We start from the raw sequence: 57,671 nt of genomic DNA on the forward strand, positions 1-57,671 counted from the left end.
AGCATTAGCAGCTTTTGAATTTCAACATGTCCGCATCGAGGTGGTTGAGCCGTCGGAGTTCGATGCGGTTGTCGCGCGATTACAGGTTGATCAAGTCTTAGGTTTTGATACTGAAACCCGTGCAAGCTTTGAGCGCGGCGTGCAACACCCCTTGAGTCTTATCCAAATCGCGACAGCGAATACCTGTTATTTATTTCAGCATGCCATTCTGGGAGAGCAATTTATCCAGTTAAAAGCCTTATTAGAAGATGAAACCATACTCAAAGTCGGGGTTGGTTTACGCAGTGATGCACACGCTCTCAGGCGGCAATGGGGCATTAATGTCGCCTCAACATTAGATTTAAATTGGGCACTGGCTCAACTTGGAGCGGAGAAGGAAATGGGGACGCGTCAATTAGTTGCGGCGCTTTTGGGTGCTCGTATCGACAAACCTAAAAAAGTCACCTTATCAAATTGGCAGCACGTGCCTTTATCCAGTGCGCAAATTCATTATGCCGCAGCCGATGCCTTGGCCGCACTCAAATGCTTCAACGCGTTAATCACTCAACTGACACCCTTTTATGATGCATCGAGTGCCGCAAAAGCCGCATTATTAATTCCTTCAAGTTTGATAGTGCCCTTGGCGAAATATTTTAAGGATGCAGAATGAAACACAAAACCCAAGATGCTGCAAAAGTTAAAATCATGCCATTACATTCGGATGTGAGCTCGCAAGGCACCAGTACTTTAGGTTTGATTTATCGCGTACTTGGCATCTTGCTTCTGTTAAGTGTTATCACTTTTGGGATTAATGCTTGGGCATAGATAGCGGTATTGCCAGCCGTCGAAAATAAAGGAGAACACTATGTTAGATGCTATTTGTGAACTCGAAACAGAGGATCATTTAATTGCGAGAACGACTTATAGTGTTTTTAAGTTTCAACAATTACCCGATGAGGATATCGAGCGTTTGCGGCAATGGTTAATTTGCCCCGCCTGCGGTGGTAAAGCATATTTCCGTAAAGCCTCAAAAGACGGTAAAGCCGCTTGTTTTGGCTCGCGATATCACCAAGCTGATTGCATTGAATTTAAACCTTCGGCACAAAAATCCCGTGAGGAGCAAGATGCCATTGAAGTGCAGCAACAGCTGGTGGATGCCGATGCGTTAATGATCGATTTTAGCCGTAAACCTCGTCGCCATACGCCTGCAAACAAAGTTTCGACAACACAGGCATTAAGCAGCAAGACTGAGCCAACGCCTAAATTGTCCTCTATGCCTGAGTCATCGAAAGCGTCTGTTGCATCGTCAGTGGATGATCGGATACAAGAGTCGAAAACAGGCTACCAAGTTAACACCGCTGAACATACCACTGAAAAACGAGTGCCTAGCCAAGGGCTCGAAAAGTTACTCCACAGTTTATTGCGCGGTACAGATTTGGCAAAATCGGATCTCTGGGTATACACAGACGCTGAGCGAAAATACCGTTGGCGGGCGAAGAACCTGTTTGTCAATTTTGCCGATGCGGACCCAAGCGACAATAAACCCCACATGTATTGGGGCACGATATCCCACACTGACCCGACGATGAGTTGGCTTAACCCCGCCGACAGCAAAGATATCGGCATTCCTATCGATGGGATAAAGCAACCATTATTAGCGCAATTTGAAATAGAAGATAAACGCTGCTTTGAAGGTGCGGGTTTGATTTTATTTGGTAAATGTTTTTGGAATAAAGAAAAGACCCGCAAAATTATTCAGCTATGGAATAACGATTTGCAGCGGATTTTTATCTCAAAGTTGGAAGATTAATTGGCTTTGGGGAGAGAAACTAAAAAGAGGGGAGAAAAGGGGCTATTCCCGACGCACAAAAGCGTTACAGCAAAAGTCCCTATCTATATCACGCTGATGAAAGCGCTTACTTGCCGCAGCACTTCTTGAATTTTTGACCGCTACCACAAACGCAAGGCTCGTTACGATTCGGTTTTTTCTCGAAAGTCGTGGTCTTAGGCTTATTTAATAAACCTTCTAATTCAACAATATCTTCAGCGACGTCGGCATTGACTTCGATATTGGCGAGCAGTTGGTGTTCGGCAACTATCGCGGCAACTTCGAGTTTACGCGCTTCGTCGGCAACAATTAATTGTAATGGTAATGCTTCTGTACCCGGTTTAGCGGCACGCTTAGTGTTGTAGCCATAGCTTTCGTGCTTCGGCTTAGGGGTTTTACGACCCTTGAAGAAAAATTTGTCAGACATGAGTGGTTCCGTCGAGCTGTGTATGAAATTGACGATGCTTATACTATAAAACGCCGATTTTATAAATCGAACTCAGATCTTTTTTCGATAAATGCGCGTCTTTAACCCTTAAGAACCTCAAAATGGCCGAAACGGCACACTTATTCGACGTCATCAAACTGATTTGTTGTGGGATCATTTAGTCGAGTTACTATTAACCTATGGGCTCTAAACTAAGTATCTACTACGTCATTAAGCTAATATGCGATGGCTTTTTAATCTCAGTGGCAGTTAAATCAACAGCAATAGCCTAACTTGTTTGAAAAACCTTCAGTTAATGAGTTTTGCCATAAAAAGTACTTTACCTTTGGAAGTGCTTTTAGCATAATGCCCCACGTCAACAGGGGTGTAGTTCCAATTGGTAGAACAGCGGTCTCCAAAACCGATGGTTGCGGGTTCGAGTCCTGCCACCCCTGCCAAATAAAACAACGGCTTGCATAGAAATATGCGAGCCGTTTTATTTTGCGTAGAATAAAACGTAGAAAATGATTTTGCTTGGATTGAATAACTCGCCATTTTTTAACGCTACCAATTGTCGGTACTATTTCCACTTTTCTGTCGTAACCCTCCACATAACTGCGGCTTGTAGGCTATTTACTGTCAATGCTTGTTCATCAAATAGGTTGTTGGCTAAGTCACTAATCCGCCAGTTTCTAGCCTGATAATCGATGCTAAAGCGAGTTACCACATAATCATCTGCAACTGTTATCGCCGTTATAAATTGAGCTGCCTGTGCTATCAAAGTCTTGGCTGTGTTCGAAATAAGATAGGCCAATAAAGCCACGGTTATTTAAATCAAAATGGTATTTCTCCCATCTAAAATTTACCAATGTGTGACTGTTTGTGCCGTTACCTGTGTAAAAGTTTGCATCGAACCTTTGTCCATCATGAACCCGCAGTACATTGATCAAGCCTATTAGCCGTCAGAAATGAGTATTCCACGACACTTTATTTTTTGTTCATCTTTGGGATCTTAGTTCCAAAATCTAAGATTTAGTTTGAATTGAAGGTCATAACAGTACAATATAAGGGCTATATTGAATACATCTTAAGTGTGTTCATCATCGTTCTGCTACTCGGCTAACAACTATGCTAAATATTGATGATCCTACACAAACCGAACGTACTCACGCGTTATGGCGCTTAGGCTTTAGACCTTTTTTCCTCGGGGGAGCAATATTAGCTGCGCTATATATCCCTTTGTGGCTATTAACTTGGTTTACTCCCCAATATAGCTTTTTCCCTTCATCTTTTTGGAGCAAGATACTGCCGCTATGGTGGCATCCACATGAAATGTTGTTCGGTTTTGCTATGGCAATTGTGTGTGGATTTTTGCTGACAGCCGTGCAAAATTGGACCAACCAACCCACATTAAAGGGATGGCCACTCGCATTGACCTTTAGCTGCTGGTTACTGGCACGATTATTACTCTTACTTCCAATGCAGGTTCCGCTCATTTTGCCCGCCTTGTTTGATTCATTGTTCCTTGGTATGGCAAGCCTTACCCTATGGCGCTGCATTTATAAGGTGAAGCAATGGCGCAATATTGGTTTTCCGATCATGTTGTTTGCTGTACTCGTGATTAACAATGTCAGCTATTACGCCCTTTTTGAGCGCGACTTTATTCTTGCCAACCAGATCTGGCAGGCGATGTTATGGTGGTTAGCCTTACTTATCACCATAGTCGGTGGACGTGTCATTCCATTCTTTACCGCGATGCGCATTAAGGCCACTAAAGCAGATCCCTTAACTTGGATTGAATACCCGCTGATCCTGACGATGATCTTGCTCGTCATTCAATCACTCATCCACCTTATACCTCTGGAAGTCGAGCGAGGCTTACTGCTCATTGCGGGGCTTTTACAGCTGGTCCGATTTGCACGCTGGTTACCCCATAAAACACTGAAAGAACCTATGCTGTGGTCCTTGCATCTTGCCTATTTAATGTTGCCACTCAGCCTGTTAGCCATGAGTTGGTATCTCGATAATGAATATGCCTATCGCAGTTTGCTTCACCTATTTGCTATTGGTTGTATGGCTACCCTGTGTCTTTCGATGATTTCCAGAGTGTCACTCGGGCACACAAGTCGAAATATTTATGAGGGCCCTAAGATGATCTTGGCATTTATTTGCCTACCGTTAGCGGCACTGCTCAGGGCATTGATGCCCATCTGGTTTCCGGCCCACACCCAAGTCTGGTTATGGTTGGCTGGCAGTTGCTGGTTTATCGCATTTGCACTGTTTGTATGGCACTACTTGCCGATACTTTCTCGCCCCCGTATCGATGGGCGCCCAGGTTAATATTGATGTTAGGACAAAAGGATACAAAGTGAAAACTTATTTTAAAACAGTCACATTGCTAAAAATGATTTGCTTGCTCGCCATAACTACATGTACATCTGTAGCGGCTTCCGATACTAGCAATCAACAAAAATATCCTAACCAATATCAATCTTGGCAAGCCACCTCTGAACAAGTTGAACGCGAAGATATGCTCGCCAATTATCCCGCCAGCATCATACTCTGGGCAGGATCTTCCTATGCCAAAGAGTACCATAGCCCACGTGGGCACCATTTTGCCGTTGCTGATGTGACGCATACTTTACGTACAGGTGTCCCCCCTAAAGCAGGAGAGAAAGGATTATCCGCCAGTTGTTGGACCTGCAAGACACCGGATGCCCCTAGATTGATTGAACAACTGGGATTTGAAGGATACTCCGCTAAAAACTTTACCGATCTGGGCAAAGAGATCCAAAGCGTAGTGTATTGCAGTGATTGCCATGAATCTGGCACTAATAAGTTAACTTTACCTCGCCCCCATGCCCAAGAGGCTATGGCTAAAATTCACCTGCCATTCGATAAACAAGATACTAATATGCAAGGTGCGCAGGTATGTGGTCAGTGTCATGTCACTTACTATTTCCGTCCGGAAAAAAGTAATGTTGTTAATATTCCCTGGATTTTTGGCAGCACAGCCGACGATATTGAAAAATATTATGACACTCGCCGCTTCTTCGAATGGATCCATCCTCTTTCGAAAACGCCCATACTCAAAGCACGTCATCCTGAGTTTGAACACTGGAGTCGCAGTAAACATGCCGAAGTCGGTGTCACTTGCATTACCTGCCATATGCCTACCCAGCAGGATGCAAAAGGTGTTGAATTTACTAGCCACAAAGTTGATAAAGCCTTACCGCATTTTGATAACAGTTGCAGTGGCTGCCATAGCAGTAAAACCAAAATTGAAACCAAGCTAGCGGCCAATAAATTAACGATTGAGACCAAAGCTCGCGAAGTTGAAGCTCTGCTCGTCAAAGCCCACTATGAAGCCAAAGCGGCATGGGATGCAGGTGCTAAATGGGAGAATATGAATGAGCCAATTATGGCGATACGACACAGTCAGTGGCGCTGGGACTTTGCCATGTCTTCACATGGTTTGTATGCACATAATCCACAAGAAGGTAAGCAGCTTTTAGATAAAGCCATCGAACAAGCGAACGAAGCACGTCATCTGCTCGCTGGAATATTGAAGCAACTTAACGTGACTCAAGTTACTTATCCAGATATCAGTACTAAGGAAAAGGCCCATCAAGCGATAGGGTTAGTTGAATCGGATTTAATCAAAGAAAAACAAAAGTTTATTGAAGAGGATGTTAATAAAAACTGGCACCCTGTCGCAAAATATGGTTACTAGTTTATTAACGGGTAGCTGATAATTTGAGGGATTTTAAAGCTCAAAAGCGAGAGGAAGCTTGAGTATTTATGCTTTGATTCAGTGAGCGTTATGCCAACAAGGCTTGGTCGGTTCTACAGTAATGCTCATCTTCTTTGCACGAGCAATAACTGCAGTCGAAATGATTCATGTCATTTCGGCTGCAGTACATAACTCATTGATATGTTGGTCAGTAACGACAAATTAATCACTGTAATCTGTGTAAGACATCTGTAATTCAGTTTTTTAATGCGTAGAAAGCCGATCTTACTTTGAGGCAACTGATTGATGAAATTCTATTATCTTGGTTGGCTGCCAAAGTGATTGGTTTCGGTGCGAAACTAAAACCAATGTACAACTCTGTTCGCAAATAGCCTTGGCTACACGCTTTTCTGTCTCCTCATCCAATGCCGAGGTGGCCTCATCCATTATCAGAATCGGCGCATTTTTGATAAGCGCGCGTGCTAAGGCAAGCCTTTGGCGTTCTCCTCCCGATAACCCTGCGCCTTGCAAGCCGACTTCTTGGTAAATGCCCAGTTCTGATCTGTCTAATACTTCATCCAGTGCCACTTGGCGTGCCGCTTTATCTACGGCTTGATCGTCGGCATCAGGGTTACCAATACGAATGTTACTGGCAATGGTGCCTGTAAAGATGAGTGGATCCTGCGGCACATAGGCGAAAAAGCGGGCAAGTTCAGCAGCAGGGATTGAAGTGAGTGGCACTTTGCCCAAAGTGATCAGGCCTAGGGTGGGATCATCAAAGCGCATCAATAACTTAAGTAAGCTGGTTTTACCTGAACCGCTCGGGCCACAAATCAGCACGCGTTCACCTGGCTCGATAGTGGTATTGATATTTTGCACCGCAGGGGGAAATGTTACGTTATTCAATTCGATTGTATGATTGTTCGGTGTCTTTTGTTGCACTTGGCTTGGATCTTTGAGCATTGGCGCATGAGTCGCTTGTCGATAGTGTTTAATAGCCGCTAACTGATCATTAATGCTTATTGCCGCCACGGCGAGAGTTTCAAGTGGCGCCGCCGCGCGCATGGTCAACATCAAGACAGCGAGCAGCATTGTCGTATTGTTTATACCGGATAGCACCAGATAGAATGCCATGCCTGCAATAGGTAAAAAACTGGCGATAGCCGACAGTAATGTTGCTATGGCAGCGGCGCGATTAGTTCGTTCCAGTGCGATTTCTTGTGTTTGCCAGTTTTGCTCTAACCGTGTTGTTGCGCCGCTATATCCTGCTGCTGTGCGCAGTAACTCTAAGTGGTCGATCAGTTCAAGGGTTGACTGATCTGCTGCCAATTCAGTGTTGTTTCGGTCCATATCTGCGCGGGCAAGGGCTCGTTGCGCCATACTCTGAATCACAAATGACACGAGCAACAAGTTCGCCAACATCAGTACCAGTGGCATGCCACCGATCAATCCTATGCCAAAGGTAATGCAGAGCGGAATAAGCGGTGCATGAATAAATACCTGAAATTGATGTGCCGGAATACTCATAAAGCCAGGAATACTCCGAGAGACAGTTTCTATGAGTAGTGTCCTGACACTCGGTGTAAACCAAGAGAGTTTCGCTTGTTGCATGGTCGTGCCTAATGCACTGTAGAGCGCATTGGCGAGCCTTGCGCCAGCCCAAAAACCTGAACGCGAAGCCAGTATTGTGGTGAGTATGGTTATTGCGGCAATCGATAGCAGTTTTTGCGGCGATTGCTGCTGAGTAATGGCTAAAGCCAGTTGAATGTAGCATGCCGCTTCCAATATGGCCGCCACAGCCCAACCGCAGGCAACAGGTATTAAGTGTTTTATGGCTGCGTAATCTTGGGGACGATTTATCATTGGCTTTCTCCTTCCTTGTGATGATGCTTGAGTGCGAGCTTGTCATCCGCCAACTCGGCAAGCGTTAAGTCATGGGTGACCATCACAATCGTTTTGTGGTTTGTTTTTGCGTGATGGCGTAGCGCTGTGAACACGTTAAACGCCGTTTCGCTGTCTAGGGCCGATGTGGGTTCATCAAGCAATATCACCCTAGCGGGTGAAAGAAACACACGGGCAAGATTAACGCGTTGTATTTCACCGCCAGACAGTGTGCTTGCATGAGTATTTAAGGGTTTATCCAATTGCGCGCAGTGTAATGCTGCTAAGTAATCGTCATCCGTGGCATAAGGTGCGGTGAGCGCGAGATTGTCGGCGATGGAGGTTGCCAGTAGTCCCGCACTTTGCGGTAATAGCATGATCGCGCGATTAATCGAGGCTTCATCCATCTCTTTGAGTGCCATACCAGCGAGTCGAATATCTCCGGCATGTAGCTGCTCCATGCCAGCTAATAAGCGCAGTAATGTGGATTTGCCAACACCACTGATCCCTGTAACTGCCGTCACTCTGTCAGATCTAAATTGATAGTTAATGGGCACAGATTGATTGCTTGTAGACAGTGAAGGCACAACATTCGTGAGGGTGAGCGGCATAGGTGTATTAAGCTCAATATTGCCGTTACCAACAGGAACTCTCGATTGCTCAAGAAAATCCGTTAGCCGCTGAGCGGCAGCGCGGCCCGTGGCGAGATAATCAAGCCCATGCCCGAGCTTTAGGGCTGGCGTGACTATGGCCAGACTGAAGAACAAGGCTGCAGCAAGGTTTTCTGGGGGCCATTCATACCCGATGGCATAGACAATGGCAAAAGTACAGACAGCCTGCAGTAGTGATGTGGCCACGGCGACTGAAGTTGATACCTTGCTTACCCGCTCAAGAATATCCCCAATAAAATGTGTCGTTGCCTTTTGGTAATCGGCCATAGCACCAGTTTGTTCGCCATAAATGCGAAATACAGGCGCACCACGGGCGTAGTCATCTACTGCTGCAGTGATATTTCCCATCACATTGACTCGTGCTTCACCCTGTTTTGCAGCAAGCCTTGGGATCACCACCAAATAGAAAAGTGCGGCGACTAGGCCTGGGATAAGGGCAAGTAATGCCACTAAGTCCGCGCTTAAGATCAGTAAACCGATAGTGATGGCAGGGACAATGATAAAGGTTGCTAGCTCAGAGGGTAAATGCGCGATCATATGATGCAATGACGCTATGTCATCGACCATTAATCGCTTTAACTTTTCGCCCTTATATTTTGCCAAGGTACTTGGTGGCAACCTGACAAGATGCGCTGCAACATGACGCCTTAATCTTCCAGAAAATTGCGCCTCAGCATTGTGGTTAACCCAAGATGCGCCAGCTGATAGCAACGCTGACACGACCCCAAATATGAGCGCCCCCGCTAACCATAGTGAATGATGGCCTGCAATAAGTTGAATCATGCACCAGAGTGCACTTAGTGCCGTCACGCCAGCACCTACCGCTAGCAGCATTCCGAAAGTGAGTGCGGGAATCGCCGGACGTAGGGCGAAGGCTAATGTTGAAGTGGGACTGAAAAGTCGCTGCATTTTAATGTTCACCTAAAAAATCGAAGTGGAACAGGCTGGGCTTCGGTCTGGAAAGTGTGATTAACACAAGGCCAATGAAGCGATGAAGTCTTGATATTGCAGAGTAAAAAATAGTCTGAGTGCCAGAGTTTATGGGCAAATGAACATCCACGAGCCAAATTCCTTGTTTCATAAAAATTGAACCGCCATGAGATGGCGACCATATTAAGCGGTCATTTTTATTTATCAACACAGTGTTGATAAATTTTTTGAACGGCGATAATATAATTGATAATTATTCTCATTGGCAACAAATCTTTCGTATAAGGAGTTATTACACATGCCCCGATTTGGTAAGTTTTACCCACAATCAAAGTGGGTTATCGGTTCTCTTGCGCTGGGGCTTAGCGCTATTTCAGGCTCAACTATTGCTGACAGTGGAACTGCTCCGGATAAGCAATCCAAGCAACAAGATGCAGCGGGAAATATTGAAGTCATCACAGTTTACGGTCAGAAAATCGAGCGCACGCTGAAAGAAACGGCGAGCTCAGTGACAGTGATCACTGAAGAACAGTTGAGGAAAAATGCCGACCAATCAACGATTTCTGAAATTCTCGGCGGTACGCCAAACTTAATTTATGCCGGAAATACCGATGCGCCCATTATCCGCGGAACGGATACTAAAGGGCCTGTTGCAGCGGGTAATGCCTACTTATCTAAGCCTGTGCCTGGGGCAACTATCAGTGTTGATGGTAAATATCTGAGCCCCGCAGAACTGGATTTAGGTGCCGCAGGCGTGTGGGATGTGTCGTCTATTGAAGTCTACCGTGGTCCGCAAACGACCAGTCAAGGAGCCAACAGTATTGCTGGCGCCGTAGTCATCCATACCCATAACCCCACTTATACGCCAGAATTTGCAGCGCAAGCACTTTATGGCAGTCGAAATAAGCAGCGTTTTTCGGTTATGGCATCTGGTGCGCTAAGTAATGACTTTGCCGCAAGAATTAGCGCAGATTACAGCGCTAGAGATACCTTTGTTGATTACGTTAACCCAGAATTTACTGCCCATGATTTAGATTTTGAGTTTAAAAACCAAAATCTACGGGCGAAGTTGTTATGGGAACCCGAAAAATACAGCAACTTTTCCGCCATGCTGACTTATTCCTCCACTGAGGCTAAACGTCCCAGAAACGAGGTGGTATCAGAACCCTATGATGACTTAGAAAATCGTTCAATTTTTCAGGATAATCAAGAAGTCAGCAATCATGTTGGAATTTTTGATCTTGAATATGTGTTCGACAATGGGATGAAGTTGCATAACCAACTGCAGTATTCAGAAGGGCAGTTTGATTATCGCTTCGCAGCACCTTATCAAGGGATTGCAAAACGAGATAATGAAAACTTTTCGAATGATATAAGGCTGAACTTTGGTGACAAGAGTTCAGAGTTTAGTGGGGTTGTCGGTGTCTTCTACTGGGATGATAAAACCAACAACAAGCTGAACAACGTATTTGGTAATGCCGACGCCGACCTGAGACATACCAGTTTTGCCCCCTACGGTGAAGTCATATGGCGCTTCTCACCCAAGTGGGCATTCACCAGCGCTCTTCGTTATCAGTCTGATGAAATTAGCCACGATGGTATTGCCAGCTACATCCCAGGTGTGCGCCATCAATATGAAGAGACGTTTACGGCTTTATTACCTAAGGTTGCCCTGTCCTATGATCTGACAGATAACGTCTTGGTCGGCGCTATGATCAGTGAAGGTAAAATTCCTGGGGGAACAGGTATTAACTTCCGCGGCGGCGAATATTATACATTCGATGCCGAATCGGCATGGAACTATGAACTTTTTACCCGTATCGATCTGCTTGAACAACGCTTAATCATAAATAGTAATCTCTTCTACACCCGCTTTAAGGATTCACAACGTTCAGTTACTGACTACCTCGATGGACGTCCCTTTGGTTCTGTCATTATTAATGCTGATGAAGCGCAAAGCTATGGGATTGAATTAGATTGGAACTTTAAAGTTGCCGATAGTTTTAGTCTATATGGTGGGCTGGGTTTACTTGAAACTGAGATAAGTGAATTTAATGACTACCGTGGCGAGGAGTTTGTCGGCAACGAGTTTAGTAAAGCGCCGGGATATATGTTCAATATAGGGTTTGACTATTCAATCACTGACACTATCAAAGTGAGCGGTGATGTGCGCCATACGGATGGATACTTTTCAACGGATACCAATGAGCCTGAGTTAAGAGTGGGATCTTACACTACGGTAAACCTGAATTCTTCCTATCAAATCAACCAATATTTTGAAGCCTTTGTTTATGCACGCAATTTGCTGGATGAACGTGCACCCGTGGCAAAAATGGCTGACAGAAGTACCGGAGGCGTGGATGCATATTTACTTGAACCTCGAGAAATAGGTGTAGGCGTTAGGGCGAAGTTTTAGCGGCTAGCTTCTACCCGCGGTATTGGCTATTGCCATGCAGCGGGTAGCAAGAGCGGTTAGAATGGCTTTTTTGCCTTGGAAACCTTATCGATATGACACAAGTACCGGAGCAACCTACTCAAAAACGCCAGCGTGGCAGACCTAGCCGTATTTCCCGTGAGGCTATCGCCAGAGCTGCGTTGGAGATTGGGGTTGATCAAGCGACCATCCCTGCTATAGCCGCGCATTTAAAGGTCGATCATTCTTCCCTCTACCATCACGTGGCAGGTCGAAATGATGTTATCTCCATTGCTGCTGAGCTTGCTATCAATGAGCTGGACTGGCGAGCGCCAGCAGCCACCGATTGGCGGAGTGAATTGATCATATTGACCGATGCCATTTGGGCACTCTATGAGCGTCATCCTGGCCTCGCTGAGTCTATCCATCAGGCCAGTGTTACGCCGTCATCGGGTATACGTTCTTTTGCTGAATCGGTCGAAAAGCTGCAACAAAAAGGCTTCTCCCTCGATGAAGCAGTGCTGGCCGTTGATATCTTAGTTGACATGGTGGGGGAGTGCTTTTTGGGATGGTGGTCAACCACTAAACCAGAAGCCGATGGTCGGACACGTAAAGAGCGAATTATCGCAATTTGGGAAGATGAAGCCACCAAGCTCCCTGATAAAGCTGAGCAGATAAATGCGATGGTAGACATTATGAAGGTGGGCGCCCGCAAATGGTGGGAGCGAAAACGTGACTTAGTGTTAGCGGGTATTGCCGTTACCCATGCCCAAAAGGCAGGGGGATCTGATAAGGCTCAAACATAGCGCGTCGATATGAAAACCTCATAGCGGCTGCAGATTAGTACAAGATTTATTACGTATAGGAAGTATCAGTTTGTGAAGGTGGTTTATGCACTGACGTGCTTTTTTGTGCTTTGTTTTGCCTCATTGCTGCTAGGCGCAAAGTATGCCTCTGTAACGCAGATGCTGACGTTATCGGATGATGTTTGGTTGGTGTTATCTGCGAGTCGTCTGCCGCGGCTCTTTGCCTTGATTTGCTCAGGTGTAGGGCTCGCTGTCTGTGGCGTGATATTGCAGCAGATTGTGCAAAACAAGTTTGTTGAACCTGCTACTTGTGGCGGGCTTGATGCCGCCAAACTAGGCATATTAATTTCAATCATTCATGCCCCGAGTATGGGGGTTACCGCCAGAATGTTGGGGGCTTTGGTTTTTTGCCTGCTTGCGAGCTTAGCCTTTATTCTGATTATTCGTGGTATTCGGTATAAGAGTCCGGTGCTCATTCCAATTATTGGGATTATGTTTGGCAGTGTACTCAGTGCGATAGCGGAACTTTATGCTTATCAAAACAATATGATGCAGAGTATGCAGGGATGGATGCTGGGTGATTTTTCAAAAATCGTGCAGGGCAACTACGAAATCATCTATCTGATCCTTCCCGTGGTCATACTGACCTACCTTTATGCACAGCGCTTTACCATAGTGGGAATGGGCGAAGGCTTGGCTACCACACTAGGCCTGAGTTATTTCAACCTAGTTATCTTAGGGTTAGTGCTGGTTTCCCTGACTATAGCGACCACAGTTATCACAGTCGGGAGCATTCCATTTATTGGTTTGATTATTCCTAATCTTGTCGCTATGCGTTACGGCGATAATTTAAAACGTACCTTGCCTATTATCGCCTTTGCTGGCGCAACGCTTCTGATTATCTGTGACTTGCTTGGTCGGATTATTTTGTATCCCTTTGAAATTCCTATAGGTCTAACGGCAAGCTGTTTAGGTGGACTCATATTTTTAGTTATCGTTTGGAAAATCAAATGAAAGACAGTGCATGGCGTTTTTTGAGCTGGGGGCTGCCTATTATGTTGGCAGTCACATTTTTATTGATGGGCTCAGGCTTTGATTTTGACTATGTCATACCGAATAGATTGGTGCGTTTAGCTACAATTTGCCTTGGTGGTGTCTGTATTGCGTTTTCTTCGATACTGTTTCAGACCTTAGCCGGAAATCGCATTTTAACGCCATCTATCATGGGGTATGAAGGGGTTTACTTGATTTTGCAGGCTCTGTTGATCCTTATCTTAGGGACGGGCAGCAGTATTCTGATCACCGCTAACAGCAATTTTTCTGTCTCAGTCGTGGTGATGTTGCTTTACTCAATGGCGATTCACCGCTGGCTATTTAGTGGGGATCGACATGATGTGTTCTTCCTACTGCTTGTGGGCTTAGTGCTCACTGTGGTGTTAGGCAGTTTTACTCAGTTAATCCAATATTCTATCAGTCCCGGTGAGTTTTCTATTTTCCAGAGCTACAGCTTAGCGTCGTTCAACCGCGCTCAACCAGAGCAATTGCTTATCTCTCTAGTACTTGTTAGTGCCGTGTGTATTGCCGCTTGGAGAGTGCGTGCTGTACTTGATGTATTACTGATGGGGCGGGAGCAAGCTATCTCTCTTGGTATTGATTATCAAAAAGTGGTGCGCCTGCTATTGGGTCTTATCGCGGTATTGGTCGCAATATCAACCAGTTTAGTGGGGCCGACTGCTTTTATGGGGATATTTGTCGCGAATATGGCCTATGCACTGGCAAGGCATCCGTCGCACTCATTTACCTTGATAACAGGATGCGCTGTTGCTATCTCGGTTTTTCTGATCGCGCAAATGCTTGTTGAGCATCTGTTTAATTATCAAACCAGTGTTGGGCTGTTAATTAATCTATTTTGTGGCGCCTATTTCTTTGTCTTAATTCTTAAACCTCGGAGCGCAGTGTGATAACCGTCAATAACTTATATCAGTCTTATAGCGCGAAACCTGTGCTAAAAAATGTCACGGCACAATTTCCCGAACATCAGATGACTTCTCTCATCGGCCCTAACGGTGCCGGCAAAAGTACCTTACTGATGTCGATTGGTCGGTTACTGAATATCCAGCAGGGCGAGGTATTACTCAAAGGTACTGCTATCCACAATATTCCCTTGAAGGATTATGCCAAGCAAGTGGCAACCATGCGTCAGTTTAACAGCCTCAATTTACGCCTGACGGTCAGGGAGTTAGTGGCATTTGGTCGTTTTCCCTATAGCCAAGGGGCACTCACAAAGGAAGATCATCGCGCCATTGATGAAGCGCTGTCGTTTTTAGCTTTACAGTCATTAGCCAATGTATTTATTGATGAACTTAGCGGCGGACAACGCCAAATGGCTTTTCTGGCAATGGCGATTGCGCAGCAAACGGATTATTTATTGTTAGATGAACCGCTCAACAATCTGGATATGAAACATGCCGTTAGCATAATGCGGGCACTTCGCCATCTGTGTGACGATTACAAACGAACGGTAGTGTTAGTGGTTCACGATATCAATTTTGCGGCGAACTACTCCGACTATATTGTCGGTATGAAGCAAGGCGTTGTGCACTGCGCTGGACCCGTTGAAGAGGTCGTCACAGCACAAAGGTTAAAAGCACTGTACGAACTGGATCTTGAGGTGCTGAAAACGAGTCAAGGAACTGTATGTAATTATTTCAACTTCAACTTACAAGGAGAATACAAGTGACGTCGAAATGTAGAAGTGGGACTAAAGTGGTAGCGATTCTGTTATTTAGCTCGGCTTTTTTGCTGGCCTGCGACAATAAAACCGAGTCATTACAGCCTGCATCATCGGATACGAGTGCTTCAACGGTTGAGTTGGAGTTTGCCCCGATAGAGGTAGAGCATAAGTTGGGCACTACTGTTATTACAAAACGGCCAGTACGCGTTGCGGCCCTAGATATGAATGAAGTCGACTATCTCGAACAGTTGGGTGTTCCCATTGTCGGTATGCCAAAGGATTTTGTTCCTTACTACCTGAAAGACTACAGCAACAATAGTGATATCGTTGATTTAGGCGCTATCGTTCAACCCAATATGGAACGTATTTATGCACTTAAACCCGATTTGGTGCTGATGTCATCCGTTCAAGCTAGTCATTATCAAGCGCTTTCCAATTTGGCACCAACCATTCATTTGGATATTGATTACCAAGACAGCAACAGCGATTACTTTGATATAGTCACAAAACACTTATTGATGCTGGGTAAATTATTCGATAAGCAAACCTTGGCAAAACATAAAGTGGATGAACTGGAAACTAAGATCCAAGCCGCCAGAATGGTGATTAAGGACAGGCCTGAAAAAGCCTTGGTGGTGCTACATAATAACGGCGCTTTTCGATTTTTAGGTATTCGTTCTCGCTATGGGTTTATTTACAGCGCGCTAGGGGTGAAACCCGCTAGCCTTTCAGAGCAGATGGGATTGCACGGTCAACCTGTATCAAGCGAGTTTATTCTTGAAAACAATCCCGACATCATTTACGTGGTTGACAGAACCGCAGTGATGGAGCGAAGCCCCGTATTGGATAAACAATCTATTGATAATCCTCTTTTGCGTGAAATTAACGCTTGGAAGACGGGGAACATTATTTTTGTGGATCCCGAGGCTTGGTATATAACTGGGGCGGGCATAACATCCCTTAATATTATGATTGATGATGTGTTAAAGGGTTATGTAAAGTAGCTGGCTGCAAATAGTCTATGGACGGCATAGCTAATGACTCATGAGATAAGTTACCTCTTGTAACATTTAAGCCCTACGGCTTAGGTAAATCGGTTTGCAACTTTAGTAGTGCTTAACATACAATCGCCTGCCAAATTATCTGAGGAAGTAGGGTTTGAATTGTGTGATACAAACAAGACGCACCCTAGCAATATGGCTTGCTGCCATATTGGTGCTATTGTCTGTTGCCATTGCTGTTCACAGTGTTTCCCATGCTAGTGAAGACTCTAAGGCCAATTGTTCGCTGTGCTTACATCAGCACCAGTTGCAACATGCGCTAACCAGCACCCCCTTTCATTTCCAACTCGCTCAACAGGGTTATATTTCGGTTGAGTTTCAGGCCGTTTCCTTTAAGCGACCTTTTAGTCGTTTCTTCAATAGTCGTGCTCCACCCATAACAGCATAAGTTACTGTTTATTCAATTTATCTTAATTAACTTTGAGCGCCTTGGCTTAGCTAAGGCGCCGATGCTGTTTATTTTCGGAGTGAAAATGACTTCTTTTTATGTCCCTAAGCGCACTGCGCTGTTGCTGGGCGCCTTGTTTGTGCTCAATCCTATTTCAATGTTGTTGGCCGCAGAAAGCAGTCAATCGAGTTCACAAGCTATTGATGCTGTGAGTGACGCAGTGCTTGACACTGACATTGAACGTTTAAGTATCCACTATCGCCAAGCCTATCGTGGCAATGTGTCCTCAACTGAACTTCCCCAAGCGATAAGTGTGTTAGACGAGCAATTGATAAAAGATGCGGGGCTGACGCGGTTTCAAGATGTACTGGACTATTCCGCGAGTGTGGCGCGGCAAAACAATGGCGGTGGTTTATGGGATAGTTTTTCCCTACGCGGCTTTCCGGGCAACGAAAACATGCCATCGGGGTATTTAATCAATGGCTTTAATGGTGGCCGAGGTTTTAGTGGTCATAGAGATTTATCAAACGTTGCCTATGTTGAGATTTTAAAAGGCCCAGGTTCGGCACTTTATGGCCGCTCGGAGCCCGGTGGCACAGTTAATATCGTCACTAAGAAACCCCAATATGAAACTAGTGGTTATTTAAAAGCATCGGCTGGGAGTTTCGACCAATATCGGTTAGAAGGTGATGTGACCTCAGGTTTAACCGATAACTTGGCATTTCGGATTAATGGCGCTTGGCAGGAACACGATAGTTTTCGTGATTATGTGTTTAGCGATAAAAAAATCGTTACGCCGTCTGTGCGTTGGCAGATTTCCGAAAAAGCTTCCTTGCTGTATGAAATGGAATATCTCAAGCAGGAACGGCTATTCGATCGCGGCATTATTGTACTCAATAACGATATTAATACCGTTCCCCGCTCGCGTTATTTAGGTGAGCCTAATGATGGCGCAACGGAGGTGAATGCCACAGGGCATCAGCTGACCTATGACTATGAATTAAATGATGATTGGTCATTAACTGCTGGCTATAACTACCGAGACTCTAGCTTGAAGGGGTATTCGTCTGATGCTGAGTTAGCAAAAGGGCGGCAATCGCTATTTGATGATGGTCGCACGCTGACTAGGCAGCACAGATATCGTGACTACGCCTCTGAGGATAATTCGCTGCGTCTAGAGTTAAGTGGTCATGTGGATACGGGTTTTATTCGTCATAATTTGCTGCTTGGTGCCGATGCCTATCACTACAATTTGAAGACGGGACTGTATCGTTATCGGGGCAAAAAAGGTGAATACGCCATCGATATCTATACCCCTCAATACGGTGGGCCTCAGCCAGAGGTGAGTTTGTTGTATGAGAATAACGAGACTCAAAAGGCGTGGGGGACCTATCTGCAAGATCAAATGGATTTAACTGAAAAGTGGAAGTTGCACCTTGGGCTAAGGTTCGATAGTTATCAGCAAGATATCAGTGAAGTCGCGAAAGATACTCTGTCAGAACAAACCGATAGTCGAGTCAGCCCCAAGGTGGGTCTGGTGTATTTATGGTCCGATGCCTTAAGTTTCTATAGCTCTTATTCTGAAGGCTTTTTACCGCTTTCTGGAACTGACTTTGCGGGTCAGCCCTTCGAAGCGGAAGAGAGTCAGTCGGTTGAACTGGGGATGAAGTTTAATGGTACTTGGTTAAACGATCTTCCTATAAACGGTAGTTTAGCCGTGTTCGATGCCCAAAAGAGCAATATCTTGACCTCAGATCCTATCAATGTTGGTTTTTCTGCCACCTTAGGTAAAGCTAAAAGTCGCGGGGTTGAACTCGATTTAGCCGCCGAACTGACGGAGGATTTACAAGCAAAATTATCCTATGCCTATCTTAATACCCGTACCGCCAATGACAGCTTGAATCCTGATTGGGGCGTGCTCATTCCTGCAGGCAGTCCACTGGTGAATGTGCCAAAGCATACCGCGAGTGTGATTCTGAAACAGGATTTGAATAGGCTTTCTATTGATGGTCATCTAGGGCTTAGCTGGCGTTATGTGGATTCGCGCCTCGGCGATTCTGCCGATCCGAGTTTTCAATTGCCTTCTTATCAGTTACTTGGGTTGTTTATGAACACCCACTTAAGCGACAACTTAAGCCTTGGAGTGAATCTGGATAACTTACTGGATGAACATTACATCGTGAGTAGCTATTCCGCTCTTTGGGCCGTGCCGGGTGAGCCACGTAGCATTAAAGTGAGTGTCAGCTATGAATTCTAATATCAGTGCTAACCCAGCGTTATCTTCAGGTTTTGCCGAGCAAGAACTGGGTCGTTCTATTGGCCGTACCCGGATTAATAGTATCGATATGATGCGCGGCATGGTGATGCTTATTATGTTACTCGACCATGTGCGGGAGCGGTTTTTCTTTCACATGCAGGTGAGCGATCCTATGGATTTGAGTTCGACTTCTTGGGGGCTTTTTGTGAGTCGCTTTGCCGCCCATTTTTGTGCGCCAGTCTTTGTGTTCTTAACCGGGGTTTCTGCATGGCTTTATGCCAATCGTAGCCATGGCGAGCCACGTTCAGCACGTATGTTTTTGATTAAACGCGGGCTGTTTTTAATCGCGCTGGAAATTTTAGTGATTAACTTCTCTAACCTCTCTTGGATGGTCAGCTATTACACCCTTTGGTTACAGGTGATTTGGGTGATTGGTCTGAGTATGTTAGCGCTCGCTGCGCTGATAAACCTGCCTAGACCTTGGATGGCCCTTTTAGGATTTGCGATTGTTTTTGGCCATAATCTGTTGACGCCAATTGGTTTTCAGCCCAATGAGTGGGCTTACGGTCTGTGGACCATATTGCACGACCGCGGTTATCTCGTCAGCGAAGGTGCACTTAGGGTTAAGGTGAGTTATCCCGTGCTGCCTTGGATTGGGGTGATTTTACTGGGTTATGTTGCAGGGCCACTTTTTAGTAATAAGCCGAACGGAAGCCATCTTGATGCATCGGCTCGCCAGCAAAAGCTGCTGTTTTTAGGGATCAGCTGTTGGGTACTTTTTGCGGTGCTACGTGGGTTTAACCTTTATGGCGAAACCTTGCCTTGGCAGTCGGGGGCACATTTGGGTGAAACCTTGATGTCGGTATTCAATTTAACGAAATACCCGCCATCATTAAGCTTTTTACTGGTGACCTTAGGCGGCATGTTTTTTTGCTTAGTGGCCTTTGAGCGGTATTTTGCATCAAGTGGGAAAGTGGATGGGATATTAGCGCGAGTGGGCCATGGGTTGTCTGTGTTTGGCTCAGTGCCTATGTTCTTCTATATCTTGCATTTATACGCGCTGTTACTGCTGTATACTTTAGCGAAATTCATCTTTGGCGTAAACCATGGTGAGTACTTTGGCGTGAGCAATATAGGATGGGTTTGGTTTATCGCGGGCGTGTTAGCCATCGCATTGTATTATCCCGTTAAACGGTTTAGCGAGTATAAAAAACACAGCACTCAGGCTTGGATTAAGTACCTCTAATCTATTCTGTGTATCAAGCTTTAAAGGCAAAAGTCGCCAAGTGTTTACTTGGCGACTTTTTTGCTTTGGTTATATCAACAATCTATTTAGCGATTATTCTGCGAGTAAGCTGCGTAACATCCAGGCATTTTTCTCATGCAGTTGGATGCGCTGGGTGAGCAAGTCCGCAGTCGCCTCATCATTCGCTTGATTCACCAGCGGATATAAGGCTCTGGCATTGCGGATCACTAGCTCCTGATCGCTTAACAGTTCGCGGATCATGGTTTCGGCTTGAGTGACACCTTGATCTTCTTTTATCTCGGTCAGCGCGGCATAGGCTGAATATGAGCCGAGTGCTCTGGCGCCTAATGCACGTACACGCTCTGCGATAAGGTCGACCGCATGGGCAAGTTCGGTATACTGCTGTTCAAATAGCAAGTGTAAGCTAGTGAACATGGGGCCAGTAACGTTCCAGTGAAAGCTATGGGTCTTAAGGTAAAGACTGTAGCTGTCGGCCAATAGTTGGTTTAGCCCTGCGGCGATTTCTTCTCTGTGAGCTTGATTGATACCTATGTTAATCATGGCGTTTTCCTTCTATTGTCTTACTGAGTGTGTTTAGTCTAATCTTCTGATATTAAATGTAAAATGAGTAAATTAGATTCTGTAAATCTATAAATTCGATTGAACTTTCGAGTGTTAAATCTCGTAATCGATAAAGCCTGATATCATCTCCTTTCGCCGTGCCGCAGTAACAATGCCATGGCAGAACTGCTATCCTAGCGGGATATTGTGAGTCGATACTTTAATTGAATAAAACTGACCCTAATGAATAAATCAGCCTATTTAACCGCCATGAATGTGACAACTTGGCGAGTGCGCGACACTAAGGTGAAACCTTATTTAGTGATTTGGGATGAAAACGGTGAGTTACCAGAAGCAGAGCCGCTTATTGACGCTGTGCTAACGCTTATCGACATAAAGCGTGATGAATGTGATTTTGACTGTGAGCCCCATACGGGTAAACAGATTGTTTGGGATCTGCGACGTCACAAAGTCAGGCCACGTACCGCATGGTTAGTGTCTGAGCCGTTGGCCGATTTATTGGTGGGTTGGCAGGCTAAAAGCGCGCTCTGGCAGCAGATTTACCAATGGCGCGACCAAGTTAGCGGCCAAGCGCCAAGCAAGTCTTAAGCTTTACTCGTAAATACATTAATAACCAATACTTTGGAATACCAGCGTTGAACATCCCACCAGTAGATAGTCTATTCACAACACAATTTGCAGCACAATTGACCGCAGGTTTGCCTGTTGAGCTTGTGGCTCTTACGCTTGAAGATGTTCCCCAAATGGTGCAGCTTGAATCCTTGGCCCATAGCCATCCCATGAGCGAGGGGAATCTTGCCGATTGTTTTGGTCACTTGTACCGTGTCCTAGGTTTAAAGCTGAGTGCTCACTTAGAGGTAGATGCAAATACTGAGGCAAATATTGACGTCGTTTCGGATTCAGATACTTATCACGTCGAAGGACTCTTAGGGTTTGCGATAGTGCAGCAAATTATCGATGAAGTGACTTTATTGGATATTTGCCTATTACCGAGTCAGCAGGGCAAAGGTTACGGCAAGTTATTACTTAAGGCTGTGATGGCATCTGCCAAGGTATCGGGCGCTGTGGTGCTTATGTTAGAAGTGCGAGAGTCTAATCTCGGCGCCCGCGCTTTATATCAACAGGCTGGCTTTATTGAATCGGGACGTCGCAAAGGTTACTACCCGATAGAGGGCGGTAAAGAAGATGCTATCTTGATGGATTTAGCGATAAACCAAGAATAAACTGAGCATTAGCGTTCATGTCGTATAACGACAGCTATACGAACCACTCTTCATAAACAGCTGTCATAAACAACTGTCATAAAAACAGCCAATAAAAAACAGCGCCTAAGCGCTGTTTTTCTATTTTAATAACCCTGAACTCTATATCACTTAAAATCAGCATCACCTGAAGTTTGCATCAAGGTTATCCGCATCTAAGCAAGAAGGTTATTTCACTTCTTTACCTTGGGCTTGCAGGTCCGCATGGTAGCTTGATCGCACTAATGGGCCACAGGCTGCATGGGTAAAACCTAACTCATCGGCTAAGGCTTTAAGCTCATCAAACTCGGCTGGTGGCACATAACGTTCAACCGGCAAATGGAACTTAGACGGCTGTAGGTATTGGCCTAAGGTCAGCATTTCAACTTTATGTTCTCGCAGATCACGCAGTACTTGAGCGATCTCTTCGTTGGTTTCACCCAGCCCCATCATCAGGCCTGATTTAGTGGGCACATTTGGATGACGTTCTTTAAAACGTTTTAGCAGATCGAGCGACCATTGGTAATTCGCACCTGGGCGCGCTTTACGATAATGCATGGGCGCCGTTTCTAAGTTGTGGTTAAACACATCAGGCGGCTCAGTCGATAAAATATCTAAGGCTGCATCGATACGACCACGGAAATCAGGCACTAAGGTTTCGATCTTGATGTCAGGATTCAGTTTGCGAATTTCGCGAATACAATCGGCAAAATGCTGGGCGCCACCATCTCGTAAATCGTCACGATCTACAGAGGTAATCACCACATATTTCAGCTTCATATCGCGGATAGTTTGAGCCAATTTAACTGGCTCTTCAGCATCAGGTTTAAGCGGACGACCATGGGCCACGTCGCAGAATGGGCAACGACGAGTACAAATCGCACCCAAAATCATAAAGGTTGCTGTACCGTGGTTGAAGCATTCAGCGAGGTTAGGGCAAGAGGCTTCTTCACAGACAGAGTGCAGGCCATTTTTACGCAGCGCTTGCTTGATGTCTAAAATGCGTTGATTCGATGCCGGCAGTTTAACCCGTAACCAATCGGGTTTACGCAACATAGTGTCGCGCTCTGATGGGACGATTTTGACCGGAATACGAGACACTTTATCGGCATCTCTTAGTTTTACTCCGGGTTGTAAACGTTCAGGCCTATTCATGACGCTGCTAATCCTTGATGATGAACTAGGTGTTGATAGCCCAGTAATTGGCTAAAAGTAATAGTAAGTTGCTCGCCCGCTTCAATCACGGTTTGTGGTCCGCCAAGTGCTTTGCATTGCACCATTTCAAGACCGGCATAACCGCAAGGGTTGATGCGGCGAAATGGTGCTAAATCCATATCGACATTAAGGGCTAATCCATGGAATGAACAGCCTTTACGAATGCGTAATCCGAGGGAGGCAATTTTACGTTCATCCACATATACGCCCGGCGCATCGGCCTTGGCATAAGCGTTAATGTCGTACTTGGCGAGCATATCGACAATGCTTTGCTCTATATGAGTAACGAGTTGACGCACGCCGACTTTACTACGTTTTATGTCGAGAAGAGGATATACCACTAGTTGTCCGGGGCCGTGGTAAGTGACTTGGCCACCACGGTCCACTTGGATCACAGGAATATCGCCAGCATTCAAAATATGCTCGCTTTTACCAGCTTGGCCTTGGGTAAACACGGGTGGGTGTTCTACTATCCACAGCTCATCTGGGCTCTCACTATTACGCGTGTCAGTGTAGTGCTGCATAGCATGCCACACTGATTCGTAATCTTGTTTTCCAAGATGCCGAATGTGCAAAGTCGTGTCTTGCAAGGGCAACCTCTCCCCTTAGAATTGAGTGGCGCTATTATACGCCTCTTGGCCATAAATGTAAGACAGATCACATTTCATGGCCTTGAGGAATATTTATAGTACGCGGCGTACGCCTTCGATGGCGGCAAGTTCAGTGTACAAAATTTCGATATGGTCTTTGCTTGTCACTGTCACGCGGATAGTAATGGAGTGATAGCTACCTTTGCTCGACGTTTTTGTCGAAGGTGAATAATCACCCGGTGCATGTTTTTGTACCACAGCCACGACTTTGTCAGTTAGCGTTTCGTGGGCTTCACCGACGACCTTAAAAGGAAATGCGCAAGGGAAATCCATCAGTTCATCAAATTTAGTGTCTAACATACTCAGTACTCTTAGCGGCTATATTGGGATATATATGGTGGCGATTATACCCGATTCAAGGGCGATGCACTCCCCAAAAAAATAAAGCCACCCTAAGGTGGCTTTATTTATGGGACTTAGCTTAGCTAAACCATCCAGAAAACATCTGCTTAAAGTAATCGACTAATTTACTAAACCAGCTACCTTCGTTGACTTCTTGCAAGGTCACCAGTGGGAACTGGGCAATGTCTTTACCATCAAGTTGGAAGAATAGACGGCCTACAGTTTCACCTTTTTTCAACGGTGCATCTAATGGCTTCGTCAACTCGAAGTTTGCTTTCAAGTCTTTACCGCGGCCACGGCTGATTGTAATAGGCGTATCAGTTGCGACGCCTAAATCAACAGTGCTCTTGTCACCGTACCATATCTGTTGGGTTGTGAAGCTATCACCCGCTTTGTAAGGCGTGACAGTTTCAAAGAAACGGAAGCCATAGGTCAGTAACTTTTTACTTTCAGCTTTACGGGCTGATTCACTTTGAGTACCCAGAACCACAGAAATCAAACGCATGCCGTCTTTGGTTGCAGATGCGACTAAGTTGTAACCTGCACCAGAGGTGTGGCCTGTCTTGATACCGTCCACGCTCATGCTGTTATCCCACAACAAACCATTACGGTTATATTGTTTGATACCGTTGAAGGTATAAAATTTTTCGCTATAGATGCGGTATTCTTCTGGAACGTCGCGGATTAAGGCTGCACCTAACAATGCCATATCATAGGCGGTTGTTTTGTGGTTTTCTGAGTCTAATCCATGGGAGTTTTCGAAGTAGCTATCACGCATACCCAGCTGTTTTGTCCATGAGTTCATCATGTCAACGAAGGCGCCTTCGGTGCCAGCGATATGCTCTGCCATAGCCACACACGCATCGTTACCCGATTGGATGATGATACCGCGGTTTAAATCCCCGACTTTAACGGTAGTTCCAACTTCAATGAACATCTTCGATGAGTCAGAGAAGTTTTTAGACCAGGCATTTTTACTGATAGTCACATCATCATCGACCGAGACATTGCCCGCTTTGATTTCTTGACCTATGACATAGCTGGTCATCATTTTAGTTAAGCTGGCTGGGTTAAGGCTTTCATAAGCGTTACTCTCAGCGATAATCTGGCCCGAATTATAATCCATCAAGACGAAAGCCTTGGCGGCCACTGCTGGTGCATCAGGTGTAATAATAGGCTGCGCAGCATAAACGGGGAGAGACACACTGGAAATTAGCAGCAATGTTTTAATGGGACTTTTTACAAAATTCATCATTAACTTGGCACGTCTTTTGGTTGTATTAAATGGAAAGGATTCGAGAAGATCTCCAACAGTGTACCACTTTCTGACTGTGGGTTTTAGTGAAGGTTCCTTCATCTCTATTTTTAAATCAATTCAGGTCCGAGCAAACAGTCATTACTCATGGACTATATAGCCCTCAGGAAAGCCATTTTGCTGGACGTTATTGAGCAGTTTGTCTGCTAATTCAGGTTGGCCTATGGGGCCGAGCTGTAGTCTAAACATATTGTTTGCGGCTTGTACACGGGTCTTTACCTGATATTTTCGCTCCAGATTTTTCGCCATGGTATTGAGTTTGGCTTTATCTTTCGATGCGACTAACTGAATGTAATGATTACCTGTATCTTGCGCGCTGGCAATAGCCGAATTAGTGGCCGCGACACTGCCGACATACACCACATCGAGTTTGATCCGCGCGGTTCCTTTGCCGAGCATGCCGAGTTTATAGGCGGCGGCGTAGGAGACGTCGAGAATACGGTCTGAGTGGAATGGCCCGCGATCGTTGATACGAATGATCACTTGCTTATTGTTATCTAAGTTAGTGATCCGAGCATAACTTGGCAGTGGCAGCGTTTTATGGGCACCTGACATGGAATACATGTCATAGGGTTCGCCATTGGATGTCTCATAGCCATGAAATTTTTCACCGTACCATGAGGCACGGCCCGATTCACTAAAACCTTGGCCTGTGTTCATCACAGTGTAAGACTCGCCGTAAACCGTATAGGGCTTGTTACCGCGGCGACTATAAGGTTCGTACTTAGGCGTAGCATTTGGCACATGGTCCACATTGGGTGGATTGAGTGGCAGCTTGTCATTCTTTAGCGAATAGCGCCCCTTGTTGGGGTCCATATTTTTTTTGTTTGTGCTGGAGCTAGCTTGGTTTGGGCTCGAAGAACACGCAACAAGTGTGAAGCACGCAACCAAAGCGACAAGCTGTAAAAGATTATTTCTTAGCGGCATGCTGTTCCTTTAATTGTTGGCTAAATTGATAAACGGCCATTGAATACAAAGGACTGCGATTATAGCGAGTGATTACATAAAAATTGTTTAAGCCAAGCCAATAATCATCGTGATCGGCTTGTTCCAGTTTAATGAGTAAGGCTTTTTGCGAGACATCCAAGTCCCTCGCATCAGCCAATGACAAGGTTGGCGTTAGAATATTGGCGACTTTATAATTGAGCTTTTCGCCTGCCCATACTTTCGCTTTTGGCGCTGTTTGGCTGCTATTGACCAGCGGCAAAGCAACGGGTGCATTGGCTTGCCAACCGTGTTCATGGAAATAATTGGCGACACTGCCAATCGCATCCTCTGGGCTTTGCAATAAATCGCGGTTACCACTGTTATCGAAATCGACGGCGTAATGGCGGTAACTTGAGGGAATAAACTGCCCATAACCCATGGCACCCGCATAGGAGCCTTTGAGGGTATTGATATCTAAGTGTTCTTCTTTGACTAATTTCATCAACTCACCAAATTCCTTGCGAAAAAAGGTGGCGCGAGGCGGATAGTGAAAACCTAAGGTATAGAGGGAATCAATTACAGGGTAATTACCTGTGAACTGGCCGTAGAAGGTTTCAATCCCAATAATGGCAACGATAATCTGTGGGTCGACTTGGTACTTAGCCGCCGCTTTAGCAATGGTTTTCTCGTGTTTTTTCCAAAAAGCGAGCCCTGCATCAAGACGTTTTTCTGTTAAAAAAATCGGGTAATACACATGCCAAGGTTTTGCTTCCCATGGACGGGTCATCGCATCGATAACCCCTTGGTTGTATTTTGCTTTGTAGAGAAAAGCGAGCACTTCTGTCCGAGTAAAACCTTGTTTTACTTGAGCTTGGATAAACTCTTCTTTGAGTTCAGTGGGAGTGGTGGGTACTAGTACTTTATCCACTGCGGGAGCCACTGGGGTGCTTGAAGCGGGTGCCTGCGCGGGTGTCGGTTCATTTGCCGTAGTGCATGCGACTAAGCATGAACTTAAACACAGTAAACCGAGTGGAGCCAAATAAGCTCGGAGAGTAGGCATAAAAAAGTCCCTAAAATTATCTATCTACGAAACGTCTATGGGTATGAATGCTCATAAGAATGCCAAACCCTGTCATCAATGTCAGCATGGAGGTTCCACCATAACTGACAAGGGGCAGTGGTACACCTACCACGGGCAGGATACCTGAAACCATGCCAATATTCACAAAAACATAAACGAAAAACGTCAGCGTGATACTGCCAGCCAGTAGACGAGCGAAACTGGTTTGTGCGCGGGAGGCGATGACTAACCCACGGCCTATGATGTAAAGGTACATAATTAACAGTAAGATACTGCCAATTAAGCCAAATTCTTCACCGATCACCGCAAAGATAAAATCGGTATGGCGCTCGGGAATAAACTCAAGCTGTGATTGAGTGCCTTCGAGCCAACCTTTGCCCCAAAGCCCACCTGAGCCGATGGCGATTTTCGACTGGATAATGTGATAACCCGCGCCGAGGGGATCTTGCTCTGGATCGAGCAAGGTTAATACCCGCGTTCTTTGGTAATCGTGCATCAAGAAATACCAAAGGATAGGCAGGAAGGCGAGTACTGCTGCGATAAAGCTGCCAACAATAATCCAGCTCATGCCCGATAAAAACAGCACGAAAATCCCCGATGCAGCCACCAAAATTGAGGTGCCTAAGTCGGGTTGTTTAGCGATCAATAGGGTTGGTACGAGTAAAATCACTCCTGCGCCAGCGAGGTAACGTTTCTTGGGGGGAAGAGGGAACTTACTGATATACCAAGCCATTGTGATGGGGAAGGCGAGTTTAATAAGCTCTGAGGGTTGGAACTCCATAAAGCCTAAGTTCAACCAGCGCTGCGCGCCTTTATTTATTTCACCGAAAAAGTGTACCCCAAGCAGCAAGACAACCCCCGCAAGATAAATGGGTAATGCCCAACGTTTAAGCGCTTCAGGATTGATTTGTGCCATGGTAAACATGATGCCTAGCGACAACACCATACGGAATAGTTGTCGTTCCATCATCTCTAAATCTGCACCGCTGGCAGAATAGATGACAAACAGGCCAAAGCCCATCACAGCTAATAGTCCGAGCAATAATGGCAAGTCTATGTGCAAGCGTTGCCAGATGTTTTGATATTGGCTATGGGTACTCATGGTATGGGTTTCCAAGTATCTCTAAGCATATATTCATCGAGCATAGCTCGAGCGACTGGGCCAGCATTTGCGCCGCCCCAACCTGCGTTTTCCATCACGACGGCGAGGACGATTTTAGGATCCTCGAAGGGCGCATAGGCCACAACTAAGGCATTATCGCGGAAATGTTCGGCAATTTTACTGGCATCGTATTTCGTATTTTCCGCCACGCCGATGACCTGTGCAGTACCGGTTTTCATTGCGGCAGTGTAAGTGGCATCGGTAAAGCGTGACTTATTTGCAGTTTGGCGCATAGCTTCGTTGATGATATTCCAGTTACGGGGGTTTTTAAGTTCAATTGGCGGTAACTCATTGATCGGTGAGTCAATTTTGGCAGTATTGTCTTTAATGGATCTCAGCAGATGTGGCGGGAGACGGCGGCCTTTGTTGGCCATAATCCCAACGGCATTAGCGAGTTGTAATGGCGTTGCCGTCCAATAACCTTGGCCAATACCCACGGAAATAGTGTCGCCTATATACCAAGCTTGATTGTACTTTAAGCGTTTCCATTCCTTGGATGGCATGTTGCCAGCCGATTCTTCAAAGATATCAATCCCTGTATTTTGGCCAAAGCCAAATTGTTCCATAAAGCGGGCGATATGATCGACACCGACCTTATAGGCTAACTCATAGAAAAAGGTATCGCAGGATTCTACTATCGCGCTATAAACGTTGACCCAGCCATGCCCCCAGCGTTTCCAGTCGCGGTATTTACGTTCAACACCGGGAATTTGCCAAAAACCGGGATCCCACACTCGGGTACTCTCGCTAATGGCTTTCTCATCAAGGCCTAACAGTGCGAGGTGAGGCTTGATGGTAGACGCAGGTGCATATTGACCTTGAGTTGCGCGGTTGATCAAAGGGCGGGATTTATCATTGAGTAACGCACTGTAATCTTTACTATTAATGCCTTGTACAAACTGGTTTGGATCATAGCTTGGGCTCGATACCATAGCTAATACTCCACCGTCACGGGGATCGATGGCAACAATAGAACCACGCAGACCTGTGAGTAGTTCCACCGCTTTTTGTTGCAGCTTGAGATCTAAGGTGAGGTAAATATCTTGCCCCGGCTCTGGCGGAACAATTTTTAAGGTGCGAATGGCGCGACCGCGGTTGTTCACTTCTTCTTCTAAGTGTCCGGGTTTGCCATGCAGCAAAGATTCATAAAATTTTTCAATGCCTTGCTTACCAATGTCTTTGGTTGCCGCATAGTTTTTCCACAGATCGCTGCGTTCAAGTTGGGCGCGATCTCGGGTGTTAATTTTGCCTACATAGCCCAGCACATGAGTGATTTGCGCGCCGTAGGGATAGTTACGTTTAAGACCCGCTTCGACCGAAATCCCCGGAAATCTGTGTTGGTTAACACTGAAAATGGCCACTTGTTCTTCGGTGAGCTGGTTTTTGAGTGTTAGCGGTTTGAAACGGCGATGAAATTTCAGGGCGTCAGTAAAGGTTTCGCGCTCGTCATCGCTGATCTCAATTAACTTGCCGAGTTCATCTAAGGTCTCTGACATGTTACTGATTTTTTCGGGCACGAGATCGAGGGAATAAAAGGGTAAATTTTCAGCTAAAAGTATGCCGTTGCGATCGTAAATGAGACCACGACTAGGGGCAATTGGAACAACACGGATGCGATTATCATTTGAGCGAGTTGCATAATCTTTATAGGATTCAACCTGTAAATGATAAAGGTTGGTGACTAATACGCAAAATAGAGCGAAAACGCAAAAAAAAGTGAAAAGCGCCCTGCGCTTAAAAAGAGACGCCTCGGCGGCGTGATCATGCATTGTTATCCGCTTTTTTGGCGACACTTATGCTATCTCCGGCTGATCCCATGACGGGTGGTTGACACTCGTTAACATCAAGATCCCGCTATTCTCTATGGTAGGGGTGATTCGTGTTCACGCTCCACGCGCGGTACAAACTTTCGGCAACCACCACCCGTACGAGTGGGTGAGGTAAGGTTAATGCCGAAAGACACCAACTTTGGTTTGCCGCTTCTTTGCAAGCTGGCGCTAATCCTTCAGGTCCACCAATCAGTAAACTGACGTCGCGACCATCGAGTTGCCATTTAGTCAGCGCGGTCGCTAGCTCGGGGGTCGTCCAGTTTTTGCCGGGGAGATCTAAGCTAACAATATGATTGCCTTTGGGAATGGCCGCCAACATTTGTTCGCCTTCTTTTTGAAGTATCCGGACAATGTCGGCATTTTTCCCCCGCTTTCCAGCGGGTATTTCGATAAGCTCCAGCGCCATATCACGGGGAAAACGGCGCTGGTATTCTTCGAAACCACGGGTAACCCAATCGGGCATCCGTGTTCCTACTGCGATGAGCTGTAACTTCATCAGTCTTGCTTTTCTGACCAGAGCTTTTCAAGCTGGTAGAAATCACGGGTTTGATCTTGCATAACGTGCAGGATCACATCGCCCATGTCCACAAGAACCCATTCGCTGCTTTCGCGGCCTTCAACACCTAAAGGTGGAATACCGGCTTTTTTCGCTTCAACCACAAGGTTTTCAGCGATAGCTTTAACGTGAGTCTTTGATGTACCTGAACATATGACCATGTAGTCAGTGATGTTAGATTGCTTGCTGACATCCAGAACAACAACGTCTCTGGCTTTCAAGTCGTCGATCTTGTCGACAACAAACTGTTTTAATTCCGCGCTCTGCACGCTGGCGTACCTCATTAATTTTAAATAGCGCGGTAGTATACCAGTGTTGCTGCTGGGAATACATTGTCATTGGCAGTTGAGTTGGCGATATCTGCTTACGGTTCGAGCTAAGGTAAGTAAAGTCGTTGATTTTTGATGTAATCTAGCGTGACGGGCATGAGTAAATCGGCGGGTATTTCGCCTTTTGCCAGTTGTTCACGAATGAGCGTCGAGGAAATATCCTGTGGCGTAATTGTAACAGGGAAAATCTGCCCACTGTTTTTATGGACACTGCGAGTATGCCCTTCCAGTGCCCCTTGGGGCGCTTGACAGCGGGCCGTCAATATCTGCTGCATAGGATGTTCTGCATCGAGCTGCCAACCCGGGCGCTGGCAGACAACGAGATGGGCAAAGTCGAACAGGCGTTGCCACTCATACCAGCTTTTTAATTGGAGGAAAGAGTCCATCCCCATGATAAAAAACAGCTCGTCTTCCGAATGTAAGGCTTTCAGTTGCTCAAGCGTGACAACTGTGTAGGAAGGCGTGTCGCGTTTAGCTTCGATGTCGCACAGTGCAAATCCGTCGAGTTGCTGACAGACATCAGCTACCATTTTGAGGCGCTGTGTTGTGGTTAAGTTCGGCTGCTGTTTATGGGGCGGAATATGGTTCGGCATCAGTAGGATTTTATCCAAGGCTAATGCTTGCTTCACTTCAATCGCAGGACGGATATGACCATAGTGTATCGGGTCAAAGGTGCCGCCTAATATACCAATACGCATATCAACTCTTTGGTTAATCAATGATTAGTCTATGGCTATATGTGCTAGGTGCCGATGGGCTCTAGGATCAAATAACAGACACAGGTGGCTCAGACCAGTCCAATCCTCTTTACCCTGCTGCTTTAAGTTGAGCTCAAGTTTCGAGGCAAGGGCGAGCATATGTTCGAGTTGTTCAAGGCTGAGTCGTTGCAGCGCCGCTTGATACAGTGGTTTACGTTTATCCCAAATTCGATGTTTACCCCAGAGTGCACTGAGCGCAACGCCTTGGGCTTGCTCGCATTTCAAATTGAATAACAAACCGAGTTCTTTAAACAAGGCCCACAGCAGGATAGGTAAGGCAGTGCCTTCGCCATTGAGCTGGGCTAGCATGTGCTGCGCGCTATCCTGTTTATTATTCAGCAATGCATCCGTGAGTTGGAATACGGTGAAGCGCGACTGATCTTCAAAATAGTGGCCCAGTTCGTCGGCACTGACGGGTTTTGTTGGGCTCAGGAGTTGCAGCAACTGCATGGCTTGATCGGCGGCCAGTAAATTCCCTTCATACAGAGAATGCAGCATAGCACGGGCATCAGGCTGCAGATTGAGCTTAAAGTGCTTGATGCGGCCATCGAGCCAGCGCATAAACTGCTCGCCCTCTGGCGTAGCGCAGGGCAGATACATGCCATGGGCATCTAAGGTCTTAAACCATTTACTGTTGGTTTGCTCTGTGGCGAGCTTTGGCCCTTCGATAATCAACAGCATATCGGGATTGGGCGTCTGCAATAGGGCTTGCAGTGTGCTTGAGCCTTCGGCACCGGGCTTAGCTTGGGGAAGGGTTAGCTCAATCAAGCGTTTACTGGAAAACAGGCTCATGGCCTGCCATTCCTGAGTCAGATCGTTCCAATTAAAGCCCGTCTCTTGAATGAGTTGGACTTTTTCATCGAATCCCTGACGCTTGGCGAATTGGCGGATCTGATCTTTGGTGGTTTCAATCAACCAAGGATCATCCCCAAAAATCAGATAACAAGGAAATAACTGGTTAAGGTGGCGGGAGAGTTGGTCTGGATAGACTCTCATTTAATGATAGCCCCGCATTAATTCACCTCAGTACTGGCCATTGCTTGCAGAATACGATCGGCAGCTTGGATACGCATTTCCTTCGTCAGCAATTCCATTTCACGGCTCTTTGCCAATGCGGTACGTGGATCGTCTAAGTAGTCGCGGCGAATTTCAACCTTGAAAGGCTGCGCTTCTTTACCTGGCAGTGCCACAGCAAATTCGACTAAATAAATCAGCTCATACTCGGCGACGTTACCTGTGGGATACAAAGATAAGGTCGAGCGTTCAAGGGAGTCGGTGATTAATCTTAATACTGGAACATTCTCTGCGGCGTCGACAACTTGGATATTGTTCAAGCGCAGGCGTTCACGCACCAAACGAGTGAGTTCACTGTATTCATCCACACTGCTCAAACTCAAATGATTGAGGGCATCAGGGATCTGATAACTGCGTTGAAGCTTAAAACCGCAACCAGCGCTGGTCATAATGACTAGTGCCATGATTGCGAAGCATATGCGTTTGATTAGCATAGATTTCGCGGTTTCCTATTCGTGGTATACCCTGCTGACTTGAAGTTGCAGCTATGCTGCAACTTCATTGGCTTTGAGTATAGCGAGTTATTAGCAGCCGTTAATTGGCCACTATGCTGAGCAGTTTGCCCGGCACATAGATCACTTTACGTACTGTCAGACCGTCTAGGTATTTGATCACGTGTTCATCACTCATGCCTAAGGCTTCTACTGATTCTTTATCAGCGTCGGCGGCTACTGTGATTTTTGCGCGAACTTTACCGTTGACTTGCACAACGATGAGCTTGCTGTCTTCAACTAGCGCAGCTTCATCAACGATTGGCCATTGGCTGTCTTCGATGTTGCTTGCATTACCTAACTCGTTCCACAGGTTAAAGCTCACATGCGGAATGATAGGGTACAGCAAACGTACGATGGCGGATAAGGCTTCGCCGATAATGGCGTTGTCTTGGCCTATGGTTTGTGGTGCTTTTTGCAGATGGTTCATCAGTTCCATCACGGCGGCAACCGCAGTGTTGAACATTTGACGGCGGCCGATATCGTCGGTCACTTTCGCGATCGTCTTGTGGACTTCACGGCGCAGCGCTTTTTGGTCGCTTGTTAACTTGCTGACATCTAAGGCTTCGCTGTTATCTTGGTTCACATGCTCGTTTGCAAGTTTCCACAGACGTTTAATGAAGCGGTGTGCGCCTTCAACGCCAGACTCTTGCCATTCCAGAGTTAATTCTGGTGGTGAGGCGAACATCATAAATAGGCGAACCGTATCTGCACCGTATTTTTCGACCATGACTTGAGGATCGATACCATTGTTTTTCGACTTAGACATCTTGCACATGCCGGTATAAACCAGCTCGTTGCCGTCTTTGTCGATAGCCTTAGTAATACGGCCCTTGTCGTCTTTTTCTGTAGTCGCTACATCTAAAGGCGAAACCCATACACGGGCGCCTTTTTCGTTGATGTAGTAGAAAGCATCGGCCAACACCATGCCTTGGGTCAGCAGTTGTTTGGCTGGCTCGTTAGAGTTAACCAGACCCGCATCCCGCAGTAATTTGTGGAAGAAGCGGAAATATAACAAATGCATACAAGCGTGTTCGATACCGCCAATGTATTGATCCACAGGTAGCCAGTAGTTGGCTTTAGCGGGATCTAACATTTCGTCTGCATGCGGGCTGCAGTAACGGGCATAATACCAAGAGGATTCCATAAAGGTATCGAAGGTATCGGTTTCGCGCAGCGCATCTTGACCGTTGACTTGGGTTTTGGCCCATTCTTTATCGGCCTTGATTGGGCTTTGAATACCGTCCATCACGACATCTTCTGGCAGTAATACTGGCAGTTGATCTGCAGGCGTTGGGATCACAGTGCCGTCGGCTAAGGTCACCATAGGAATTGGCGCGCCCCAGTAACGCTGACGTGAAACACCCCAATCGCGCAGACGATAGTTGACTTGGCGCTTGCCTTTACCTTCGGCGACTAACTTGTTAGCGATGGCATTAAAGCCCGCTTCAAAGTCTAAACCGTCGAACTCACCCGAGTTAAACAGTACGCCTTTTTCGGTATAAGCGGTTTCGCTAATGTCCACTTCGCCATCAACAGGCTTGATCACAGCTTCAATCGCTAGACCGTATTTTTTTGCAAATTCAAAGTCACGTTGGTCGTGCCCAGGAACTGACATTACGGCACCTGTGCCATAGTTCATCAACACAAAGTTAGCTGCCCAAATTGGGACTTGCTTACCAGTGATAGGATGAATGGCGAAAAGCCCTGTAGCGACACCACGTTTTTCCATGGTCGCGAGTTCGGCTTCAGATGTTGTGCTGTTTTTGCACTCATCGATAAAGGCGGCAAGCTCAGGATTGGTTTGCGCGGCGATTTCAGCTAATGGATGACCTGCGGCAATCGCCACATAGGTCACGCCCATTAAGGTATCTGGACGCGTGGTATAGATATCGAAGCTTTTATCGTGACCTGCGACGCCGAAGGTCATTTCTACACCTTCGCTGCGACCAATCCAGTTGCGCTGCATGGTCTTAACCTGTTCAGGCCAGCCATCTAAGGTATCGATATCGTTTAATAATTCTTCTGCATAGGCAGTGATCTTAATAAACCACTGTGGAATTTCTTTTTGTTCCACAGGGGTATCACAGCGCCAGCAGCAACCGTCTTGAACTTGCTCGTTCGCCAGTACGGTTTCATCGTTTGGACACCAGTTGACTGAAGCTGTCTTTTTGTAGACTAGGCCTTTCTCGTACAACTTAGTGAAGAACCATTGTTCCCAGCGATAATATTCAGGGGTACAAGTGGCGATTTCACGGCTCCAATCGTAACCAAAACCCAGCAATTTCAGCTGGTTCTTCATGTATTCTATGTTTTCATAGGTCCATGGTGCAGGCGCAGTCTTGTTGTTAATTGCGGCATTTTCTGCGGGTAGGCCAAATGAGTCCCAACCAATAGGCTGGAGCACGTTTTTGCCTTGAAGACGTTGAAAGCGTGCAACTACGTCACCTATGGTATAGTTGCGTACGTGTCCCATGTGGAGTCTGCCAGAAGGGTACGGAAACATCGAAAGGCAATAAAACTTTTCTTTGTTTGCGTCTTCAGTGACTTCGAAGGTTTTGTTGTCATGCCAGTGCTTTTGCACTAAGGCTTCAATTTCTGAGGGATTATATTGCTCTTGCATCACTCTATTTCCGGCAGTGCCGCCTATTATTGGATCTAACGCCATATCAGCGCGAGTAAGATCTGCATAGAATAAACTAGAAGCGATGCATTAAAAAGGTTCGTATGAAGGAGTATTGGTTATGAATGATAGAAGTAACGCGTTACTAGGACTGTATCAAGCCTTAATTACCGAAGTGAAATCTCAATTTGCAGAAGATAACACTATGACTGTAAAGAATTTATTCAATTCTGTCACTCAAGGTAAGGAGTATTTACGTCTTAAAGAACAGGCAGGGGAAGATGAACTCGCTTTAGTCGAACAATTCTTAAAGCGTGATATTACGAGTTTTCTCCGTGAGCAGAACGCGGATAGTTTGAGTCATAGCCCAACCGTGATTACTTTAGAGAATACGCTTTGGCATTGGCTCAGTGAAATCACCGACCGCAGCCAAGTCGAATGGCATGAGTTAACGCAAGATTTTAAGCACCAAGGCTACTACAAGAGTGGTGATATTGTGAATCAGGGCATCATGGTGTGCACTAACTGTGGCAATGAAATGAGTATTGAATTTCCAAGTCCCATCCCAGATTGTCCAGAGTGTGATCATGAAGAATTTACTCGCGAGCCGCTAACGCCTTAATCAAGGTGGTGATGTTATGCAGCTAAAACGACGCCTCAGCGTCGTTTTTTTTGAGTTCTATTAGACCTAAATTGCTCATATTTGCATTAATTAGGCTGTATCAACTGTTGGTACGAGAGTAGTTGAGGATTTGACCGCCAAAGGGCGCTAATAAAAATTCAGTGTGAATGGGTTTATGTTGTGAGTGTTCGTAACCTAAGGTCACCATACGTTTACTGAATTTTGCATGATTACCACGGCCTGGATCGACTAAGACTACATCACAAATTGGTTTAGCATGCTGCTCAATAAATTGTGATAAGAGATCGGCATGTTCTTGTTCGTACAAGAGATCGCTGCCGATAATGAGATCAAATAAACCTAAATTAGTTTGTGCATCTGCCCACCCAGTTCGAACAAATGGAATCGCACGACCATGATTTAAATCGACATTCTACTTAAGGAAATTCTCTGACTCGGGATGATAGTCGGTTGCTGTGATGTCGGCATGTCTGTGGTTTAGCACTAGACTTGCCAGCCCTATACCGCAGCCAACTTCAAGAATGCGTTTATTATCAATTTGATAATCGGCCATATGATGGGACAGCACTTGGCTAGACGGCCAAACTATGCCAAATAATGGCCAAGTTGCGGAGGAAATACCGAGCTTTTCAGCTTCGCCATCTAGGTCTTCAAATTCTTGGTTATTTCTTAGGGTTCTGACATGAATGTCGAGATCCCCAAATTCGTGGGTTTGGTAGCGCACGCGAAGCTGTGCCATAGAGTTGCCTTGACTGTGTACCTTGGTTAAGGAACGAGGTAATGGTACCAATCATATTGGCTATGCAGACACAGTTACTGTGATTGGTATAAGGCCACGTCTAATCGTTCACCTTAACGTGGAACGCGCAATCAGCCTAATGTATTCGCAGACAATTGCGGGATAACACAGGTTAACTGAGTGTCAGCCTAACAACCTTGGGTGTTGATATCATATTGCGGCGGAGTGCTGGCATCGCTGGCTTGGGTGTAGCGGAAATAGCATTGGTCATCATTCACTAAGGAATTGTTGTTAAGATCGTAGCCTATATAAGTGATATCAATACCTTGATATTGAATGATAAGTTTATCATCTGAGGTGATCCATTTTTCCACATCAGTATTATCGAGGTAACCCCATTTTAAGCGTGTATCTGGAGTGCCATCACCATTGAGGTCGATATCAATAATATCATCGCGCCCAGCTACCGCTTGGCTCAGTAGGCTAGGCATTTGGGTTTTTGAGTAAGCTAGCATATTGGCTGTTTTAACGCTGGTCTGTACTTGGCTTAATGTTTGTACCCGCGCTTCTTTACTTAAACCGATAAATTTAGGCGCGGCGATCACAGCCAAGATCCCAAGCACAATAATCACCACGACAAGTTCAATTAGGGTAAAACCTGCCACATCTTGTTTATTGACTTGGTAATGCATAGCCTAAATCCTATTGCGCTTTAAAACGTCGGGCAAGACCGAGCAGAACGATTAAACCACAGAGTATCAGAAGGGGTATTTGGCCTAATTTTGCAAACCAAGTTTGCCCTGTGACTAATGGAATGGTTGCACTTAGCACGCCTATTTCAAACTGTGGCAATGACGCTGTTATATTGCCACGCTCATCGACTATGGCTGTCACGCCATTATTGGTTGAGCGTAATAGAGGCCGACCCAATTCAACCGCGCGCATTTGAGCGATTTCCATATGCTGTAATGGCCCATTTGAGCTACCAAACCATGCATCGTTAGAGACAGTTAATAGTATATCTGTCCCTTGATTAACGTTGTCGCGCAACTGTTCTGGAAAGGCTATTTCATAACAAATCGCGGGCGCGATTTTATGGCCTAGTGCGCTGAGGTTCGGCTGTTGATATTCGCCTCGTGTAAAGGACGACATGGGCAAATTAAAGAAAGGTGCTATCGGGCGCAGCAGCGCTTCAAAGGGGACAAACTCGCCAATTGGCAACAGATGGTGTTTCTTAAATTGATTGCTGCCATCGCCCTCATAGTCAGGGCCTGCTTGTTGTTTCTGATTATGATTACCAAGCACAATCAATGAATTATAGAACTCATTGTTTTGATGGCTGATAATACCAGTGATAATTGAGGTATGGTTTAGATTGGCGACTTTATTGGCGTTATCTAAAAAGTCCTGCACCATAGATTCTGGCGCTGGAATTGCCGCTTCTGGCCAAATAATGATATCGGCATCCAGATGTTCGCGGGATAAATCCATGTATTTTAACAGCGTCGGCCACAGGGCATCGGGTTCCCACTTCATGCTTTGGGGAATATTGCCTTGCACCAGTGCCACTTTAACATTTTCACCCGTAGGATGAATGTCCCAAAGTTTAGGCGCAGCCCACACGGCCAGAATACTGAGCGGCAGTAAAAGCAGTAAGCTCTTATAACGCTTAGTAAAACAAAGCGCTAATGCACCAGCGAGCATGGCCAATACAAAACTTATTCCTAGTGTGCCTATGATACTGGCAAGGGGTTTTAGCGGCCCTTGAGTTTGCGAGTAACCCGCCCATAACCAAGGGAAGCCTGTCATTACCCAGCCTCGAGTCCATTCGGTCAAGGTCCATAACGCGGGGAATAGGGCGAGATTACGCCAAAGACCAAATCGAGTTTCACCATCATGGCTCAGCGTTTTAGTTAACCAAACCAGCGCCAAACCAGTTAGCGCGGGATACAAGGCTAAATACAAGGCTAACAAGGCCATTAACCCAACGGAGGCAATGAGCGGCATACCACCAAAGGTATCCATGCTCACGTGAACCCAGCTGATCCCTACGGCAAAACAGCCAAATCCAAAGCTTAACCAATAGTAAAAGCTTGCCTTAGCGCTCAGCGTTCGGCTGTGCCAGAGGGCAATCGCCATGGCAAACGGATAGATTATCCAAATGGAATAGGGCGCAAATGAAAGCGCCGTACTGGCGCCAAGGGCAAATGCCAGTACGAGTCTCAAAGCACTAGGTTGGGACTGTTGTTGGGCAAAAGCCCGGATTTTTTTTAGCACGAGTGATTATTCTACGTCTTCGCCAGTATTAGGATCGGGGAGTTTAACTCTGAGTTGGATTAAACGCCTAGTATCAGCATTGATGACTTTAAATTCTATGCCTTCAATGATGATGCTCTCGTTACGTTCTGGCAGGTGGCCAAAGGCGTGTGAGACTAAGCCACCGACGGTATCAAACTCTTCATCGCTGAATTCAGTGTTGAATTCTTCGTTGAAATCTTCGATTGGCGTCAAAGCTTTAACCATATAAACCGTGTTACCGACTTTGCGGATCTCGGTTTCTTCAGTGCTATCGTGGTCGAATTCGTCTTCAATCTCGCCGACAATTTCTTCAAGAATATCTTCGATAGTCACAAGACCCGATACACCGCCGTACTCGTCAACCACAATCGCCATATGGTAGCGTTGAGAGCGGAATTCTTTTAGCAGAACATCGACGCGTTTGCTTTCGGGCACAACCACGGCGGGACGGATCACGCGATCCAGTGAGAAGGGCTCATCACTGTTGGAGAAACCGTAAGGGATCAAATCTTTGGCAAGCAATATGCCTTCGATATGGTCTTTATCTTCGTTAACGACGGGGAAGCGCGAGTGACCTGAACCAATCACAGTCGCAAGTAACTCTTCGACCGAGTTGTCTATCTGGAGGGCGACAATTTGAGCTCTTGGGATCATGATATCCCGAACACGCATATCAGAAACGTCTAATACACCTTTTATCATCTCGCGGGTGTCTTGGGTGATCAAATCGCGCTGCTCGGCACCATCAATCACATCGACTAGATCTTCGCGATTTTGAGGTTCGCCCTGAAATAGCTGACTTACTCTATCAAACCAACCTTTCTTGTGGGCGTTCGTACTAGGGGGGATATCGTCACTCATAGTTTTCTCATTAGCTTTTGATAGGGATTATCTTAGCTAATTATTGTTCCTTATATGGGTCAGTAAAACCGAAGCTTTCAATGAGTTGAGTCTCTAATGACTCCATCTCTTCGGCTTCTTCATCGTCGATGTGATCATACCCTAGCAGATGCAAGCAACCATGTACAACCATGTGTGCCCAGTGCGCTTCTAGTGGTTTTTGTTGTTCACGGGCTTCATTTTCAACGACTGCCGCGCAAATGACAAGATCTCCGAGTAAAGGAAGTTCAATTTCTGGTGGTGCTTCAAAGGGAAATGACAGTACATTGGTCGGTTTGTCTTTACCGCGATAGGTATTGTTGAGCATTTGGCTCTCACGGCTATCGACGATACGTATGGTTAATTCAGCTTCATCCATGCTATTGCCAATTGCGGTAGTGGCCCAAAGGGCGAATTGTTCGTCCGTTGGTAGCCACTCACTGGTGCTGGCATGTTGAATATCTAAGGCTAACTCAAGACTCATGTGTTGCGGCTTCCTGCTGTTGCTTTTGGTACTGGCTTTCTTTTTTGGCTTTTAAGGTTTGCTCTTTTAACTCGAAGGCTTCATAGGCTTCAACGATACGGGCAACCACAGGATGGCGCACTACATCTTGGGAGACAAAAAAGTTAAAGCTGATTTCTTCGACTTGGCTTAACACTTCAATCGCGTGACGTAGCCCTGACTTTTGATGTTTAGGTAAGTCGGTTTGAGTGATATCGCCTGTGATCACCGCACGGGAATTGAAACCGATACGGGTAAGGAACATCTTCATCTGCTCGATTGTGGTGTTTTGGCTTTCATCGAGAATAATAAAGGCATCGTTCAAGGTACGACCGCGCATATAGGCAAGCGGTGCCACTTCTATTACATTTTTCTCGATGAGGCGTTCCACTTTTTCAAAGCCAAGCATTTCGAACAACGCATCGTAGAGCGGACGCAAATAGGGGTCGACCTTTTGGCTGAGATCGCCAGGTAAGAAACCGAGTTTTTCACCCGCTTCCACCGCAGGGCGAGTCAGCAGAATGCGGCGCACTTCTTGGCGCTCTAACGCATCTACTGCCGCTGCTACGGCAAGGTAGGTTTTGCCCGTTCCCGCAGGGCCGATACCGAAGGTAATATCGTGACGCGTAATATTGGCTACATACAAGCTTTGATTCGGATTGCGTGGCTTAATGACACCGCGGCGGGTTTTGATATTAATACCGCTGTCGTCGTTAGCGTCTGCTTGCTCTAGGGCAATGGCCGCTTGAATAGCGATATGGACTTGCTCAGGCTCAAGATCGGGCGTGCTGCCTTTAACCGTTTGGGTCTCGATGTAGAGTTCTTTGAGTAAGTTGTTGGCGCTTAAACAATTGCGTGGCAGTCCGGTGATCTGGAAATGATTGTTCTTACGGACGATTTCAACGCCAACGCGACGTTCTATCTGCTTGATATTGTCATCGAATGGACCGCACAGTGAAGCCAAACGGCGTGTTTCTGCGGGTTCGAGATACAGATTCATGGTAGTTAATTTACTGGACAAATAGCACTCCCAATAGCGAATAAGAAAGCAAGGTACGAGGTTGGTTAACCATCGCAAGATAATTTTAGTTTACGAGCCATAGCCGATAATTGCTAACGGAAAATAACAATTGCCTCGGTAGACTTAAACAAAAGTGCGTGAAAGCAAAAGGGCGACTAAGTCGCCCTTCTTTATATAGGTACTGATATCGGTACTGTTTAAGCCGATTTAACGCTTATGGCTTAAATTGAGTCACACCCAGTTCATCATCTTGTTTACGCTTGGCCAGAATTTCAGCAGGGCGCAGGCTACGACGTAGATCCATTTCATCTTCGCCGCGGATAAAGACACCGCGCAGTGAGTTAGTGTAAACGTCGACAATTTCGACATCCACGAAAGTACCAATGTGTTTTGGTTGACCTTCGAAGTTCACCACTCGGTTGTTCTCAGTACGGCCGCGCAGTTCCATAGGATTTTTCACCGATGGTCCTTCAACCAGAATACGTTGCACTGTGCCCATCATGTGGCGGCTGTAGCGCATGGCTTGCTGGGTGATGCGGTCTTGCAGAATCGCCAGACGTTGTTTTTTCTCTTCCATATCGACGTTATCGGGTAAATCTGCCGCTGGCGTGCCCGGACGTGCGCTATAGATAAAGCTGAAGCTGTGGTCGAAACCTATGTCTTCAATCAACTTCATGGTATCGGCAAAGTCTTCTTTGGTTTCGCCAGGGAAGCCAATGATAAAGTCCGAGCTGATTTGAATCCCTTCACGGGCTTTACGCAGGCGGCGGATGATTGACTTATATTCAATCGCCATATGGCCGCGTTTCATCGCCGTGAGAATGCGGTCAGAACCCGATTGCACCGGCAAGTGCAAGAAGCTTACAAGCTCAGGGGTATCTTCGTAAACGTCGATGATATCTTGTGTAAATTCAATCGGATGACTGGTCGTGAAGCGGATACGGTCGATACCGTCGATGGCTGCCACGAAGCGCAGTAACTCCGCAAAAGTACAAATTGCGCCATCGTGAGTTGCGCCGCGATAGGCATTCACGTTTTGGCCGAGCAAGTTTACTTCGCGCACACCTTGCTCTGCCAATTGGGCGATTTCAAGGATAATATCGTCCGATGGACGGCTGACTTCTTCGCCGCGAGTATAAGGTACAACACAGAACGAGCAGTATTTGCTGCAACCTTCCATGATAGACACAAACGCGGTTGGGCCTTCGGCGCGTGGCTCTGGCAGACGGTCGAATTTTTCGATTTCAGGGAAGCTGATATCGATAACCGCTTTGTCGCCACGGCGCACTTGCTCGATCATCTCGGGCAGACGGTGCAAGGTTTGTGGTCCGAAAATAATGTCGACACATTGGGCTCTGTCTTTAATGGCTTTGCCTTCTTGTGAGGCAACGCAGCCGCCCACGCCAATAATCAAATTGGGATTTTTATCTTTAAGCGTCTTCCAGCGTCCTAGCTGATGGAACACTTTTTCTTGCGCTTTTTCGCGGATAGAACAAGTGTTGAGCAGGAGAATATCTGCCTCAGACGCTTCTTCAGTCAAGGTATAACCTTGGTATTCGCCTAACAGATCAGCCATCTTGGATGAGTCATACTCATTCATTTGACAGCCCCAAGTCTTGATATGGAGTTTCTTACTCATCAGTTGTGTCGCCCTAAGATGACCAATAAAAATAGCGCGACATTTTACCTGCTGTTACGGCTGCTGACCAGCTTTGTCCACACTTTTAGCTGTTGGCTTTTGCCAAGGGCGATACCCTCACAAATGCTAGGTTTTTATTGTTCGGCTGCATTTGGGCAAGATTAATATTGTTAACATGCTGAGCTTTCGTTATTTCCAGCAAACTATTCGGGCTTGAATGCCTATGTCTTCACGGATTTCGAATCGAAATGCGCTCAACATTTCCGTGGTATCTTGATATAAGGCATAATCGAGCGGGTTTGTGAAAAGTCGCTTAGGCAGAAATACAGAAGGGCTTAAAGGTGCTAACTAAGGTCGTAACTAAGGTGGTAAGTAGGATGAGCCAGATTGAAGAGACACATGCACAGATGATATCCGATACCACAGATTCTAACGTGACTCATTCTGACGTTACTCATGCTGAAAGTACTGAGTTCGATGTCATTCTTGTCGGCGGCGGCATGGTTGGTGCGGCGACGGCAATTGGATTAGCCCAACAGGGTTTGCAAGTGGCGGTGATTGAATCTTTTGCGCCAGAGGCTTATCAAGCCGAACAGCCATTAGATGTGCGAGTCTCGGCCATCAGTGTGGCTTCTGAAACGCTGCTTGAACGTCTTGGCGCCTTGGACTCATTGCTCAAGATGCGTAATGTGCCTTATCTTGGCTTAGAAACTTGGGAGCTCGATGGCTATATCACCCAATTCCACTGTTCACAAATTGGCGCCAGCCATTTAGGCCATATAGTCGAAAACCGTTTAATCCAACTAGCCCTGTGGCAACAGATGACACAATTGGCTGGGATTACTTTATATTGTCCCGATAAAGTGGTGGCATTTGCACGCGATAGCGACAGTGTGAGCGTGCACTTACAATCGAATAGTAAACTGACCTCTAAGTTGTTGGTTGGCGCCGATGGTGCTCACTCGCAGGTACGTCAATGGGCGGGAATTGGCATTTCGGGTTGGGATTACGCTCAATCGGCCATGTTGATTAATATCAACACCGCACAGGGGCAACAGGATGTGACTTGGCAGCAGTTTACGCCCAAAGGGCCACGTTCATTATTACCTTTACCTGGCAATAACGCTTCGCTGGTGTGGTACGACGATGCCAATCGAATTAAACAGTTAATGCAGCTTAATAATAAACAGCTTGCAGATCAGATAAGAGTGCATTTCCCAGCGCGTTTGGACGCTGATTTTACCGTTGAGAATAAAGGCAGTTTTGGCCTCACTCGCCGCCATGCCCAGCGCTACTATAGTCATAATGTGGTGATTTTAGGCGATGCCGCCCACACCATTAATCCCCTCGCAGGCCAAGGGGTAAACCTTGGGTTTAAGGATGTCGAAGCGTTTTTAGCGGTTATCAAGGATGCATTAGGCCAAGATAATATCTGGTGGTCGAATGAAGTGCTTGCCCAATATCAGCGCAAACGTTATCGCGATAATCAATTGATGATGACCGCGATGGATTTGTTTTACGCCGGTTTTAGCAACGATATTCTGCCGCTAAAGCTGCTGCGTAATGGCGCGTTAAAGTTGGCAAACATCAATTCTCCGCTCAAAAAGACTGTCCTTAAATATGCTATGGGGCTTAATTAACGCTGAGTTGTTCTGTGTTCTGACCTTGTGTTCTGCTCCTGTGCGATGACGTGGCATTTGTTGACTTGGGGTTTGAGTGCTAAAATGCCGCGTTTTAGCTGGTATGGTCAGTTCAGTCGGCACTTTGCGCGGCTGTCATCGACGAAATAACGATATTGAGTGTCATGAGCGAAATAAAATTAATAGTTGGTCTGGCTAATCCAGGTGCTGAATATGCACACACTCGCCATAATGCGGGGGCTTGGTACGTACTTGAGTTAGCGAGAATTTGCGGCGTGACTTTAGTGGCCGATAGTAAGTATTTTGGTTTGACCGCCAGAGCCGTATTGCACGATAAAGATGTCCGCTTATTGATCCCGACGACTTATATGAATTTAAGCGGTAAAGCGGTTGGCGCTTTGGCGAATTTTTTCCGTATCACGCCGGAAGAGATTCTGGTCGCTCACGATGAACTCGATCTGCCGCCCGGTGTGGCTAAGTTTAAGCTCGGTGGCGGTCATGGCGGCCACAATGGTCTGAAAGATATTATTGCTAAACTGGCTAACGATAAAAACTTCTACCGTTTACGCTTAGGTATCGGTCATCCCGGTGATAAAAATCAAGTGAGTGGTTACGTACTGGGAAAAGCACCTGCTAAAGAGCAAGAGCTTATCGAGGCGGCGATAGATGAAGCCGTGCGTTCTACCGAAATTTTGTTTAAACAAGACATGGTGAAAGCCATGAACAGATTACACTCCTTTAAAGCGGAGTAGGTTCTGCCTTTGGCGAGACTCAAGTGTTAAGTGATTTAATTATTCAGTAATGTGCTGCCATAGGGCAGGACGACTAAACCTCGCTGATGAGTGTGACTTGTCAGCCAATAATCGAGAGAAAGGTAAGCATATGGGTTTTAAATGCGGCATTGTTGGTCTTCCTAACGTAGGTAAATCAACGCTTTTTAATGCGTTAACTAAGGCTGGCATCGAAGCGGCTAACTTCCCGTTTTGTACCATTGAACCTAACACTGGTGTTGTACCTGTGCCGGATCCACGTCTGGATGCGTTAGCTGCGATTGTGAATCCACAACGTGTGTTACCTACCACCATGGAATTCGTGGATATTGCGGGTCTTGTGGCTGGCGCATCTAAAGGCGAAGGCTTAGGTAACAAGTTCCTCGCTAACATCCGTGAAACCGATGCTATTGGTCATGTAGTACGTTGTTTTGATGATGACAACATTGTTCACGTTGCTAACAAGGTTGACCCTGCTGGCGATATCGAAGTCATCAACACTGAATTAGCCTTAGCTGACTTAGACAGTTTAGAGCGTGCTGTTCAGCGTCAGCAGAAACGTGCTAAAGGTGGCGATAAAGACGCTAAGTTTGAAGTGGAAGTATTAGAAAAAATGCGCCCCATTTTAGACGAAGCTAAAATGTTGCGTTCTATGGATTTATCGAAAGAAGAGCTGGAAGCGGTGGCTTACCTGAACTTCTTAACCTTAAAACCGACCATGTATATTGCTAACGTTGCGGAAGATGGTTTTGAAAATAACCCGCACTTAGATGCCGTTCGCGCCATTGCTGCGACAGAAAACGCTATCGTTGTTGCCGTATGTGCGGCGATTGAATCTGAACTGGCCGAGATGGAAATCGAGGAGCGCGATGAGTTTATGGCGGATCTGGGTATCGAAGAACCAGGTTTAGATCGTGTGATCCGCGCAGGTTATGAATTACTGAATCTGCAAACCTATTTCACCGCAGGCGTGAAAGAAGTGCGTGCTTGGACTGTGCCAGTGGGGGCGAGTGCTCCGCAAGCGGCGGGCGTTATCCATACCGATTTTGAACGCGGTTTTATCCGTGCCCAAGTGATGGCATTTGACGACTTTATTGCCCACAAAGGTGAAGCTGGCGCGAAAGAAGCCGGTAAGTTACGCGTGGAAGGTAAAACCTATATCGTTAAAGATGGCGATGTGATGCATTTCCTGTTTAACGTATAACAAAGCTTATTCACGCTGTAAGTCTCGATAAATTAAGCTAAGTATGAGCAACAAGGTGTTATTTAGCACATCTGTTGCTCAGTTTGGTGAAGTAATAGCCGAACAGCTTAACCTAAGGGAAATAGCGAAAAAAAGCTGTTGACCTAGATACCTCGAATAAGCATAATACGCCCCGTTCCTCGCTGAGAGGGGCGCGTAATATCGATGTGGCAATGTAGCTCAGCTGGTTAGAGCACAGCACTCATAATGCTGGGGTCGCAGGTTCAAGTCCCGCCATTGCTACCATTTTATTTAAGATAAATTTCTTATATAAAATGAATCACGATTTTACTCTAGCATTAATTGCTAGCATCTCTTCACGATGTAAACATGAAACTGTGCGGGAATGGTGAAATTGGTAGACACGCCAGATTTAGGTTCTGGTGCCGCAAGGTGTGAGAGTTCAAGTCTCTCTTCCCGTACCATTTTTAGATATATGAATTTAGAAACATCGGCGATAGCGGATGTTTGAAACAGAGTTAGTTGGGGTATCGCCAAGTGGTAAGGCACCGGGTTTTGATCTCGGCATTCCAAGGTTCGAATCCTTGTACCCCAGCCATTTTTCTCAGTTTCCAAGTTGATTGGGGTATCGCCAAGTGGTAAGGCACCGGGTTTTGATCTCGGCATTCCAAGGTTCGAATCCTTGTACCCCAGCCATTGGCAATGTAGCTCAGCTGGTTAGAGCACAGCACTCATAATGCTGGGGTCGCAGGTTCAAGTCCCGCCATTGCTACCATATTTAACTCTGTTAAAGTGATTTATCAGAGAAAAATCCAAAAATGTTGAATAGACAATTTTGGTACATTTTGATGCGGGAATGGTGAAATTGGTAGACACGCCAGATTTAGGTTCTGGTGCCGCGAGGTGTGAGAGTTCAAGTCTCTCTTCCCGTACCATCAAAATGCAATCTTCGATAGAAGATTAAACACAGTTTATTGGGGTATCGCCAAGTGGTAAGGCACCGGGTTTTGATCTCGGCATTCCAAGGTTCGAATCCTTGTACCCCAGCCAAAAGTTAAAAAGCCTGTCTTCGGACAGGCTTTTTGCTTTTTAACTTTTAACTAATTTCAGCTTAGCGTTATTTTGCTTTCAGTTTCCCTTCAATTAGCCCGTCCAGCCTTTCCCTTGTCTCTATAATTCCCGTTGGTTGTGGCAATTCAGCTATTTTCAAAGTTAATCCACAGTGCCATTTGAGCTGGCACTGTGGTGATCCGTTTTATTGCTTTTTGACTTCAGGAGCAACGGGTGGCGATTTTATTTCTGCTGGAGCAGCTGGAACGGCGACTTTTGCAGCCGCTTCAGTGATATTGATTGGCATTGCAGCATTCTTAATGACTGTATTCTCTGTGACTGCACTATCAATAACGGCACTTTGGGCCGCTTTAACATCACCTGTTGCAACGGCTTTGACAGCATCAGGTATTGCTAATTGTTGCTGCACTTGGTTCGCGCCCGCTTCTATGGCTTTTTGTTGTAACTTCTGTGGATCAGTATAGTCGGCTAATTCCTTCGGCCAACTTGGGACCCGTTTTTCTACCTGATTACTGAATTGCTCAGAAATCACTAAGGGTGCACCGCCTTTCATCAGCATGACTGCCATTTGGTTGGTGTCTGAGTTCCAAACTAGGCCTGCTTTTTCTGCCATTTCGGGGACAGGGGTGTAAGTTGACACTAAGTAGATGAGTGGACCTTCCTGTTGGATCTTGTCGGCCGTTTTGAGCAGGGACAGGGTGGTATCGTAATTTTTACCCAGCAATTCCTGCATACGGTTCTTGATGAGCGGTTGTTCGAATAATCCGACATCGTTCGGATCTAAACCGACAAGGGGTTTAAGCAGGGCCCACATGAGCTGGCCTTGGGGTGACATTAATAAGAGTGGTGCAACGCAGGCGTTGAGCATTAATGCGAGCCACACAATATGCAGGCAGCGCATTTTTTTGAGCAGAGATGTACTCAAGATGATATTTCCTTGGAAGTACCAGCAAGTCGCCGGCGGCGGATTGTAGCTGATTGGCATAAGGTAAACGAGAGGGTGGCAAAGTAAATTTTAAGCAAAAAAATTAACCCAAATGTTGGATTTTATCCTCCTGAATTTGAAAGGTATTTACAGGTGATACAATAAATTATTTGCTGCTAATTTAATCGAAGGTAATGGTTTTTGAGTGCTAAAAATAGATTCACTCCTAAGTGCTTTATTTTTAGCACTTATTTTTCTTCTTACTTTTTAACTTCTTTTTCAGTATTGAATATGTAAAGTTTGTAAACTTTGTTCTGTTTGATAATCGATCTCATTTAATCTCGGCGCATTAAATTAGTTTAATGCAGCTTATTTCTATCTTTAGCTGCATAGGGAAAGCAGACTTTGGAGGTATTTCTCTTCGGTTTGCTTTTGAGAGTGCATCATTGAAATTAAGAGTCAGTAAGTCGTCTTTGTCCTTTGCCCGCATTATTCATGTTTATGTGTCTATGGCTTTATTGTTGCTGATGCTGTTTTTTGCTGTGACAGGTATAACGTTAAATCATCCTAATTGGTTTTCTCAAGCTGATCAGGAACCTAAGCGGGAACAAGTGCCAATCCCAGCCTATTTGTTACCCGTTAATGCCCAAGACTCACAATGGCGTCTGGCTGCGGGTCATTGGTTGAAAAGTGAATGGGCTATGGATATGGCGAGTGCCGATATCGATGAAGATGAAATTAGTTTAGTCAGCAAAGGGCCCGGCACTTACCGCAGCCTGACATTGGACTTACTCGACGGGCAAGCCTATGTCGAAACCTTAGATTACGGTGTCGTTGCCGTAGTGAATGATTTGCATAAGGGCCGTAACACAGGCACAGCTTGGGCTTGGATACTCGATCTCAGCGCTGTGCTTATCATTTTATTTTCGCTCACTGGGGCTTATTTGTTGTTGCCTCAAACCAAGCGCCTCAAAAAGTCATTGTTATACATGGTACTCGTCAGCAGTAGTTGCGGGCTTGTGTATGTTTATTTTGTTCCATAAGGAGTATAGGCCGAGTATGCGTCATCTTATTCGCACCATTGCGGTGAGTGCTTTGTTTGTCAGTTCTGTGGCGTTTGCGACGCCTAAAATGACAGTCGATTTAACCTTGCCTGAAATTACCGAAGGGCAATATCACAGACCCTATGTGGCCGTATGGGTTGAGGATGCCAAGGGGCAAACGGTTAAAACCTTAAGCCTTTGGGTATGGGATGAAGGCCATAAATGGTTGAAAGATATCCGTCGTTGGTGGCGTAAAGCCGGACGCGAAGATATGAGCTTTGTTGACGGTATTGCATCTGCGACACGTCCCGCGGGTCATTACAAAATCGATTGGGATTTAAAAGATGAGGCGGGAAAAGTGCTTGAACCTGCCACTTACACTGTATTTATTGAAGTGGTGCGTGAACACGGTGGTCGCGATCTTGTACGACAAAATATCGATTTAGCTGCGGGAGATTTCTCTGTGCAGTTGCCCGCTACGACAGAAACTGGCGTTATCGACTTACGCTTAAGCGGCATGGCTCGTTGAGTCAATCCATTAAATATTTAGCCCGTATATTAATTGTTAAACTTAAGGAAAAGGCATGAAATTACGTCTTATTGCATTACTTAGCACACTTTGCATTAGCCCATTGGCAAGTAGCCACGACAGATGGATTTTACCTAGCCACTTCAACGTTTCGGCTGAAAGTGAAGAAATTGTGTGGATTACTTCAGATGTGTCTGCCAGTAATCAAGTGTTTATGATGGATAAACCTTTTAGTGCCAGTGATGTGCGTGTGTTACAGCCAAATGGAAAACCAACGTCTCCAAGCTCAAGTTACACGGGCGGACGTAAGTCGGTGTTTGATGTGCAACTGATGCAAGATGGCACTTATAAGTTTGAAAAAGAAGTTTCACCTCGTTATTTTTCTCAATATAAAGTTAAAGGAAAAGAAGGGGTTGTACGCAGCCGTATGGATAAAAAAGCCACAACTGCTGCTATGCCAAAGGGAGCCTATGAACTTGAAAGTTCTTTAAATGTGTCGCGGGTTGAAACCTATGTCACACGTAATAAGCCAACTGAGGAAGTGTTAAAGCCTAAGGGGGAATATTTAGAACTAGTGCCTGTGACTCATCCTGCTGATATTGTTGAGAACGAAGCTGCTACCCTGCAATTTGTTTTCGATGGTAAGCCCGTTGAAGGCGTTAAAGTCGCCATTATGAAAGACGGTAGCTTATATCGTAACAAACCAGAGGAAATCGAATTTACCTCAGATAAAGACGGTAAAGTTTCAATGATCTTACCTTCAGCAGGACGTTATCTCTTACATGCGGCAATTGAGCGCCCTAATTCAGATAAATCCCTTGCTGATAAAACGGTTAGCGAAATCTTTTTGACCTTTGAGGCTGGGCTTGAATAAGTGAGTTAACCTCTAATTTGAGGTTTTTGCTTTGAGTCTTTATGCCCACGGTCTAAATGGCGAGTGGGCATTTTTGTATTCATTTCGTACTAAAACGTGTGCGAAATTTCCTTAGGTATACAGATTTGAATTTGATTACTGGTAACTCTGCTTAAGGTTGGGTAAGCTGCGTCAATGCATAGTTCTTGGTGCATCAAAAGCGCATAACGATTAGAATAGCGCAATTCCACCCTCATTTGACTGTGTTGACCTTAGCGTTGGCACGGGTTGCTTTTGTTTTAAAGGAGACGAAAGAAGTTATGACTAAGGTTCCTATGACAGTTGTCGGTGCAGAGCAGCTGCGTAAAGAGTTAGATATTCTCAAGTTTGACCGTCGCCCTAAAATCACTGAAGCAATTGCTTCAGCGAGAGAGTTAGGCGACTTGAAAGAAAACGCGGAATACCATGCGGCTCGTGAGGAACAAGGTATTTGTGAAGCACGTATCCGTGATATTGAGGGTAAGTTATCTAACGCGCAAATTATCGACGTCACTAAGATGGTGAATAACGGTCGTATCATTTTTGGCGCCACTGTGACTATTTTAAATCTCGATACCGATGTTGAAGTGACTTATCGCATAGTCGGCGATGACGAAGCGAATATTAAAGAAAACCTGATTTCAGTGAATTCACCAATAGCCCGCGGTTTAGTCGGCAAAAATGAAGGTGATGAAGTGTCTATTACTACGCCAGGTGGTATGACAGATTACGAAATCATCTCAGTACAGTATTTATAATCTGCTTATAATACTTTGCTTATAGTGTTGTGAGCGTGACTCATGCGATATCGCTAAAACCGTCCTAGGGCGGTTTTTTGTTATCCGCGAATTAAGTTTGTTTACGGCTTGAGTTTAGGGCTTTAGCCAAGGATATCGATCGCGCTTCAGCGTTGAATTCGGGGTAAGATGGACAAAGTTTAATTTGTCTCTTTGTAGGTTTTTACCTAAGCTGCCATCCTAGCAAAATCAACATTGGCGAAATGTGTATGTTGTTTTTTTGCGCGAGTTTCACTTTATGGACCCACAGTTAAGCATCAAAAGCGAACAGTGAATAGGTTCATCTTTAGTTTGATAACGTTTTATAAGAGGGCACGCTTTGGTCAAACATTGGCGTACAGGATTGATGTTAGTTTGCGTGGCGATCATGTTGATTGCGCACTCGGCTAGCTATGCGCCAAAACCCTCAGTACAGCGCAGTGATGCAACTCGCCATTATGCTCAGATGCATACTGTGAGTCTTGATAGCTCGACTCCCCATACAAAGCGAAGCGCTGAGCCTCAAAGTTTGCCCGATGCCGATGTTATCGCCCAAGACAATGCGCAGCTCAATGCCCAATCTAATGCACAGTCTGATGCGCAAACCGTTGAAAGCTGCGGCTCACCGAATAGTCATGATACCGATCTAGTCAATTCAGAATTAGAATCACAGCCAGCACCTTGTCCGAGTTCTGGCTATGTGAGTCATTCAGATGACTTAGATTTTGCCCCGATAAATTCGCCGCGATTTATCAGTCTTGCCCAGCACGATGTGCGTGAGGTCAAGCCAGTATATGTACTCGCTGTAGACTTTACTGCCGAACCGACATCCAATGTCGTTGAACCCACCGATCTTGATATCACATCAGATTGGACGCTTTCTGCTGTTTCTTCCCCCGCCCGAATTTCGGGTTGGAAAGTCTCAAATCTTCAATATCGATTTAGCCAACAAGCCGCTTAACTCGCCTATTTAGGCATGACGTTGATAGGAGCCTACTCTTATCGATTTTTCATGCTGTTGTCTTTTTGTACTCACCGAAACTTTTTATAGCTGCTTAAGTAGGCAGTGATGTTTTGAGCCTTACGAGCTTAGCCGCTGGTACTCAATCACGTGTTTCGGACTGATATCAATATGTTCGCTTAGTGATTTGATTCAAATGCTGAGCGTTAAATAGCGAGTTAATCCCATGGAAAGAAAACCCAATCAACGGCTGCTAAATCACTATTCAGCTTGGAAATACTTAGTGCTTATCGTCACTATTATCGTGATGCTATTCAGTGCCTTGCCGACATTTTACGGTGAGGATGCGGCGGTGCAGGTGGGCGCGAAGGCGGGGTTAACGCTCACACCTATTGCCCTTCGAGATAAGCTACAAGCTGAAGGCGTGACGGTAAAACGTATCGACCAAAAAAATGGTGAAACCTTAATTGTCCTCGATGCGGATAACCAACAAACCTTAGTCAAAACTTTAGTGTCTTCTATGGTCGCAGAGCCAAAAGAATTGACTTTATCCCTTGCCAGTGCGGCGCCAAGTTGGTTACAAAACTTAGGCTTTCAGCCGATTAAACTCGGGCTCGACTTGCGCGGTGGCGTACAGTTCTTACTCGATGTTGATATTGATCCTGTTTATCAAACTCAGGCCGAGACGCTTGTTGATTCGCTACGTCAATTCATCCGTGAGCAGAAAATTCGTGGTGCTAGCGTGCATTTGGACCAAAGTCACCAGTTAAACATGACATTGCCCGATAATGATGCCCGTGCTGCCGTGCGTCAAATGATGAAAGAGTCCTATCCTAATTGGCAGCTATCCAATGCAGATGGCGCGGGTTTACTGATTAAGTTGAGCCAAGAAGAGCAAACGAAACTGCGTAATTTGACAGTGCAGCAAAACTTACAAGTGATGCGCAGCCGTATTGAAGAACTCGGTATCACTGAAGCTTTAGTGCAGCGTCAAGGGGAGCATCGAATTCGGATTGAATTGCCTGGAGTACAAGATCCTGCCGCCGCCAAAAACGTTATCGGTGCTACGGCGAGTCTGGCCTTCTTCGAGGTTAAAGAGTCTGGCTCCGTCAATGCTATGGTACTCAATGACAAGTCTGGTAAGCCTATTTATGTGAGCCGCACACCAGTGCTGGGTGGCGATCATATTGTCGATGCGAGGGCGAATTTAGGCGAGATGGGCATGGCGGAGGTGAACATTAACCTTGACCGTGTGGGTGGGCAGAAAATGTCTGAGTTTTCCCGTACCAATATCGGCAAACCTATGGCGACGTCTTACAGCGAATACAGCCGTGATGAGCAAGGTAAGGCAAAGCAAACACAAGAGATTATCAGTGTTGCGACGATTCAATCCCAACTTGGAGATCGTTTTCGCATTACGGGTGCTGGCTCCTATCAAGAAGCACAACAATTAGCTTTGTTACTGCGAGCAGGCTCTATGACGGCGCCAGTGACTATTGTTGAAGAGCGCACTATTGGCCCGACGCTGGGTGCTGAAAACATTGAAAACGGTTTTGCTGCCCTTGGTTTAGGGATGGGGATTACCTTGCTGTTTATGGCGCTTTGGTATCGCCGTCTCGGTTGGGTGGCGAATATAGCGCTGATCTCCAATATGGTGATCCTGTTTGGTTTACTGGCACTTATCCCTGGCGCTGTGTTGACCTTACCTGGGATTGCGGGCTTGGTGTTAACAGTCGGTATGGCTGTCGATACCAACGTGCTGATTTTCGAGCGAATAAAAGACAAGTTAAAGGAAGGTCGCAGTTTTGCGCTGGCAATTGATACTGGGTTTGATAGCGCGTTTTCTACTATTTTTGACGCCAACTTCACCACTATGATCACTGCAGTGGTGCTTTACTCCATAGGTAATGGTCCAATCCAAGGTTTTGCCTTGACCTTAGGTCTAGGTCTATTGACCAGCATGTTTACCGGTATCTTTGCTTCAAGGGCCTTGATCAACTTAGTTTATGGACGTGATGCTAGCCGTCATGTGAGGGTATAACCATGAAAAATATCAATCTAACTAAATGGCGTTATGTTTCGAGTGCTATCTCTATTTTGTTGATGCTAGTGTCATTAACCATCATCGGCGTGAAAGGTTTTAACTGGGGCTTAGATTTTACTGGCGGTGTCGTCACCGAAGTGCAGGTCGATAGAAAAATTACCAGCAGTGAATTGCAACCTTTACTCAACGCCGCTTATCAGCAAGAAGTGAGTGTAGTCTCCGCCAGTGAGCCGGGACGTTGGGTGTTGCGCTATTCCGATATAAAGAGTGTCGATACAGAGCAAGGTAATATCGATATTCAGCAGGTATTAGCGCCACTTAACTCTGAAGTGCAAGTGCTTAACAGCAGTGTTGTCGGGCCGCAGATTGGTCAAGAATTGGCAGAGCAGGGCGGTTTGGCGCTGTTAGTCGCTATGCTGGCGATATTAGGTTATTTAAGTTATCGCTTCGAATGGCGACTCGCATCGGGTGCTCTATTCGCCTTAGTGCATGACGTAGTGTTCGTGCTGGCATTTTTCGCGTTGACTCAGATGGAGTTTAATTTAACGATACTTGCGGCTGTGCTGGCGATTTTAGGTTACTCCTTAAACGATTCGATCATTATCGCTGATCGTATTCGTGAATTATTGATTGCTAAGCCAAAGCTTGCGATTCAAGACATTAACAACCAAGCAATTGTGGCGACGTTTTCTCGTACTATGGTGACCTCAGGGACAACCTTAATGACGGTCGGTGCGCTGTGGATCATGGGCGGTGGGCCGCTGGAAGGATTTTCGATTGCAATGTTTATCGGTATATTAACCGGCACATTCTCTTCGATTTCGGTTGGTACCTCATTGCCTGAGTTATTAGGCTTAACGCCTGAGCATTATAAGGAACAAGTTATTTCTGAAACACCTTAGGGCTATGCTAATCGCTTAAATTAACAGCGAAAACAAAAAGGCCACTCGATTGAATGGCCTTGTTGTTAACACGATAAAATCAAGAAAAATTACTTTGCCTTTGGCAAAGCAATTTTCATTTCTGGTGATTGACGATAAATCACCAGAATATGACCAATAAGTTGCACTTTTGCGGATTGAGTTTCACGTACTATGGCATCAACGATGGCATTTTTTAGCTCTCTGTCGGCAGAGGCTACTTTCACTTTAATCAGTTCATGATAAGCGAGTGCGCTTTCAATTTCAGCGAGTACACCTTCAGTCAATCCATTGGCACCAAGCAGCACCACTGGCTTTAGCGGATGCGCTAGACCTTTTAAATGCTGTTTTTGTTTGGTTGTTAAGTTCATTTCTACCAACTTTTGCTGAGTTACTGTTGAAAAACGGCTATTCTACCCTTATATAGCCTTTGTGTAACTCTCAATTGTTGCGGATTTTAAATGTCAGGTATAAAACGTACGGCCAGTTCTAATCGCTGGATGCTAGAACACTTTGATGATCACTATGTCAAACTAGCCCAAAAAATGGGCTTGCGATCTCGCGCTGCGTTTAAGCTTGAGGAGATCCAGCAAAAGGATCAACTAATTCGCCCAGGCATGACTGTGGTTGATCTCGGTGCCGCTCC

General features: G+C 45.8%; 54 protein-coding genes, 8 tRNA genes and 1 pseudogene (2 of these 63 cut by a window edge). 36 read left to right on the forward strand and 27 right to left on the reverse strand.

Annotated features, from left to right (window positions below; translation table 11 throughout):
- The 3 genes in view from L5M11_RS01830 to L5M11_RS01840 are tightly spaced (at most 40 nt apart) and all read left to right on the forward strand, a layout consistent with a single transcriptional unit that may run on beyond the window.
- Positions 1-649: the 3' portion of a 3'-5' exonuclease gene (locus L5M11_RS01830; protein ID WP_263191192.1), read on the forward strand. 284 nt of this gene lie to the left of the window's left edge; 649 of the gene's 933 nt are visible here — the last part of the coding sequence; its start codon lies beyond the left edge, outside the window; its stop codon occupies positions 647-649.
- Positions 646-804: a hypothetical protein gene (locus L5M11_RS01835; protein ID WP_173243196.1), complete on the forward strand. Its 159-nt coding sequence runs from the start codon at positions 646-648 to the stop codon at positions 802-804. The genes L5M11_RS01830 and L5M11_RS01835 overlap by 4 nt, the downstream gene beginning before the upstream one ends.
- Positions 805-844: 40 nt before the next feature.
- On the forward strand, positions 845-1,789 hold the full coding sequence (locus L5M11_RS01840) for a hypothetical protein (RefSeq protein ID WP_105251671.1): 945 nt from the start codon (positions 845-847) through the stop codon (positions 1,787-1,789).
- A 106-nt stretch (positions 1,790-1,895) separates the two neighbouring features.
- Here the strand turns inward: L5M11_RS01840 and L5M11_RS01845 are convergent, their stop codons facing one another.
- Entirely contained in the window at positions 1,896-2,234 is a 339-nt protein-coding gene (locus L5M11_RS01845; RefSeq protein ID WP_263149149.1) for a PBPRA1643 family SWIM/SEC-C metal-binding motif protein, read from the reverse strand.
- A 381-nt stretch (positions 2,235-2,615) separates the two neighbouring features.
- On the opposite strand from L5M11_RS01845, the gene L5M11_RS01850 reads away from it, so the two are divergent.
- From L5M11_RS01850 to L5M11_RS01860, 3 genes are all read left to right on the forward strand, one after another.
- Positions 2,616-2,692: transfer RNA gene (locus L5M11_RS01850), tRNA-Trp, on the forward strand.
- A gap of 670 nt (positions 2,693-3,362) precedes the next feature.
- The gene (locus L5M11_RS01855; protein ID WP_263140042.1) at positions 3,363-4,574 is read left to right on the forward strand and encodes an NnrS family protein; all 1,212 of its coding nucleotides are present in this window, start codon (positions 3,363-3,365) and stop codon (positions 4,572-4,574) included.
- Entirely contained in the window at positions 4,558-5,967 is a 1,410-nt protein-coding gene (locus L5M11_RS01860) for an ammonia-forming cytochrome c nitrite reductase subunit c552 (protein WP_263191193.1), read from the forward strand. The genes L5M11_RS01855 and L5M11_RS01860 overlap by 17 nt, the downstream gene beginning before the upstream one ends.
- A 285-nt stretch (positions 5,968-6,252) precedes the next feature.
- On the opposite strand, the gene L5M11_RS01865 is transcribed toward L5M11_RS01860, so the two are convergent.
- Together L5M11_RS01865 and L5M11_RS01870 are read right to left on the reverse strand one after the other, a co-directional pair.
- Positions 6,253-7,830 carry an ATP-binding cassette domain-containing protein gene (locus tag L5M11_RS01865; protein WP_263191194.1) on the reverse strand — a complete coding sequence of 526 codons (1,578 nt, stop codon included), beginning with the start codon at positions 7,828-7,830 and terminating at the stop codon, positions 6,253-6,255.
- The gene (locus tag L5M11_RS01870; RefSeq protein ID WP_263191195.1) at positions 7,827-9,428 is read right to left on the reverse strand and encodes an ATP-binding cassette domain-containing protein; all 1,602 of its coding nucleotides are present in this window, start codon (positions 9,426-9,428) and stop codon (positions 7,827-7,829) included. The genes L5M11_RS01865 and L5M11_RS01870 overlap by 4 nt, the downstream gene beginning before the upstream one ends.
- A gap of 319 nt (positions 9,429-9,747) precedes the next feature.
- On the opposite strand from L5M11_RS01870, the gene L5M11_RS01875 reads away from it, so the two are divergent.
- From L5M11_RS01875 to L5M11_RS01915, 9 genes are all read left to right on the forward strand, one after another.
- Positions 9,748-11,865, forward strand: a complete 2,118-nt coding sequence (locus L5M11_RS01875) for a TonB-dependent receptor (protein ID WP_263191197.1) — start codon at positions 9,748-9,750, stop codon at positions 11,863-11,865.
- A 92-nt stretch (positions 11,866-11,957) separates the two neighbouring features.
- On the forward strand, positions 11,958-12,668 hold the full coding sequence (locus tag L5M11_RS01880) for a TetR/AcrR family transcriptional regulator (RefSeq protein ID WP_263177253.1): 711 nt from the start codon (positions 11,958-11,960) through the stop codon (positions 12,666-12,668).
- Positions 12,669-12,740: 72 nt separating this feature from the next.
- The gene (locus L5M11_RS01885; protein WP_317629859.1) at positions 12,741-13,682 is read left to right on the forward strand and encodes an ABC transporter permease; all 942 of its coding nucleotides are present in this window, start codon (positions 12,741-12,743) and stop codon (positions 13,680-13,682) included.
- Positions 13,679-14,629 (forward strand): iron chelate uptake ABC transporter family permease subunit, encoded by a 951-nt coding sequence (locus L5M11_RS01890; protein WP_263146845.1) that lies wholly within the window; start codon positions 13,679-13,681, stop codon positions 14,627-14,629. Before L5M11_RS01885 ends, L5M11_RS01890 begins: the two co-directional genes overlap by 4 nt.
- Complete coding sequence (locus L5M11_RS01895; RefSeq protein ID WP_263146848.1) at positions 14,626-15,408, forward strand: ABC transporter ATP-binding protein; 783 nt, start codon at positions 14,626-14,628, stop codon at positions 15,406-15,408. Before L5M11_RS01890 ends, L5M11_RS01895 begins: the two co-directional genes overlap by 4 nt.
- Complete coding sequence (locus L5M11_RS01900) at positions 15,405-16,406, forward strand: siderophore ABC transporter substrate-binding protein (protein ID WP_263191199.1); 1,002 nt, start codon at positions 15,405-15,407, stop codon at positions 16,404-16,406. The genes L5M11_RS01895 and L5M11_RS01900 overlap by 4 nt, the downstream gene beginning before the upstream one ends.
- 154 nt (positions 16,407-16,560) lie before the next feature.
- The gene (locus tag L5M11_RS01905; protein WP_263191200.1) at positions 16,561-16,851 is read left to right on the forward strand and encodes a DUF2946 domain-containing protein; all 291 of its coding nucleotides are present in this window, start codon (positions 16,561-16,563) and stop codon (positions 16,849-16,851) included.
- An 85-nt stretch (positions 16,852-16,936) separates the two neighbouring features.
- Positions 16,937-19,108, forward strand: a complete 2,172-nt coding sequence (locus tag L5M11_RS01910; protein ID WP_263191203.1) for a TonB-dependent siderophore receptor — start codon at positions 16,937-16,939, stop codon at positions 19,106-19,108.
- Complete coding sequence (locus L5M11_RS01915) at positions 19,098-20,354, forward strand: DUF1624 domain-containing protein (RefSeq protein ID WP_263191204.1); 1,257 nt, start codon at positions 19,098-19,100, stop codon at positions 20,352-20,354. The genes L5M11_RS01910 and L5M11_RS01915 overlap by 11 nt, the downstream gene beginning before the upstream one ends.
- Before the next feature lie 93 nt (positions 20,355-20,447).
- Here the strand turns inward: L5M11_RS01915 and dpsA are convergent, their stop codons facing one another.
- Positions 20,448-20,915 carry a DNA starvation/stationary phase protection protein DpsA gene (gene dpsA / locus L5M11_RS01920; protein WP_263191206.1) on the reverse strand — a complete coding sequence of 156 codons (468 nt, stop codon included), beginning with the start codon at positions 20,913-20,915 and terminating at the stop codon, positions 20,448-20,450.
- Between the two features lie 243 nt (positions 20,916-21,158).
- Here dpsA and L5M11_RS01925 point away from each other — a divergent pair, with 243 nt between their 5' ends.
- Positions 21,159-21,524, forward strand: coding sequence for a hypothetical protein (locus L5M11_RS01925; protein WP_028761487.1), 366 nt, complete (start codon positions 21,159-21,161; stop codon positions 21,522-21,524).
- Between the two features lie 47 nt (positions 21,525-21,571).
- Positions 21,572-22,159, forward strand: coding sequence for a GNAT family N-acetyltransferase (locus L5M11_RS01930; RefSeq protein ID WP_263191209.1), 588 nt, complete (start codon positions 21,572-21,574; stop codon positions 22,157-22,159).
- A 207-nt stretch (positions 22,160-22,366) separates the two neighbouring features.
- Here the strand turns inward: L5M11_RS01930 and lipA are convergent, their stop codons facing one another.
- From lipA to leuS, 14 genes are all read right to left on the reverse strand, one after another.
- Positions 22,367-23,332, reverse strand: coding sequence for a lipoyl synthase (gene lipA / locus L5M11_RS01935; RefSeq protein ID WP_028761485.1), 966 nt, complete (start codon positions 23,330-23,332; stop codon positions 22,367-22,369).
- On the reverse strand, positions 23,329-23,982 hold the full coding sequence (lipB, locus tag L5M11_RS01940) for a lipoyl(octanoyl) transferase LipB (protein WP_028761484.1): 654 nt from the start codon (positions 23,980-23,982) through the stop codon (positions 23,329-23,331). Before lipB ends, lipA begins: the two co-directional genes overlap by 4 nt.
- A 93-nt stretch (positions 23,983-24,075) precedes the next feature.
- On the reverse strand, positions 24,076-24,342 hold the full coding sequence (ybeD, locus tag L5M11_RS01945) for a DUF493 family protein YbeD (protein WP_006082758.1): 267 nt from the start codon (positions 24,340-24,342) through the stop codon (positions 24,076-24,078).
- Between the two features lie 121 nt (positions 24,343-24,463).
- Entirely contained in the window at positions 24,464-25,639 is a 1,176-nt protein-coding gene (locus L5M11_RS01950; protein WP_028761483.1) for a serine hydrolase, read from the reverse strand.
- A gap of 141 nt (positions 25,640-25,780) precedes the next feature.
- Positions 25,781-26,626 carry a septal ring lytic transglycosylase RlpA family protein gene (locus L5M11_RS01955; protein ID WP_263191211.1) on the reverse strand — a complete coding sequence of 282 codons (846 nt, stop codon included), beginning with the start codon at positions 26,624-26,626 and terminating at the stop codon, positions 25,781-25,783.
- Positions 26,610-27,686, reverse strand: a complete 1,077-nt coding sequence (gene mltB / locus L5M11_RS01960; RefSeq protein ID WP_263191212.1) for a lytic murein transglycosylase B — start codon at positions 27,684-27,686, stop codon at positions 26,610-26,612. Before mltB ends, L5M11_RS01955 begins: the two co-directional genes overlap by 17 nt.
- 16 nt (positions 27,687-27,702) lie before the next feature.
- Positions 27,703-28,809 (reverse strand): rod shape-determining protein RodA, encoded by a 1,107-nt coding sequence (gene rodA, locus L5M11_RS01965; RefSeq protein ID WP_028761480.1) that lies wholly within the window; start codon positions 28,807-28,809, stop codon positions 27,703-27,705.
- Complete coding sequence (mrdA, locus tag L5M11_RS01970) at positions 28,806-30,662, reverse strand: penicillin-binding protein 2 (protein WP_131523225.1); 1,857 nt, start codon at positions 30,660-30,662, stop codon at positions 28,806-28,808. The genes rodA and mrdA overlap by 4 nt, the downstream gene beginning before the upstream one ends.
- A gap of 61 nt (positions 30,663-30,723) precedes the next feature.
- Positions 30,724-31,194: a 23S rRNA (pseudouridine(1915)-N(3))-methyltransferase RlmH gene (rlmH, locus tag L5M11_RS01975; RefSeq protein ID WP_006082752.1), complete on the reverse strand. Its 471-nt coding sequence runs from the start codon at positions 31,192-31,194 to the stop codon at positions 30,724-30,726.
- Positions 31,194-31,523 (reverse strand): ribosome silencing factor, encoded by a 330-nt coding sequence (gene rsfS, locus L5M11_RS01980; RefSeq protein WP_006082751.1) that lies wholly within the window; start codon positions 31,521-31,523, stop codon positions 31,194-31,196. Before rsfS ends, rlmH begins: the two co-directional genes overlap by 1 nt.
- A gap of 107 nt (positions 31,524-31,630) precedes the next feature.
- On the reverse strand, positions 31,631-32,281 hold the full coding sequence (nadD, locus tag L5M11_RS01985) for a nicotinate-nucleotide adenylyltransferase (RefSeq protein WP_263191214.1): 651 nt from the start codon (positions 32,279-32,281) through the stop codon (positions 31,631-31,633).
- 24 nt (positions 32,282-32,305) lie between these two features.
- Positions 32,306-33,337 carry a DNA polymerase III subunit delta gene (gene holA, locus L5M11_RS01990; protein ID WP_263166984.1) on the reverse strand — a complete coding sequence of 344 codons (1,032 nt, stop codon included), beginning with the start codon at positions 33,335-33,337 and terminating at the stop codon, positions 32,306-32,308.
- Positions 33,338-33,354: 17 nt separating this feature from the next.
- Positions 33,355-33,849 carry an LPS assembly lipoprotein LptE gene (gene lptE, locus L5M11_RS01995; RefSeq protein ID WP_263183436.1) on the reverse strand — a complete coding sequence of 165 codons (495 nt, stop codon included), beginning with the start codon at positions 33,847-33,849 and terminating at the stop codon, positions 33,355-33,357.
- 100 nt (positions 33,850-33,949) lie between these two features.
- Positions 33,950-36,529 (reverse strand): leucine--tRNA ligase, encoded by a 2,580-nt coding sequence (gene leuS / locus L5M11_RS02000; protein WP_263191303.1) that lies wholly within the window; start codon positions 36,527-36,529, stop codon positions 33,950-33,952.
- Positions 36,530-36,650: 121 nt separating this feature from the next.
- Here leuS and L5M11_RS02005 point away from each other — a divergent pair, with 121 nt between their 5' ends.
- Entirely contained in the window at positions 36,651-37,151 is a 501-nt protein-coding gene (locus L5M11_RS02005; protein ID WP_028761474.1) for a zinc ribbon-containing protein, read from the forward strand.
- 100 nt (positions 37,152-37,251) lie between these two features.
- Here L5M11_RS02005 and L5M11_RS02010 read toward each other — a convergent pair.
- From L5M11_RS02010 to miaB, 7 genes and pseudogenes are all read right to left on the reverse strand, one after another.
- Positions 37,252-37,911, reverse strand: a pseudogene (locus L5M11_RS02010) (class I SAM-dependent methyltransferase).
- A 188-nt stretch (positions 37,912-38,099) separates the two neighbouring features.
- A complete protein-coding gene (locus L5M11_RS02015) occupies positions 38,100-38,603 on the reverse strand; it encodes a type II secretion system protein (RefSeq protein ID WP_219254910.1) in 504 nt (167 codons plus the stop codon).
- A 10-nt stretch (positions 38,604-38,613) separates the two neighbouring features.
- Positions 38,614-40,188, reverse strand: coding sequence for an apolipoprotein N-acyltransferase (lnt, locus tag L5M11_RS02020; RefSeq protein ID WP_263191216.1), 1,575 nt, complete (start codon positions 40,186-40,188; stop codon positions 38,614-38,616).
- 6 nt (positions 40,189-40,194) lie between these two features.
- The gene (gene corC / locus L5M11_RS02025; RefSeq protein ID WP_006082742.1) at positions 40,195-41,070 is read right to left on the reverse strand and encodes a CNNM family magnesium/cobalt transport protein CorC; all 876 of its coding nucleotides are present in this window, start codon (positions 41,068-41,070) and stop codon (positions 40,195-40,197) included.
- Positions 41,071-41,110: 40 nt separating this feature from the next.
- Positions 41,111-41,572, reverse strand: a complete 462-nt coding sequence (gene ybeY / locus L5M11_RS02030) for an rRNA maturation RNase YbeY (protein ID WP_263191217.1) — start codon at positions 41,570-41,572, stop codon at positions 41,111-41,113.
- Positions 41,562-42,611, reverse strand: coding sequence for a PhoH family protein (locus tag L5M11_RS02035; RefSeq protein ID WP_028761469.1), 1,050 nt, complete (start codon positions 42,609-42,611; stop codon positions 41,562-41,564). Before L5M11_RS02035 ends, ybeY begins: the two co-directional genes overlap by 11 nt.
- Positions 42,612-42,825: 214 nt before the next feature.
- Positions 42,826-44,250, reverse strand: coding sequence for a tRNA (N6-isopentenyl adenosine(37)-C2)-methylthiotransferase MiaB (miaB, locus tag L5M11_RS02040; protein ID WP_006082739.1), 1,425 nt, complete (start codon positions 44,248-44,250; stop codon positions 42,826-42,828).
- 377 nt (positions 44,251-44,627) lie between these two features.
- On the opposite strand from miaB, the gene L5M11_RS02045 reads away from it, so the two are divergent.
- From L5M11_RS02045 to L5M11_RS02090, 10 genes are all read left to right on the forward strand, one after another.
- Positions 44,628-45,890, forward strand: coding sequence for an FAD-dependent monooxygenase (locus L5M11_RS02045; RefSeq protein ID WP_263191219.1), 1,263 nt, complete (start codon positions 44,628-44,630; stop codon positions 45,888-45,890).
- A 164-nt stretch (positions 45,891-46,054) separates the two neighbouring features.
- Positions 46,055-46,642: an aminoacyl-tRNA hydrolase gene (pth, locus tag L5M11_RS02050; protein ID WP_263191221.1), complete on the forward strand. Its 588-nt coding sequence runs from the start codon at positions 46,055-46,057 to the stop codon at positions 46,640-46,642.
- Between the two features lie 130 nt (positions 46,643-46,772).
- The gene (gene ychF / locus L5M11_RS02055) at positions 46,773-47,864 is read left to right on the forward strand and encodes a redox-regulated ATPase YchF (RefSeq protein WP_028761466.1); all 1,092 of its coding nucleotides are present in this window, start codon (positions 46,773-46,775) and stop codon (positions 47,862-47,864) included.
- A 208-nt stretch (positions 47,865-48,072) separates the two neighbouring features.
- Positions 48,073-48,149 (forward strand) — tRNA-Met (locus tag L5M11_RS02060).
- A gap of 94 nt (positions 48,150-48,243) precedes the next feature.
- Positions 48,244-48,328 (forward strand) — tRNA-Leu (locus L5M11_RS02065).
- A gap of 59 nt (positions 48,329-48,387) precedes the next feature.
- A tRNA-Gln gene (locus L5M11_RS02070) sits at positions 48,388-48,462 on the forward strand.
- A gap of 23 nt (positions 48,463-48,485) precedes the next feature.
- Positions 48,486-48,560: transfer RNA gene (locus L5M11_RS02075), tRNA-Gln, on the forward strand.
- A gap of 2 nt (positions 48,561-48,562) precedes the next feature.
- Positions 48,563-48,639: transfer RNA gene (locus L5M11_RS02080), tRNA-Met, on the forward strand.
- Between the two features lie 75 nt (positions 48,640-48,714).
- Positions 48,715-48,799: transfer RNA gene (locus tag L5M11_RS02085), tRNA-Leu, on the forward strand.
- Positions 48,800-48,839: 40 nt separating this feature from the next.
- Positions 48,840-48,914 (forward strand) — tRNA-Gln (locus tag L5M11_RS02090).
- A 205-nt stretch (positions 48,915-49,119) separates the two neighbouring features.
- Here L5M11_RS02090 and L5M11_RS02095 read toward each other — a convergent pair.
- Positions 49,120-49,836, reverse strand: a complete 717-nt coding sequence (locus L5M11_RS02095; protein WP_263191306.1) for a hypothetical protein — start codon at positions 49,834-49,836, stop codon at positions 49,120-49,122.
- A 470-nt stretch (positions 49,837-50,306) separates the two neighbouring features.
- On the opposite strand from L5M11_RS02095, the gene L5M11_RS02100 reads away from it, so the two are divergent.
- From L5M11_RS02100 to secF, 7 genes are all read left to right on the forward strand, one after another.
- Positions 50,307-50,903, forward strand: a complete 597-nt coding sequence (locus L5M11_RS02100; protein WP_212599331.1) for a PepSY-associated TM helix domain-containing protein — start codon at positions 50,307-50,309, stop codon at positions 50,901-50,903.
- A gap of 16 nt (positions 50,904-50,919) precedes the next feature.
- Positions 50,920-51,432, forward strand: coding sequence for a DUF2271 domain-containing protein (locus L5M11_RS02105; protein WP_263185633.1), 513 nt, complete (start codon positions 50,920-50,922; stop codon positions 51,430-51,432).
- 55 nt (positions 51,433-51,487) lie between these two features.
- Positions 51,488-52,306: a DUF4198 domain-containing protein gene (locus L5M11_RS02110; RefSeq protein WP_263191223.1), complete on the forward strand. Its 819-nt coding sequence runs from the start codon at positions 51,488-51,490 to the stop codon at positions 52,304-52,306.
- A 299-nt stretch (positions 52,307-52,605) separates the two neighbouring features.
- A complete protein-coding gene (greA, locus tag L5M11_RS02115) occupies positions 52,606-53,082 on the forward strand; it encodes a transcription elongation factor GreA (RefSeq protein ID WP_028761461.1) in 477 nt (158 codons plus the stop codon).
- Positions 53,083-53,467: 385 nt separating this feature from the next.
- Positions 53,468-54,061, forward strand: coding sequence for a hypothetical protein (locus L5M11_RS02120; protein WP_263191225.1), 594 nt, complete (start codon positions 53,468-53,470; stop codon positions 54,059-54,061).
- A gap of 226 nt (positions 54,062-54,287) precedes the next feature.
- The gene (gene secD, locus L5M11_RS02125; RefSeq protein WP_263191227.1) at positions 54,288-56,102 is read left to right on the forward strand and encodes a protein translocase subunit SecD; all 1,815 of its coding nucleotides are present in this window, start codon (positions 54,288-54,290) and stop codon (positions 56,100-56,102) included.
- 2 nt (positions 56,103-56,104) lie between these two features.
- Entirely contained in the window at positions 56,105-57,007 is a 903-nt protein-coding gene (gene secF, locus L5M11_RS02130) for a protein translocase subunit SecF (RefSeq protein WP_263191228.1), read from the forward strand.
- Between the two features lie 89 nt (positions 57,008-57,096).
- On the opposite strand, the gene yhbY is transcribed toward secF, so the two are convergent.
- On the reverse strand, positions 57,097-57,396 hold the full coding sequence (gene yhbY / locus L5M11_RS02135) for a ribosome assembly RNA-binding protein YhbY (protein ID WP_006082725.1): 300 nt from the start codon (positions 57,394-57,396) through the stop codon (positions 57,097-57,099).
- A gap of 90 nt (positions 57,397-57,486) precedes the next feature.
- Here yhbY and rlmE point away from each other — a divergent pair, with 90 nt between their 5' ends.
- A protein-coding gene (gene rlmE / locus L5M11_RS02140) for a 23S rRNA (uridine(2552)-2'-O)-methyltransferase RlmE (RefSeq protein WP_006082724.1) crosses the window boundary here: on the forward strand, positions 57,487-57,671 show its beginning. Its footprint extends 445 nt past the window's final position; the window shows 185 of its 630 coding nt (coding positions 1-185); the start codon lies at positions 57,487-57,489; its stop codon lies beyond the right edge, outside the window.

This window comes from Shewanella sp. SM87, from assembly GCF_025653705.1.
Taxonomy (GTDB): domain Bacteria; phylum Pseudomonadota; class Gammaproteobacteria; order Enterobacterales; family Shewanellaceae; genus Shewanella; species Shewanella oncorhynchi.

Coding starts and splice junctions, on each gene's coding strand:
- L5M11_RS01835 (WP_173243196.1), top strand. CDS start 646: ATGAAACACAAAACCCAAGATGCTGCAAAAGTTAAAATCATGCCATTA.
- L5M11_RS01840 (WP_105251671.1), top strand. CDS start 845: ATGTTAGATGCTATTTGTGAACTCGAAACAGAGGATCATTTAATTGCG.
- L5M11_RS01845 (WP_263149149.1), bottom strand. CDS start 2,234: ATGTCTGACAAATTTTTCTTCAAGGGTCGTAAAACCCCTAAGCCGAAG.
- L5M11_RS01855 (WP_263140042.1), top strand. CDS start 3,363: ATGCTAAATATTGATGATCCTACACAAACCGAACGTACTCACGCGTTA.
- L5M11_RS01860 (WP_263191193.1), top strand. CDS start 4,558: ATGGGCGCCCAGGTTAATATTGATGTTAGGACAAAAGGATACAAAGTG.
- L5M11_RS01865 (WP_263191194.1), bottom strand. CDS start 7,830: ATGATAAATCGTCCCCAAGATTACGCAGCCATAAAACACTTAATACCT.
- L5M11_RS01870 (WP_263191195.1), bottom strand. CDS start 9,428: ATGCAGCGACTTTTCAGTCCCACTTCAACATTAGCCTTCGCCCTACGT.
- L5M11_RS01875 (WP_263191197.1), top strand. CDS start 9,748: ATGCCCCGATTTGGTAAGTTTTACCCACAATCAAAGTGGGTTATCGGT.
- L5M11_RS01880 (WP_263177253.1), top strand. CDS start 11,958: ATGACACAAGTACCGGAGCAACCTACTCAAAAACGCCAGCGTGGCAGA.
- L5M11_RS01890 (WP_263146845.1), top strand. CDS start 13,679: ATGAAAGACAGTGCATGGCGTTTTTTGAGCTGGGGGCTGCCTATTATG.
- L5M11_RS01910 (WP_263191203.1), top strand. CDS start 16,937: ATGACTTCTTTTTATGTCCCTAAGCGCACTGCGCTGTTGCTGGGCGCC.
- L5M11_RS01915 (WP_263191204.1), top strand. CDS start 19,098: ATGAATTCTAATATCAGTGCTAACCCAGCGTTATCTTCAGGTTTTGCC.
- dpsA (WP_263191206.1), bottom strand. CDS start 20,915: ATGATTAACATAGGTATCAATCAAGCTCACAGAGAAGAAATCGCCGCA.
- L5M11_RS01925 (WP_028761487.1), top strand. CDS start 21,159: ATGAATAAATCAGCCTATTTAACCGCCATGAATGTGACAACTTGGCGA.
- lipA (WP_028761485.1), bottom strand. CDS start 23,332: ATGAATAGGCCTGAACGTTTACAACCCGGAGTAAAACTAAGAGATGCC.
- ybeD (WP_006082758.1), bottom strand. CDS start 24,342: ATGTTAGACACTAAATTTGATGAACTGATGGATTTCCCTTGCGCATTT.
- L5M11_RS01950 (WP_028761483.1), bottom strand. CDS start 25,639: ATGATGAATTTTGTAAAAAGTCCCATTAAAACATTGCTGCTAATTTCC.
- L5M11_RS01955 (WP_263191211.1), bottom strand. CDS start 26,626: ATGCCGCTAAGAAATAATCTTTTACAGCTTGTCGCTTTGGTTGCGTGC.
- mltB (WP_263191212.1), bottom strand. CDS start 27,686: ATGCCTACTCTCCGAGCTTATTTGGCTCCACTCGGTTTACTGTGTTTA.
- rodA (WP_028761480.1), bottom strand. CDS start 28,809: ATGAGTACCCATAGCCAATATCAAAACATCTGGCAACGCTTGCACATA.
- rlmH (WP_006082752.1), bottom strand. CDS start 31,194: ATGAAGTTACAGCTCATCGCAGTAGGAACACGGATGCCCGATTGGGTT.
- nadD (WP_263191214.1), bottom strand. CDS start 32,281: ATGCGTATTGGTATATTAGGCGGCACCTTTGACCCGATACACTATGGT.
- holA (WP_263166984.1), bottom strand. CDS start 33,337: ATGAGAGTCTATCCAGACCAACTCTCCCGCCACCTTAACCAGTTATTT.
- lptE (WP_263183436.1), bottom strand. CDS start 33,849: ATGCTAATCAAACGCATATGCTTCGCAATCATGGCACTAGTCATTATG.
- leuS (WP_263191303.1), bottom strand. CDS start 36,529: ATGCAAGAGCAATATAATCCCTCAGAAATTGAAGCCTTAGTGCAAAAG.
- L5M11_RS02005 (WP_028761474.1), top strand. CDS start 36,651: ATGAATGATAGAAGTAACGCGTTACTAGGACTGTATCAAGCCTTAATT.
- L5M11_RS02015 (WP_219254910.1), bottom strand. CDS start 38,603: ATGCATTACCAAGTCAATAAACAAGATGTGGCAGGTTTTACCCTAATT.
- corC (WP_006082742.1), bottom strand. CDS start 41,070: ATGAGTGACGATATCCCCCCTAGTACGAACGCCCACAAGAAAGGTTGG.
- ybeY (WP_263191217.1), bottom strand. CDS start 41,572: ATGAGTCTTGAGTTAGCCTTAGATATTCAACATGCCAGCACCAGTGAG.
- miaB (WP_006082739.1), bottom strand. CDS start 44,250: ATGAGTAAGAAACTCCATATCAAGACTTGGGGCTGTCAAATGAATGAG.
- L5M11_RS02045 (WP_263191219.1), top strand. CDS start 44,628: ATGAGCCAGATTGAAGAGACACATGCACAGATGATATCCGATACCACA.
- pth (WP_263191221.1), top strand. CDS start 46,055: ATGAGCGAAATAAAATTAATAGTTGGTCTGGCTAATCCAGGTGCTGAA.
- ychF (WP_028761466.1), top strand. CDS start 46,773: ATGGGTTTTAAATGCGGCATTGTTGGTCTTCCTAACGTAGGTAAATCA.
- L5M11_RS02095 (WP_263191306.1), bottom strand. CDS start 49,836: ATGCGCTGCCTGCATATTGTGTGGCTCGCATTAATGCTCAACGCCTGC.
- L5M11_RS02105 (WP_263185633.1), top strand. CDS start 50,920: ATGCGTCATCTTATTCGCACCATTGCGGTGAGTGCTTTGTTTGTCAGT.
- L5M11_RS02110 (WP_263191223.1), top strand. CDS start 51,488: ATGAAATTACGTCTTATTGCATTACTTAGCACACTTTGCATTAGCCCA.
- greA (WP_028761461.1), top strand. CDS start 52,606: ATGACTAAGGTTCCTATGACAGTTGTCGGTGCAGAGCAGCTGCGTAAA.
- L5M11_RS02120 (WP_263191225.1), top strand. CDS start 53,468: ATGTTAGTTTGCGTGGCGATCATGTTGATTGCGCACTCGGCTAGCTAT.
- secD (WP_263191227.1), top strand. CDS start 54,288: ATGGAAAGAAAACCCAATCAACGGCTGCTAAATCACTATTCAGCTTGG.
- secF (WP_263191228.1), top strand. CDS start 56,105: ATGAAAAATATCAATCTAACTAAATGGCGTTATGTTTCGAGTGCTATC.
- yhbY (WP_006082725.1), bottom strand. CDS start 57,396: ATGAACTTAACAACCAAACAAAAACAGCATTTAAAAGGTCTAGCGCAT.